The organism is Mycobacterium sp. NGS19 (assembly GCF_059813155.1).
In genome coordinates this window covers 556,361-613,507 of sequence record NZ_JCALEB010000003.1, presented here as the reverse complement: position 1 = coordinate 613,507, position 57,147 = coordinate 556,361, and the positions used below count along the sequence as shown (strand labels likewise).

The 57,147-nt window shown below is 65.1% G+C and carries 55 protein-coding genes and 1 pseudogene (2 of these 56 only partly in view); 45 read left to right on the top strand and 11 right to left on the bottom strand.

The features are described 5' to 3' along the window. The 10 genes in view from AC5Y4N_RS12845 to AC5Y4N_RS12800 are tightly spaced (at most 59 nt apart) and all read left to right on the top strand, a layout consistent with a single transcriptional unit that may run on beyond the window. A protein-coding gene (locus AC5Y4N_RS12845; protein ID WP_499907624.1) for a glycosyltransferase family 4 protein crosses the window boundary here: on the top strand, window positions 1-867 show its 3' portion. Its footprint begins 510 nt before the window's first position; the window shows 867 of its 1,377 coding nt (coding positions 511-1,377); its start codon lies beyond the left edge, outside the window; it ends in the stop codon at window positions 865-867. A gap of 26 nt (window positions 868-893) precedes the next feature. Further along, the gene (gmd, locus tag AC5Y4N_RS12840; protein ID WP_499907626.1) at window positions 894-1,916 is read left to right on the top strand and encodes a GDP-mannose 4,6-dehydratase; all 1,023 of its coding nucleotides are present in this window, start codon (window positions 894-896) and stop codon (window positions 1,914-1,916) included. Between the two features lie 13 nt (window positions 1,917-1,929). After that, the gene (locus AC5Y4N_RS12835) at window positions 1,930-3,087 is read left to right on the top strand and encodes a glycosyltransferase (RefSeq protein WP_499940503.1); all 1,158 of its coding nucleotides are present in this window, start codon (window positions 1,930-1,932) and stop codon (window positions 3,085-3,087) included. 59 nt (window positions 3,088-3,146) lie between these two features. Beyond that, the gene (locus AC5Y4N_RS12830; RefSeq protein WP_499907628.1) at window positions 3,147-3,788 is read left to right on the top strand and encodes an SGNH/GDSL hydrolase family protein; all 642 of its coding nucleotides are present in this window, start codon (window positions 3,147-3,149) and stop codon (window positions 3,786-3,788) included. After that, window positions 3,785-4,600, top strand: a complete 816-nt coding sequence (locus AC5Y4N_RS12825; RefSeq protein WP_499907630.1) for an SGNH/GDSL hydrolase family protein — start codon at window positions 3,785-3,787, stop codon at window positions 4,598-4,600. The genes AC5Y4N_RS12830 and AC5Y4N_RS12825 overlap by 4 nt, the downstream gene beginning before the upstream one ends. Next, entirely contained in the window at window positions 4,597-5,991 is a 1,395-nt protein-coding gene (locus AC5Y4N_RS12820) for a tyrosine-protein kinase domain-containing protein (RefSeq protein ID WP_499907632.1), read from the top strand. Before AC5Y4N_RS12825 ends, AC5Y4N_RS12820 begins: the two co-directional genes overlap by 4 nt. Before the next feature lie 18 nt (window positions 5,992-6,009). Beyond that, a complete protein-coding gene (locus AC5Y4N_RS12815) occupies window positions 6,010-7,383 on the top strand; it encodes a Wzz/FepE/Etk N-terminal domain-containing protein (protein WP_499907634.1) in 1,374 nt (457 codons plus the stop codon). Beyond that, window positions 7,380-7,988 (top strand): LbetaH domain-containing protein, encoded by a 609-nt coding sequence (locus AC5Y4N_RS12810; RefSeq protein ID WP_499907636.1) that lies wholly within the window; start codon window positions 7,380-7,382, stop codon window positions 7,986-7,988. The genes AC5Y4N_RS12815 and AC5Y4N_RS12810 overlap by 4 nt, the downstream gene beginning before the upstream one ends. Window positions 7,989-7,995: 7 nt before the next feature. Then, window positions 7,996-8,952, top strand: a complete 957-nt coding sequence (locus tag AC5Y4N_RS12805) for a GDP-L-fucose synthase family protein (RefSeq protein WP_499907638.1) — start codon at window positions 7,996-7,998, stop codon at window positions 8,950-8,952. Further along, window positions 8,949-9,743, top strand: a complete 795-nt coding sequence (locus AC5Y4N_RS12800; protein WP_499907640.1) for an acyltransferase — start codon at window positions 8,949-8,951, stop codon at window positions 9,741-9,743. The genes AC5Y4N_RS12805 and AC5Y4N_RS12800 overlap by 4 nt, the downstream gene beginning before the upstream one ends. Here AC5Y4N_RS12800 and AC5Y4N_RS12795 read toward each other — a convergent pair. Further along, window positions 9,684-10,778 carry a cellulase family glycosylhydrolase gene (locus AC5Y4N_RS12795; protein ID WP_499907642.1) on the bottom strand — a complete coding sequence of 365 codons (1,095 nt, stop codon included), beginning with the start codon at window positions 10,776-10,778 and terminating at the stop codon, window positions 9,684-9,686. The genes AC5Y4N_RS12800 and AC5Y4N_RS12795 overlap by 60 nt on opposite strands. A gap of 149 nt (window positions 10,779-10,927) precedes the next feature. On the opposite strand from AC5Y4N_RS12795, the gene AC5Y4N_RS12790 reads away from it, so the two are divergent. The 5 genes and pseudogenes from AC5Y4N_RS12790 (at window position 10,928) to AC5Y4N_RS12770 (ending at window position 16,301) form a co-directional block, all read left to right on the top strand. Then, on the top strand, window positions 10,928-12,334 hold the full coding sequence (locus AC5Y4N_RS12790; protein WP_499907644.1) for a hypothetical protein: 1,407 nt from the start codon (window positions 10,928-10,930) through the stop codon (window positions 12,332-12,334). Continuing rightward, on the top strand, window positions 12,324-13,217 hold the full coding sequence (locus AC5Y4N_RS12785; protein WP_499907646.1) for a glycosyltransferase: 894 nt from the start codon (window positions 12,324-12,326) through the stop codon (window positions 13,215-13,217). Before AC5Y4N_RS12790 ends, AC5Y4N_RS12785 begins: the two co-directional genes overlap by 11 nt. A 29-nt stretch (window positions 13,218-13,246) precedes the next feature. Further along, window positions 13,247-13,993: pseudogene (locus tag AC5Y4N_RS12780) on the top strand (glycosyltransferase family 2 protein); the annotation flags it as partial. A gap of 78 nt (window positions 13,994-14,071) precedes the next feature. Beyond that, a complete protein-coding gene (locus tag AC5Y4N_RS12775) occupies window positions 14,072-14,842 on the top strand; it encodes a polysaccharide deacetylase family protein (protein WP_499908055.1) in 771 nt (256 codons plus the stop codon). 103 nt (window positions 14,843-14,945) lie between these two features. Then, complete coding sequence (locus AC5Y4N_RS12770) at window positions 14,946-16,301, top strand: lipopolysaccharide biosynthesis protein (RefSeq protein WP_499907648.1); 1,356 nt, start codon at window positions 14,946-14,948, stop codon at window positions 16,299-16,301. A 56-nt stretch (window positions 16,302-16,357) separates the two neighbouring features. Here the strand turns inward: AC5Y4N_RS12770 and AC5Y4N_RS12765 are convergent, their stop codons facing one another. Both AC5Y4N_RS12765 and AC5Y4N_RS12760 read right to left on the bottom strand, forming a co-directional pair. Then, window positions 16,358-17,431, bottom strand: a complete 1,074-nt coding sequence (locus tag AC5Y4N_RS12765) for a GNAT family N-acetyltransferase (protein ID WP_499907650.1) — start codon at window positions 17,429-17,431, stop codon at window positions 16,358-16,360. Between the two features lie 75 nt (window positions 17,432-17,506). Further along, window positions 17,507-18,211 carry a hypothetical protein gene (locus tag AC5Y4N_RS12760; RefSeq protein WP_499907652.1) on the bottom strand — a complete coding sequence of 235 codons (705 nt, stop codon included), beginning with the start codon at window positions 18,209-18,211 and terminating at the stop codon, window positions 17,507-17,509. A gap of 1,632 nt (window positions 18,212-19,843) precedes the next feature. Here AC5Y4N_RS12760 and AC5Y4N_RS12755 point away from each other — a divergent pair. The 12 genes from AC5Y4N_RS12755 to AC5Y4N_RS12700 all read left to right on the top strand — a co-directional run bounded on the left by AC5Y4N_RS12755 (window position 19,844) and on the right by AC5Y4N_RS12700 (window position 33,443). Beyond that, window positions 19,844-20,650, top strand: a complete 807-nt coding sequence (locus AC5Y4N_RS12755; protein WP_499907654.1) for a glycosyltransferase family 2 protein — start codon at window positions 19,844-19,846, stop codon at window positions 20,648-20,650. Window positions 20,651-20,657: 7 nt separating this feature from the next. Further along, entirely contained in the window at window positions 20,658-21,212 is a 555-nt protein-coding gene (locus AC5Y4N_RS12750; protein ID WP_499907656.1) for a hypothetical protein, read from the top strand. A 9-nt stretch (window positions 21,213-21,221) separates the two neighbouring features. Further along, a complete protein-coding gene (locus AC5Y4N_RS12745; protein ID WP_499907658.1) occupies window positions 21,222-21,947 on the top strand; it encodes a polysaccharide deacetylase family protein in 726 nt (241 codons plus the stop codon). Further along, window positions 21,944-23,074: a glycosyltransferase family 4 protein gene (locus tag AC5Y4N_RS12740; RefSeq protein ID WP_499907660.1), complete on the top strand. Its 1,131-nt coding sequence runs from the start codon at window positions 21,944-21,946 to the stop codon at window positions 23,072-23,074. The genes AC5Y4N_RS12745 and AC5Y4N_RS12740 overlap by 4 nt, the downstream gene beginning before the upstream one ends. Further along, complete coding sequence (locus AC5Y4N_RS12735; protein WP_499907662.1) at window positions 23,071-25,452, top strand: DUF2206 domain-containing protein; 2,382 nt, start codon at window positions 23,071-23,073, stop codon at window positions 25,450-25,452. The genes AC5Y4N_RS12740 and AC5Y4N_RS12735 overlap by 4 nt, the downstream gene beginning before the upstream one ends. Beyond that, window positions 25,449-25,727: a hypothetical protein gene (locus tag AC5Y4N_RS12730; RefSeq protein ID WP_499907664.1), complete on the top strand. Its 279-nt coding sequence runs from the start codon at window positions 25,449-25,451 to the stop codon at window positions 25,725-25,727. Before AC5Y4N_RS12735 ends, AC5Y4N_RS12730 begins: the two co-directional genes overlap by 4 nt. After that, window positions 25,717-25,983, top strand: coding sequence for a hypothetical protein (locus tag AC5Y4N_RS12725; protein WP_499907666.1), 267 nt, complete (start codon window positions 25,717-25,719; stop codon window positions 25,981-25,983). Before AC5Y4N_RS12730 ends, AC5Y4N_RS12725 begins: the two co-directional genes overlap by 11 nt. Continuing rightward, window positions 25,908-27,290 (top strand): lipopolysaccharide biosynthesis protein, encoded by a 1,383-nt coding sequence (locus AC5Y4N_RS12720; RefSeq protein WP_499940500.1) that lies wholly within the window; start codon window positions 25,908-25,910, stop codon window positions 27,288-27,290. The genes AC5Y4N_RS12725 and AC5Y4N_RS12720 overlap by 76 nt, the downstream gene beginning before the upstream one ends. Then, window positions 27,287-28,471: a glycosyltransferase family 4 protein gene (locus AC5Y4N_RS12715; RefSeq protein ID WP_499907668.1), complete on the top strand. Its 1,185-nt coding sequence runs from the start codon at window positions 27,287-27,289 to the stop codon at window positions 28,469-28,471. Before AC5Y4N_RS12720 ends, AC5Y4N_RS12715 begins: the two co-directional genes overlap by 4 nt. Window positions 28,472-28,504: 33 nt before the next feature. Continuing rightward, a complete protein-coding gene (locus tag AC5Y4N_RS12710) occupies window positions 28,505-29,845 on the top strand; it encodes a hypothetical protein (protein ID WP_499907670.1) in 1,341 nt (446 codons plus the stop codon). A gap of 77 nt (window positions 29,846-29,922) precedes the next feature. Beyond that, window positions 29,923-31,122 carry a glycosyltransferase family 4 protein gene (locus tag AC5Y4N_RS12705; RefSeq protein WP_499907672.1) on the top strand — a complete coding sequence of 400 codons (1,200 nt, stop codon included), beginning with the start codon at window positions 29,923-29,925 and terminating at the stop codon, window positions 31,120-31,122. Window positions 31,123-31,181: 59 nt separating this feature from the next. Continuing rightward, a complete protein-coding gene (locus tag AC5Y4N_RS12700; RefSeq protein WP_499907674.1) occupies window positions 31,182-33,443 on the top strand; it encodes a glycosyltransferase in 2,262 nt (753 codons plus the stop codon). A gap of 3 nt (window positions 33,444-33,446) precedes the next feature. Here AC5Y4N_RS12700 and AC5Y4N_RS12695 read toward each other — a convergent pair whose 3' ends face one another. Further along, window positions 33,447-34,784 (bottom strand): carbohydrate-binding domain-containing protein, encoded by a 1,338-nt coding sequence (locus AC5Y4N_RS12695; protein ID WP_499908057.1) that lies wholly within the window; start codon window positions 34,782-34,784, stop codon window positions 33,447-33,449. Between the two features lie 249 nt (window positions 34,785-35,033). Between AC5Y4N_RS12695 and AC5Y4N_RS12690 the strand changes: the two genes are divergently transcribed. Further along, window positions 35,034-35,822: a biotin--[acetyl-CoA-carboxylase] ligase gene (locus tag AC5Y4N_RS12690; protein WP_499907676.1), complete on the top strand. Its 789-nt coding sequence runs from the start codon at window positions 35,034-35,036 to the stop codon at window positions 35,820-35,822. A gap of 10 nt (window positions 35,823-35,832) precedes the next feature. Then, window positions 35,833-36,369: a PH domain-containing protein gene (locus tag AC5Y4N_RS12685; RefSeq protein WP_499907678.1), complete on the top strand. Its 537-nt coding sequence runs from the start codon at window positions 35,833-35,835 to the stop codon at window positions 36,367-36,369. Here AC5Y4N_RS12685 and AC5Y4N_RS12680 read toward each other — a convergent pair. Next, the gene (locus AC5Y4N_RS12680; RefSeq protein ID WP_499907680.1) at window positions 36,306-36,977 is read right to left on the bottom strand and encodes a GtrA family protein; all 672 of its coding nucleotides are present in this window, start codon (window positions 36,975-36,977) and stop codon (window positions 36,306-36,308) included. The genes AC5Y4N_RS12685 and AC5Y4N_RS12680 overlap by 64 nt on opposite strands. Window positions 36,978-37,060: 83 nt before the next feature. Between AC5Y4N_RS12680 and AC5Y4N_RS12675 the strand changes: the two genes are divergently transcribed. The 3 genes from AC5Y4N_RS12675 to AC5Y4N_RS12665 are packed head-to-tail and all read left to right on the top strand — an operon-like array spanning window position 37,061 to window position 39,978. Beyond that, on the top strand, window positions 37,061-38,278 hold the full coding sequence (locus tag AC5Y4N_RS12675; protein WP_499907682.1) for a 5-(carboxyamino)imidazole ribonucleotide synthase: 1,218 nt from the start codon (window positions 37,061-37,063) through the stop codon (window positions 38,276-38,278). Further along, window positions 38,271-38,795, top strand: a complete 525-nt coding sequence (gene purE, locus AC5Y4N_RS12670) for a 5-(carboxyamino)imidazole ribonucleotide mutase (protein WP_499907684.1) — start codon at window positions 38,271-38,273, stop codon at window positions 38,793-38,795. The genes AC5Y4N_RS12675 and purE overlap by 8 nt, the downstream gene beginning before the upstream one ends. 13 nt (window positions 38,796-38,808) lie before the next feature. Then, a complete protein-coding gene (locus AC5Y4N_RS12665; RefSeq protein ID WP_499907686.1) occupies window positions 38,809-39,978 on the top strand; it encodes an acyl-CoA dehydrogenase in 1,170 nt (389 codons plus the stop codon). Between the two features lie 8 nt (window positions 39,979-39,986). Here the strand turns inward: AC5Y4N_RS12665 and AC5Y4N_RS12660 are convergent, their stop codons facing one another. Continuing rightward, on the bottom strand, window positions 39,987-40,685 hold the full coding sequence (locus AC5Y4N_RS12660; RefSeq protein WP_499907688.1) for a TIGR03089 family protein: 699 nt from the start codon (window positions 40,683-40,685) through the stop codon (window positions 39,987-39,989). Window positions 40,686-40,689: 4 nt separating this feature from the next. After that, window positions 40,690-42,153: an LCP family protein gene (locus tag AC5Y4N_RS12655; RefSeq protein WP_499908058.1), complete on the bottom strand. Its 1,464-nt coding sequence runs from the start codon at window positions 42,151-42,153 to the stop codon at window positions 40,690-40,692. 144 nt (window positions 42,154-42,297) lie between these two features. Here AC5Y4N_RS12655 and rfbD point away from each other — a divergent pair, with 144 nt between their 5' ends. The 3 genes from rfbD to manB are packed head-to-tail and all read left to right on the top strand — an operon-like array spanning window position 42,298 to window position 45,208. After that, window positions 42,298-43,197, top strand: a complete 900-nt coding sequence (rfbD, locus tag AC5Y4N_RS12650) for a dTDP-4-dehydrorhamnose reductase (RefSeq protein ID WP_499907690.1) — start codon at window positions 42,298-42,300, stop codon at window positions 43,195-43,197. Between the two features lie 45 nt (window positions 43,198-43,242). Further along, window positions 43,243-44,115, top strand: coding sequence for a glycosyltransferase family 2 protein (locus AC5Y4N_RS12645; protein WP_499907692.1), 873 nt, complete (start codon window positions 43,243-43,245; stop codon window positions 44,113-44,115). Between the two features lies 1 nt (window position 44,116). After that, a complete protein-coding gene (gene manB, locus AC5Y4N_RS12640; protein ID WP_499907694.1) occupies window positions 44,117-45,208 on the top strand; it encodes a mannose-1-phosphate guanylyltransferase in 1,092 nt (363 codons plus the stop codon). Window positions 45,209-45,250: 42 nt separating this feature from the next. Here manB and AC5Y4N_RS12635 read toward each other — a convergent pair whose 3' ends face one another. Genes AC5Y4N_RS12635 through cofD form a run of 3 tightly spaced genes read right to left on the bottom strand, consistent with a single transcriptional unit; the run spans window position 45,251 to window position 48,119 of the window. Then, window positions 45,251-45,790: an NUDIX hydrolase gene (locus AC5Y4N_RS12635; RefSeq protein WP_499907696.1), complete on the bottom strand. Its 540-nt coding sequence runs from the start codon at window positions 45,788-45,790 to the stop codon at window positions 45,251-45,253. After that, the gene (locus AC5Y4N_RS12630) at window positions 45,787-47,127 is read right to left on the bottom strand and encodes a coenzyme F420-0:L-glutamate ligase (protein WP_499907698.1); all 1,341 of its coding nucleotides are present in this window, start codon (window positions 47,125-47,127) and stop codon (window positions 45,787-45,789) included. Before AC5Y4N_RS12630 ends, AC5Y4N_RS12635 begins: the two co-directional genes overlap by 4 nt. Next, window positions 47,124-48,119 carry a 2-phospho-L-lactate transferase gene (gene cofD / locus AC5Y4N_RS12625; protein WP_499908059.1) on the bottom strand — a complete coding sequence of 332 codons (996 nt, stop codon included), beginning with the start codon at window positions 48,117-48,119 and terminating at the stop codon, window positions 47,124-47,126. The genes AC5Y4N_RS12630 and cofD overlap by 4 nt, the downstream gene beginning before the upstream one ends. A 394-nt stretch (window positions 48,120-48,513) precedes the next feature. On the opposite strand from cofD, the gene AC5Y4N_RS12620 reads away from it, so the two are divergent. Next, entirely contained in the window at window positions 48,514-48,777 is a 264-nt protein-coding gene (locus AC5Y4N_RS12620; protein ID WP_499908060.1) for a WhiB family transcriptional regulator, read from the top strand. Between the two features lie 28 nt (window positions 48,778-48,805). Here the strand turns inward: AC5Y4N_RS12620 and AC5Y4N_RS12615 are convergent, their stop codons facing one another. Next, the gene (locus tag AC5Y4N_RS12615) at window positions 48,806-49,228 is read right to left on the bottom strand and encodes a metallopeptidase family protein (protein WP_499908061.1); all 423 of its coding nucleotides are present in this window, start codon (window positions 49,226-49,228) and stop codon (window positions 48,806-48,808) included. 122 nt (window positions 49,229-49,350) lie between these two features. Here AC5Y4N_RS12615 and AC5Y4N_RS12610 point away from each other — a divergent pair, with 122 nt between their 5' ends. From AC5Y4N_RS12610 to AC5Y4N_RS12570, 9 genes are all read left to right on the top strand, one after another. Next, a complete protein-coding gene (locus AC5Y4N_RS12610) occupies window positions 49,351-49,821 on the top strand; it encodes a DUF3499 domain-containing protein (protein WP_499907700.1) in 471 nt (156 codons plus the stop codon). A gap of 76 nt (window positions 49,822-49,897) precedes the next feature. Continuing rightward, entirely contained in the window at window positions 49,898-51,286 is a 1,389-nt protein-coding gene (locus AC5Y4N_RS12605) for a phosphomannomutase/phosphoglucomutase (protein ID WP_499907702.1), read from the top strand. Beyond that, window positions 51,283-52,350: a TobH protein gene (locus AC5Y4N_RS12600; RefSeq protein WP_499907704.1), complete on the top strand. Its 1,068-nt coding sequence runs from the start codon at window positions 51,283-51,285 to the stop codon at window positions 52,348-52,350. The genes AC5Y4N_RS12605 and AC5Y4N_RS12600 overlap by 4 nt, the downstream gene beginning before the upstream one ends. 4 nt (window positions 52,351-52,354) lie before the next feature. Next, window positions 52,355-53,581, top strand: coding sequence for a mannose-6-phosphate isomerase, class I (gene manA / locus AC5Y4N_RS12595; RefSeq protein WP_499907706.1), 1,227 nt, complete (start codon window positions 52,355-52,357; stop codon window positions 53,579-53,581). A 13-nt stretch (window positions 53,582-53,594) separates the two neighbouring features. Beyond that, window positions 53,595-54,515 (top strand): cation diffusion facilitator family transporter, encoded by a 921-nt coding sequence (locus tag AC5Y4N_RS12590; RefSeq protein WP_499907708.1) that lies wholly within the window; start codon window positions 53,595-53,597, stop codon window positions 54,513-54,515. 90 nt (window positions 54,516-54,605) lie between these two features. Then, on the top strand, window positions 54,606-55,076 hold the full coding sequence (locus tag AC5Y4N_RS12585; protein ID WP_499907710.1) for a hypothetical protein: 471 nt from the start codon (window positions 54,606-54,608) through the stop codon (window positions 55,074-55,076). Next, window positions 55,073-55,402 carry a transcriptional regulator gene (locus tag AC5Y4N_RS12580; RefSeq protein WP_499907712.1) on the top strand — a complete coding sequence of 110 codons (330 nt, stop codon included), beginning with the start codon at window positions 55,073-55,075 and terminating at the stop codon, window positions 55,400-55,402. The genes AC5Y4N_RS12585 and AC5Y4N_RS12580 overlap by 4 nt, the downstream gene beginning before the upstream one ends. A 145-nt stretch (window positions 55,403-55,547) precedes the next feature. Continuing rightward, the gene (locus AC5Y4N_RS12575) at window positions 55,548-56,465 is read left to right on the top strand and encodes an ABC transporter permease (protein WP_499907714.1); all 918 of its coding nucleotides are present in this window, start codon (window positions 55,548-55,550) and stop codon (window positions 56,463-56,465) included. After that, window positions 56,462-57,147, top strand: partial view of an ABC transporter ATP-binding protein gene (locus AC5Y4N_RS12570; RefSeq protein WP_499907716.1) — the 5' portion only. Its footprint extends 94 nt past the window's final position; only the first 686 of its 780 coding nucleotides appear in the window; its start codon is at window positions 56,462-56,464; the stop codon falls past the right edge of the window. Before AC5Y4N_RS12575 ends, AC5Y4N_RS12570 begins: the two co-directional genes overlap by 4 nt.

Below are 57,147 nucleotides of genomic sequence, written 5' to 3'. Positions count from 1 at the left end.
GGCGCCATCGTGCACGACCAGGTGGGGAAGGCCGCCCTGCAGTCAGGCAGTACCGGCGGTCGGGTCGCGAAAATGGTTGCAGCCGCCGAGTATTCGGTGCTGCGGCGAGCCAACCGGGTCGGCGTTATCACTGACAGGTTCAGTCCTGCGCTAGTCGCAGCCGGAGTGCATCCCGATCGGATCAGCGCGGTGCCTCTCTTCTCACACGTGAGTCCTGTTAGCCTGTCTCCTGCCGCGGCGCGGCGCGCGCTCGGCTGGCCCGACACCGGTCGTCTCACTGTCGTGCACACCGGAAACATGGGCATGAAACAAGGCCTGGAGCACGTTTTAGAGGCGGTCCGGCTTGCGAACGACCGACATCCGGGAGCCATCGAGTTCGTCCTCGTAGGCGACGGCAACACGAGACAAGCGCTGCAACGGCAGTCCGCAGATCTCGCTGGTCTCCGCTTCGTCGACCCCGTCCCCGAAGAGGACTATCCCCTCGTTCTCGCAGCGGCGGACATCCTGCTGGTTCACGAACGCCCAGGAGTCCGCGAAATGTCGCTTCCCAGCAAGCTGACGTCGTATACCACCGCGTCACGGCCGATAATCGCCGCGGTCGCGGACAACAGCATCACCAGATCATTCTTGTGCTCTGCGCAGGCCGCACTGTTGGTGCCCAATGGTGATCCGGAAGCGCTTGTCGACGGCCTACGTCGGATCACCTCCGACGACTCTCTGCGTTCCCGACTGGTGGACAACGCCCGTCGCCTCGGGCGCGAGCAATTCTGCGAACGCAGCGGCCGGCAGCACTTCGTTCGCTTCGCCCGAGCGCTCGCCGAAGACACGGCCCGGCCACCAGAAGGCTCCGAATCCGGGCATCGATGAACTCTTGCAACAAAGGATGTAGAGATATGAAAAAGGCTGTTATCACGGGGATTACCGGTCAGGACGGGTCCTACCTCGCAGAGCTGCTGCTCGACAAGGGCTATGAGGTGCACGGACTGATCCGCCGATCATCGTCGTTCAACACCTCGCGGATCGACCACATGTACGTCGATCCGCATGATCCCGACGCGCGATTGTATCTCCACTACGGCGACCTCAGAGACGGCGCCCGCCTGGTGACGCTGTTGTCGGACATCTCGCCCGACGAGGTGTACAACCTCGCTGCACAGTCACATGTTCGGGTCAGCTTCGACGAACCGGAGCACACCGGCGACACCACAGGGATGGGCTCGACACGGCTGCTCGAGGCGGTGCGGCTCTCGGGCGTGCAATGTCGCTTCTATCAGGCGTCGAGTTCGGAAATGTTCGGAGCATCACCACCTCCCCAGAACGAGGACACACTGTTCTATCCGCGTTCGCCCTATGGCGCCGCGAAGGTCTACGCGTACTGGATCACCAAGAATTACCGCGAAGCGTACGGAATGTTCGCGGTGAACGGCATTTTGTTCAATCACGAGTCACCGCGTCGCGGTGAGACTTTCGTGACCCGAAAGATCACTCGGGCGGTTGCGCGGATCAAGGCCGGACTCCAGCGCGAGCTGTACCTGGGCAACCTCGACGCGGTTCGTGACTGGGGCTATGCGCCGGAATACGTGGAGGGCATGTGGCGCATGCTGCAAGTCGACGAGCCCGATGACTACGTATTGGCAACGGGCCAGGGCCACACTGTTCGGGATTTCGTCGAGATCGCCTTCGACAGAGCGGGTCTCGACTGGCAGGACTACGTGAGATTCGACAAGGGGTATGTCCGCCCCACAGAGGTCGATGCGCTTATCGGTGACTCGTCGAAAGCTGCGCGGTTGCTCGACTGGAAAGCCGAGGTGCTCACGCCGGATCTCGCCGCAATCATGGTAGATGCGGATATCGACGCGCTGCGTTGCGAGGGCACGCCATGGGTGGACAAGCCGTTGCTGGTCGGCCGGTCCTAGCGAGCTGATTGCGATGACGTCACGGACAGATAGCTCGGATCGCATGCGAATACTGCACGCGGTCACGTTGCTCAGTCCCGACGGGGCGTATGGCGGACCGGTCCGGGTCTCACTCAACCAGGCTTCGGCATTACGCAGTCGGGGGCACTCAGTGACTCTTGCCACGGCTGAGAGGGGTTTCGACGTCGCGCCGACTTGCGTAGACGGAACACCGCTCGTGGTCCGGCCCGCCAGGCGTCTGGTCCCTCGCTCCGGGTTTGCCGGCCTTTGTGCGCCGGGTTTGGTGACGTGGCTTCTTCGTACGCGCAGCCAGTTCCACGCGGCGCACGTTCACCTCGCGCGTGACCTCGTCCTGCTGCCTCTGGCGGTAGCCATGATGCGGTTGAAGCTGCCTTTCGTTCTTCAGCCGCACGGCATGATCCCCCCGGGGGCGCACCCGCTAGCGCCGCTGATCGACCGCTCGGTCGTCAGCAAGCTGCTGAGCCACGCACACGAAGTCTTCTACCTGACAACCGATGAGCGCGACGCGCTCGACGAGGTCGCCGGAGGCAGAGCTCGCCTCACTTCGTTTCCCAACGGCGTACCGCTGTATGAGAAGGCGACATATTCGCGGAACGTGCCCGAGGTGCTGTTCCTTGCTCGCCTGCATCCGCGCAAGCGTCCGGTTGACTTCGTCACGGCGGCACTCGAACTGAACGCGCGTGGTCTTTCCGCGGATTACACCCTCGTCGGCCCGGACGAAGGCGAAGGCAGGCGGGTTCAACAGGCGACCGTCCATGCCGACAACATCAACTGGGCGGGCCCGATCACAAGCGGAGCCGGGCCGGCCCGCATGAGGCAGGCGTCGATATACGTGTTGCCCTCCGTGAGCCCGGAACCCTATCCGATGGCAGTACTCGAGGCGATGTCTGTCGGGCTTCCCGTCGTGGTCACGAATCAATGCGGTCTAGCGCCCGTGGTCCGAAAATACAACTGCGGCATCGTCATCGAGCCGGGGGCGCCGAACGTCGCAAAAGCCGTCCGCGACCTACTCTCGGCCCCCGAGGCTGCGCGTTCGATGGGTGAACGAGGGCGCAAAGCGGTCATCCACGACCTCGGCATGTCGTACATCGGGCAGCGGTTGGAGAACAGCTATGCGGATGCGGCATTCGGCGCCAGGCGGTCCGCATGAAGTCTTGGCTTCTCTCATGGAGATCTGCGATTCCGAACTCAGTCCTCGTGCTCCTACTGGTGGCAGCAACGGTCACCACGACTGTGCTTGTCACTGATCGCACGCCGGAAACGCTGCCGCCGAGGCATGACGGCCCGGTGCGGGTGTCAGTGATCGGTGATTCCTACAGTGCCGGTCCTGACAACGACGTGGTATGGCCTTCACTGATCGCCGCCGGATCTGCGCTCAGCATCTCCGATGTTGCTGTCGCAGATGCTACTTATGCGGGTGGCAAAGGGTGGAGCGGGCGTTTCGCCGATCAGATCGACAAGGCACTCGCCTCCAAACCTGAGGTGATCGTCGTCTTCGGCGGCCTTGGCGATGCCGGGCTACCTGACGGGCAGATCACCCAATCGGCGATCGATCTCTTCGCCGAACTGACGAGGCGGGCGCCGAACGCCAAAGTGGTGGCGTTCGGCCCGATTTGGCACGAGGATCCGGTACCGGACGTGTTCATGGCGCTCGACGCGGACATCGCGGCCGCCGCCAAAAGCAATCACATCACCTACATTCCGCTCATCCGGGAGAAGTGGCTGTTCGCCGATGGGTTGATGCAGGGCGACAACGCGCCAACCGACGACGGTCAGTCGGTGCTGGCGCGCCAACTGAACCCTCTTCTACTGCAGCAGATTCGCGAGTCGCAACCGGGCGCTGTGCAATGAGTAGCAGTCTTTCGGTCAACGTCACGTTACCTCGGAAGTCGACGCTTGCCCTCGCCGTTCTCGCGCTCGTGGCAGTGGTCGGCGTCCCACTCGCCATCGTCGACACGATGGCGGCGGGGCCGCCGGTCACCCAGTTCGCCAAGGTTGCGGAGGGGATCCCACCCACCCTACCGAGCAGGTCCAGTCCCGCGGTGTTGTTCATCGGCGACTCTTACACGCAAGGCCCTGACACGCCTGACTTGAGCTATGGCTGCATGACGGCGACACAACTGGGTTGGGAGTGCAACATCGCGGCTCAGGGCGGAACGGGTTATCTCGCCGGCGGTCCGGGGCACCGGCTGCCGGTGACTCCACCCGAGTTGCCCTCGACGTCATTTCTGGAACGACTGCCGCGCCTGCGGGAGTTGTACCGCGCCGACATCGTGATTCTCGACGGCGGCCGTAACGACATGCAGTTCGCCACATCCGATGTGGACCCGATATTCGCGTACACGGTGAAGCAGGTGATTCAGTTGTGGCCCAACAGCCATGTAGTCGTGATCGGACCATGGTTCCTCAACGAGCCGGTAATCAGGCCGCCATCTCTTGACGGCGCAACGATCGGCGACGACTTCCGATCGGTGCTTCGCTCCAATCCTGATTTCGACGCCGTGGATTTCATCGATCCTGGAGCCCTCGGCTGGTTCGTCGGTATCGACAGATCGCCATACGTGGCCGAGGACGGAATACACCCGAGCTTCGCGGGCGTCAAGAAGATCGCCGAACTCCTCACCGACGCCCTGCGGGCAGACGGGTTCACGAACCCGTCATGAACTCCGCTCTTAGCAACTATGTGCTGGTGCTGCGGCGCTGGTGGCGCATCGTGGTCGCATTCACGCTGCTGTCGATGACGGCGACTGCCCTGTACTACATCGCGAGTCCGCCCGAATACTCTTCTCAGGCTGTTCTTTTCGTGTCGACTCCGCGGGACGACGCACGCAGCTATTACGACGGCGATGACTATGCAAAGAAGCGAGCGGACACCTATCTCACTTTGAGCAAGAGTCCCGAGATAGCCCAGCGAGTCATCGACGACCTCGGACTGGAAACCGGCGCGCAGCAGATGCTTGGTCGCGTCAACCTCGCCCCTATTCGCGACACTGTGCTTCTCCAGCTGACGACGACCGGTGACACCCCGCTGCAGTCTCAGGTGATCGGTAATACCTACATCGACGAACTTCGCCGAACCGTCAACGCCCTGGAATCAGTATCCGGCGGGCTGGCCCCGCGCGTGGACTTGGTGCCAGTGCAGCCTCCGACGTTTGCGGGCCGCGCCGGGATGTTTCCGCCGTGGATCATCATCGGCGCCGTGGCGGCGCTGGGACTCATCGTCGGTGCGCTCGGCGCAGTCGTGGCTGCTCTACTGGACGGACGGATTCGTCGTGCCGAGGACGCGGCGGAGGCGACCGGGACGCCTGTGCTAGCGACGTTCCGCTCGTCAATCTGTTGGCAGGTGGATGACTTTCAGCCGTGCGACGGTGAGCCCGGCCGACAACTTCGAAGCACACTCGACCGGTTGGCATTACTCGGGTCGCGGGTCGTGATGGTGGCCTCGGCCGAAAGTGCCGCGGGCAAGACGGGTGTGGGGCTCACCGCCGCTCGAGTACTCGCCGAGAGGGGCTCGACGGTGGCCCTGGTGGACTTCGATTCCCGCGGCTCCCGGCTTGCTTCGACTCTCGGCCTCGACGGCGCAGAGACGGTCGACGCAATCATCCACCGAATCTCGCTGTGCTATCAGGCGTCACCAGCGGTTCTGGCGCCGCCTCGGGCCAATTGGCATGGCGTCGTGGTGATTCCCTTCGGCTCGGTCGACGACGACCCGGGTGCGATAGCGGATCACCCTGGAACAGCGGCGATGTTCGGTGCGCTGCGCAGTGCGTACGACTGGGTGATCGTCGACACTCCTGCTGCGAACGAATTCAGTGATGTGGTGCGACTGGCCAGGCACGCTGACGCGGTGGTGTTGACCGCCAAGGCGGGGCGTACCAAGTTCGACGAACTTCGCGCTGTGTGCAACCAGTTGAAGCTGGCCGACGCGAATGTATTGGGTGTCGTGTTCGTCGACGACAACGGACGCGGTCGCCAACGAGGCGTCCCGGCCCGCAACAGCGAACCCGTCGATGAGTCCGGGCACCGTCGGCTCGACTTCGAGCCTTCGATCTGACTTGACAAGGAGACTGTCGTGGATTTTCAAACCATCGTTCGCGGGATACGACGCAGGTGGTGGATCGTGGCCATCGCGGCCGTCGCCGGCATTGTCGTCGGGTACCTGGCAAGTAGCTTCGCCACTCGCGAATACACCGCTACGACACGGCTTTTCGTTGCCGCTACCGGCGGAAACAGTTCATCTGAAGCCTATTCCGGAAGCCAGTTCTCCGAGCAGCGCGCGGAGTCGTACGCCCAGATGATCAAGAGTGAGCAGATAACGCAGCGCGTGGTCGACAACCTCAAGCTGCCGATGTCGGCGAAAGCGCTCTCTTCGGAGGTGACCGCCGCCATCGTGCCTCGAACGGTGCTGCTCGATGTGTCGGTGACTGATCAGTCCCCCGAACGCGCGGCGGACATCGCGAATTCGCTTGCAGATGCCTTTATTCAATACGCCGGACCGCTGGAGACACCGGCTGGGCAGAGCACGCCTCGGTCGACGATCACGGTGGTGAGCCGTGCTCAGGTACCGCTGTCCCAGAGTTCTCCGAACGTCGCCTTGAACGCCGTGTACGGATGCATCGGCGGCACACTGCTCGGGCTGGCAGCCCTTGCTCTGATGCCGGTATTCAATAGGCGAATCGACTCCGTCGAGGAACTCGGCCAACTCACAGGTGCTCGTGCTGTCGGTCCGATAACAATGCCCGATCGCAACATCGACGCGTCGAAGGGACGATTCGACGCGTGGCACCCTGCCGACGCAGAAGAGCTCCGACGCCTCCGCGTGTACGTAGACGCTCACGAACCATCACCGCAAGTCGTTCTGGTAGCGGCGGCTTCTGCCGGCTACGCGGCCGCCACTCTGGGGGTGGGTCTGGCGGCAGCCTTTTCCGAAACGGGACGGAGCACCGCGCTCATCGTGGCGGATGCGACGTTCGACGCCGGACGATTCGGCCTACAGGACAAGGCGGTCGGGCTTGCCGATCTGCTCGACGAGAAATCCTCGTTCGAGGACGTTTTCCACAGCACCGCGCGGCCCAACTTGGCTCTCGTGCCTCCTGGCACGACGCCGGGGCTCGAGTCTTCGCTGTCGTCTGCCGCGATGAGCACATTCGTCGACGATGTCCGCAAGGAATACGACCGCGTTGTCATCGTGACGGCATGTGTGAATGACAGCAGCGCTGCCGCGGTCCTGTCAGCGATCGTCGACGCTGATCTTCTGGTGGTTGACAAGTCCAAGACTCAGCGCGGGGAGGTTGTGAAGGCAATGAGCGAGCTGAAGGCAGCCCGGGCCCCCCTGCTGGCCGTAGTGCTCGTCACCTCGAGCAGCAGTGAACTGCCATTGGTCGACAAGGCGTTCAAACCGTCCAGTACTCGGCCGCGGCACCAGGCAGACGAGGATCACCAATGAACGACACAGAGCAAGCCAACGTAGCCAGGTTCCCGGGGGACAACGCACCGCTGGGCGAACGGTTTTCGCTCGCCGGCTTCACCGGTCGAGGTTATGACCGCGGCCGCAGCCTGCCTGTGCAGATTCTGTGGCTGGCGTCGCGCGGCTTGCTGATGAAGTGGTGGTGTCCCAACGCGGTCCGGATTCTGACGTTGCGGCTCTTCGGCGCCAAGATCGGTTCAGGCGTGCTCATTCGCCACGAGGTCAAGATTCACTGGCCCTGGAAGCTCGAGGTCGGATGCAACTCGTGGATCGGCGAGGAGGCATGGATTCTCAACCTCGAACGAGTGAAAATCGGATCCAACACCTGCATATCCCAAGGCGCGCTTGTCTGTTCCGGCAGCCATGACCGGCGAAGTCCTACCTTCGAATTCGACAACGCCCCCGTCACCATCGGTGATTCGGTATGGGTTGCGGCGCGTGCGACCGTGTTACGAGGCGTCCGCATCGGAGATGGCGCCACGATCGGAGCAACAGCCCTTGTCGCCGGTGACGTTGCGCCAGATACCACCATCCTCCCGGCTGAACCAAAGATTCAGCGCCATAACGACCCCCGACAACTGTGAGGCGCTCGTGCACACTCAATCCCGCATCTACGTCGCCGGCCACCGCGGCATGGTCGGTTCTGCGATCACCCGCCGGCTCCTCGACGAGGGTTACAGCAACATACTCACTCGCTCCCACAAGGAACTTGCGCTGGACGACGCGGCAGCGGTGGAGGAGTTCTTCTCTTCGGAGAGGCCGGAGTACGTCGTACTCGCCGCCGCGAAAGTGGGCGGCATCATCGCCAACGCCACCCAAGGGGCCGACTTCATTCGGGACAACCTCAAGATTCAGACGAATGTCATCGACGCCGCCCACCGCTATGGCGTCGATAAGTTCATGTTCTTGGGCTCGAGCTGCATCTATCCCAAGCATGCTAAGCAACCGATAGTGGAAGAAGCCCTTCTCACCGGTCCGTTGGAGGAGACCAACCGGCCGTACGCGGTCGCGAAAATCGCCGGCATAACGATGTGCGAAGCGTATGCCAAACAGTACGGTTTCAATGCGTTCGCGGCGATGCCCCCGAACGTGTACGGAATCGGTGACAACTTCCATCCGGAACATTCTCATGTGGTCGCAGGTTTGATGCGCCGATTCCACGAGGCGAAGCTGTCCGGCCAGCCGACAGTCGTGGTATGGGGAACCGGTTCACCGCTGCGGGAGTTGATCGACGCCGACGACCTCGCTGATGCCTGCGTGTTCTTGCTGCGCCACTATGACGCCGGGGGGGTCATCAATGTGGGCTCCGCACAAGAGATTTCGATCCGCGACCTTGCTCTGCTGATGAAATCGGTCGTCGGATACGACGGTGAGGTGGAGTTCGACTCGACCCGACCGGACGGTACTCCTCGCAAGCTCATGGACAGTAGCAAACTACGGGCACTTGGTTGGCGGCCCACGGTCACGATCGAGGCGGGGCTGAAGAAGATGTACGGGTGGTTCCTCGAGTCGCTGGCCGACGAGTGCGCGGAAGGGACGAACCCGTGAAGAAGAAGATCGAACTGCTGGTTTGGCTTCTGCCGAGCAGTGCGTTGAAGAACAAGCTGCTGAGGATGTTCGGTCACACTATTGCGCCGTCTGCCCGCATCGGTCCCGTGGTGGCGTTGAACGTCGGGTGCGCCGTCATCGGCGAGAGCGCAAATATAGCTGCGCTGAACATGTTTCGGTCTCTTCGGCTACTGAAGATGGGCGAAAGTGCCACGATAGGATCTCTCAACACGATATCTGCGCACCCGGCATATCAAGCGTTGCACCCGGACGTCGGAAGCCTGGTCATGGGTGACGGTGCGATCATCACCAGTCGACACAATGTGGACTGTTCCGGAGTGGTCCGGATCGGCGAGATGTCCGCGATCGCTGGTCAGCGAACGACAATTCTGAGCCACGAGATCGACATACTGCGCAACGTGCAGACGGCAGGGCAGGTCACGATCGGGGAGCGCTCCGTCGTCTTGACCAACTGCGTGGTGCTCAAAGGTGCCATCCTGCCGCGCTACTCGCTGCTGACCGCGAGCTCGACTCTGGCCAGAGCGAGAAAGATCGATCCGGCCCCGGGCATTTACGGGGGCTCTCCTGCCGAATTCATCAGGTCGAATCCCTTGGAAGGCGGCAGCTGGTTCGAGCGTGAGCAGAGCGCCACGACCAAACTCAGAATCGAACTTCCTCGTCGGCGTGCGAACTCGAACGGAAACGGCCGAGCCGTGGTCGTCGGCGCGGCATCACCTCACACCGAGAAGGGCCTGGACGGCGGCGAGCGCCGGCTTGGCGCTGAAATCTGAGCGGAGAAGACCATAGTTGTATTCCACGTTGCGGCTACCTGTTTCGACGTCGCGGAAGTCGAACAGGAATATCGGCCCGCCGTTGGGCAGAGACCGCATGTACTTGATGCCGTCTGTCAAGATCTCGGCCTGACGCTGTTGCGTTACGCCGACTTGCTGACCGGAAAGGTCCGGAGCGACGGCACCCGGAGCCGCCGTCGACGCACCGAATTCGGTGAACCAAATTTGCTTCCTGCTCTGGCCGTGGCTGGCCAGCAGCTCAGTGACTTCCTTGATCGCGCGATTCGAGTTCGACGAATTCTCCGGCCCCTCGACGCTCAGGAGATCCGGGGAACTGTACGGGTGCATGGCCACCGCATCGAAGAACTCACCCGCGCCATGCTCATACAACCCCCTGATGAAGGTGGCCGGCGCCATCTCCGTCGGATCGTCGACGGCCGGAGATGTCCCGCCGGTGATCACGACAGCCCCCGGATCGACAGACTTGATGGCTGCGTACGAGTCCTCGAGCATCGACGAGTACAAGGCGAGATCGGGAGCCGGTGCGAAGCTGTCGTCGATATTCGGTTCGTTCCAGATTTCCCAGTGGTGAACGACATTCGAATAGCGCTGGGCAACTTGAGCAATGAAATCGCGGAAAGCCGCCGCATCGGCAGGCCTCGGATGGATCAGGGCGCGGTTCTCAGGCGCGACCGCCCAAGACGGTGCGTAGGTCACCAGGCCCAGGATCATCAAGCCTCGGTCAGCCGCATCCATGACAAGCGAATCGGTATCGCGCCAGTCGAAGTGCCCTGGAGACCGTTCGATGTCGCCCCATTGAATGTAGACACGGACCGCCCGGAAGCCGGTGGCTTTGATCAGGTCGTACTGGCGGCTCCGCAACGCGGGGTCGATGCTCGGTTCGTTGAGCGTGACAGCGTTGACTCCGACGATGCTCGGTGGCGCAGCGGGCGCCGAGGGTGGCGGGTTCGCCACAGTTGTACGCGAGGGCGGAGCAGCTTTCTGACATCCGACGAGCGCCATGAGCAGCGCCATGGAGACCATCACGACGAATCGTCGGGAGATGGCGAGACCTTCGCCCCTCACGTGAGTCAACGTTCGCCTTCCGTTGGGGTCATCAGCTCGAGCTTCGGAGCCACAGGTGGTCTTGAAAGAGAGCATGCCCGCAACAGGGTCGGGCCGCAATGGAGTGGGCGATGCGGGATGTTTCGTCGAACGCGCCCACACGTGATATCGGGGTTTCTGCGATGACTGACTTGGTCATTCACCGCGCTGCACTGGCTGGCGACCGCACCGCAGCGCGACCCGTTCCGCGCCTCGGTAGCTCGCCATCGCGCGGCTCGTTCGAGAGCCGGCGCACAACAGCACGACGGGCGCTCACCGTAGTGGTGCTGATCGCGTTGGGTGCGACCTCGGCGATCCAGATCCAAGGGTTCACCCTGACGATGCTCGCCCCGGTCTGTCTTCTCCTGGCGCCGGCATTGCTTCTGACGCGACCGGCGTTTGGGCAGTGGCTTCCACTGGCCCTCGCCATCATCGGGTTTGCCGCCTTTTGCATCTCGGCACAGATCAACCATTTGAGTCTGGTTGATCAACGAGTGCAACAGTGGGGGGCGTTCGCCATCTACTACGCGGGCTTTCTGGTGCTGGCCGGAAGAGACCTGCTCCGCATCTTCTCGATCTTTTGCGGCATCGCCATCGGCACCGTGGTCTACAGCATCCTGCCCGGCACGGCGGCGGCGTCCTCCTACGGATCCTTCAGCGACATCTGGAAATACGGCTGGGGACAGTGGATCGTCATCATCTTGTTGTTCGGTTTGACTGTTGTCAGAGTCGCGCTTCCGCTGCAGGCCGTAGTACTGGTGTTGATCGGGGCCTACAGCCTGGCCGAGGACTACCGGTCACTGGCGACGAATTGCGTTCTTGCCGCTGTCGTCGTGGTGGTGGGCTGGGCTGGTGCCGATCGGATCCCGCGATGGCTGCAGCTCACACTTGTGGCGGGGTCGGCAGCTGCGGTGTTCGCTCTCTTACCGAAACTGGCGACGAGCGGGCTCTTGGGCAGTGCGATTCAGCGCAAGACGGAAAGCCAGTTAGCTCAGGGTGTTCCGCTGATACTTGCTGGACGGACGGAGTCGCCCCTGTCGATCTCGGCGATCATGGACCGCCCCTGGTTCGGTTGGGCCAGCGCGAACAACATCAGCGCGGAGGTGTTCGACCATGCCAAGACTCTCGCCATCACCCTTGGCTTCGACCCGACTGTCCGCTTGGAAAGCACCTGGTATCTGCCGAACGGTGACGTATCGCTTCACTCAGTGTTGCTCGGCGCCTGGGCAGAGGGCGGACTGTTTGCCGCGCTTCTGCCCGTGGGACTGGCCGTCGCGGCGCTGGCGATGATCTGCAACGCGTCCCGATACGGAGGCTGGGCTGCGCTGGTGGTCGTCGTGTCGGTACAGGCGGTTTGGGATCTGTTGTTCTCGCCGTGGTCCTACGGTGCTTTGGCCGCCTTCGCTGTTCTCGCAGTTGCCTTCTCGGCGAGGCACTTGCCCGCCAATGACGAGTGCGGTGTGAAGGGAGATGTTCGTGACTACTGAGGCGGCCGTAAGCGTCGTCATTCCGACCATCGGCAGAGCGAGTCTGCGCGAGGCCGTCGAATCCGCATTGAACCAGGCGGTGGCGCCCGCCGAGGTCATCGTGGTCGTGGACTCGGATTGTGAACCGGACTTGCCGGCTTCCGACGCGATCCGCGTGTTGCGGACATCGGGAGGAGTTGGACCCGGCCGTGCCAGGCAGCTGGGAATCGACTCGGCCAAGGGCGACATCATCGCGCTGCTCGACGATGACGACCGTTGGCGGAAGGACAAACTCGAAAAACAGCTCGCTGCAGCACCGCAGGAGGGACGGTGGATCGTTTCTTGTCGTTACGTGCGGCGCGCTGACGGGCAGAAGCCGTTGACCATTCCCAGCAGGCTGGTCGAGCCACACGAACGAGTCATTCCCTATTTGATGAAACTGCGCTCACTGCGAAGAGCGCGGCCCTCGTTAGCGGTGCCGACGCTGATGTTCCCGAAGACTGTTGCGGAGGCGGTTCCACTGTCGGTGTCGGCCGGCTCGATTCATGACGATCCCATGTGGCTGATGAATGTGCAGCGCGCACTGCCCGACCTTTCGATTGTTCAACTTCCTGATTGCCTCGTCGAGGTCAATGTGACTGCCGGGTCGACGTCGCGGCCGGGGGTGGACCGCAGCAAAGACTACATCGATTGGGGCGTCCGAGAACTCGTCGACGAGTCGAAGAGGGTGCGAGGTGATTACTTCCTGTACAGCCCCGTCATTTCGGCCGTCGAGGCAGGCTCCCTGCGTAGCGTCTTTGGCGCTGTGGCCGCGGGTGTGCGATGGGGAAGGCCCGGAATCTGGGCGTGGATCTACGCGTCGGCGGCCGCGTTGAGGATCGGGCTGCGAAAGGTGAAAGTCTAGTGGGGCACAGGTCTCAGGGAGCAGAGCCAGTGACGTCGACTCCGACCGTCTCGGTGATCACGATCACCTTGAACGACCTCGATGGGCTGAAACGAACCGTGGACAGTGTGCGTGCCCAGCGTTACGCCGGAACCATCGAACACATCGTGATCGACGGCGGATCGGGTGACGACGTCAGCGACTACCTGTCCCGAAATGAGCCCGGCTTCGCTTACTGGCAGTCTGAGCTTGACGCCGGCAGATACGACGCGATGAACCAGGGTATCGCCCATGCATCCGGAGATCTGTTGTGGTTCATGCATTCTGGTGATCGCTTCTCTGATCCGGACGCAGTGGCTCAGGTTGTGCAGACGGTCATGAACCGTGGCCCTGTCGAGGACTCGTGGGGCTATGGCATAGAAAACGAGATCGGGCCGGATGGCACCAGTGTCGGGTTCCAGGCCCCCATGCCTTTCGACATGCGCAAGTTCCTGACGTTACGCGGAACCATCCCCCATCAAGCGTCGTTCTTCGGCGCCTCGCTGGTGAGGAAGTTGGGCGGCTATGACGTTGGTTTCCCGATCGCGGCCGATCAATTGTTCATGCTGCGCGCCGCTTTGGTGCGGGAGCCCATCACGATCGAGCGCGTGGTGGCCGATTTCGACACTACTGGAGCTGGATCGTCGCGTCCGGTCAGCGAGGCCTTCGATGACATGCGCCGGATCTGGGACTCGGTGGGCTGCTACCCGTTCCAGGGACGGCGGATGTCGCTCGCATACCTACGCTGCTGGGAATACGCGGTGCAGACCAAGCTCGCCGCCTCCCGCGCGGCGGCGACTCTGAAAGCGGGACCCGCTGCAGCCGAGGGAGTTTCGATGAAAGAGCCGTTGGCCAAGAAACGTGGCGTGCGACGGTTCGCCCATGGTGGCGTCGACGCGCTCGTTGGTGCGCGTTGGGGGTCGATCAGGAATGTGCGGACCGATCAACCGCTGGTGGCGTTGACCTTCGATGATGGCCCCGACATCGAGTGGACCCCTCGAATACTCGATATACTCGCCGGAAATCAGTCCCGCGGAACGTTTTTCATGCTGGTGGAAAGCGCACGCCGCCTGCCCGAACTGGTGCATCGAGTGGTCGCGGAAGGCCATGAAGTCGGCCTGCACGGGTTCGACCATCAGACGCTGGCCGGCCGCTCCCGCGGATCGACCCGGCGCCTGCTCGAGGCGGCGGCCGCAGAACTGTCGGCGATTTCAGGCGCACCGGTGAAGTACTTTCGCCCACCATTTGGAGCCCAGAGCGTGGGTTCCTTCCTAGGCGAGCGCGATGCCGGCCTGGAAACCGTCATGTGGGACGTCGACAGTTTCGACTGGAGCGGACTGGGAGAGTCGGCGGTGGTGTCGGAGGTGGTCGCTCAGGCTGAGCCGGGGAGCATCATCTTGCTACACGACACCCTTGCCGACCACCCCGAGCGTGTCTTCGACCGCGCCAGCGCAGTGCAGATGATTGTCGACGGCCTGCAGCAGCGTTCATTGCACAGCACCACGATCTCCGGGCTGACGGCATCAGGTGAGGTACGGCGGGCAGCCTTTTTCTCCCTGTCGATGCGTTCGATGAACCCGTTGATGTCATTGTCGAAGGATCGGTAGGCGCGGTCGTGAGAACGTTTGTGTACCGCGATAGCGGCAGCTGGCGCTCGGCGGGGCCGGAGGGGCAATCCCCGCGGGCCCGGTTAGGTGGGGGTGTGCGAACATGACTGCCACCGACGCCGTCGAATACGACGCATCGCTCAAGCCCGTCGAGCGCAGGGCAATTGTGCTCGGGACCGGTTTCCGCGTGGTCGGAACGCCGTTGGTCGCCCTGATAGGACTGACAAATACCGCAATCATCGTCCGTCAGACCGGCGAGGCAGTGTTCGGCGTCGTGTCGCTGATCACGACGCTTTCCTTGCTCATCCCGTTCGCCGACTTGGGAATCGGTGCGGTGGTGACCAGTGCCTGCTCCCGGCCGGGGCGGCTCACCGAAGACCGCGCAGCTGTGGCTACCGTGCAGCGCGGTTTGCGCAGGCTGATTGTTGTTGCAGCCGTGCTGATCTCGGCCAGCCTCGTAGTGATGGCGACAGATTTGTGGCGTCTTCTGATCGGTACTACGACGGGTCCGGCCGACCGCATCGCGATCACTGTCGCGGCGTGCCTGATCGCTTTGGGCATTCCGGCTGGTATCGGTATCCGGATCATCATCGGTTTGAACATGAATCCGCTTGCGGTGGTGCTGACCATGACCAACGCCGTATTCACGTTGCTGATCACTCTGGTGCTGAAAAGCGTTGGTGTAGATGGCATTTGGTATGCGGTATCCGGTGCCGGGGGCGTGCTGGCCGGAAACTGCGTTGCCACTCTGTTGGCGCTACGTATGAGCGGTATCGGGCGGTCAGCATTCGCAAAACCCGGCGTGGAAGAGGCGAAGAGCAGACTGTTACAGGGCTCGCTGTGGATGTTCGTGTTGAGCATCGGTTTGCCGCTAGGCCTTCAATCGCATCGGTTGATCCTCTCGCACGTGTCCACTCCTGGGGAGCTCTCCCGCTACGCTCTGATGGCTCAGATTTTCGCGGTCGTGTGGATGGTCTTCGATTCGGCCGGGATGGCTTTGTGGCCGGTATTCGTCAAACGCCGATCGAATCTTGCTGCCTCCACCCAGTTGTGGCTGAAGGCTGTGGCGGCGTTCGGGGTATTGTCCGCCCTGGCCGGCCTCGGCATCGTGGCGTTGGGGCCGTGGGCTACATCGGTGCTTTCAGACGGCAAAGTGGGCGCGACGCGGGCACTGGCAATTGCGTTCGCCGTGCTGCTGTTCCTTGAATGCATCCACTTACCAGGCGGCATCATGCTGACGATGCCGCGAGAGGCCCGATGGCAATCGATCTGTATCACTGTCATGGGTGTGACAACCGTGCTGCTGGGCATCTGGTGGGGCGCAAAGTGGGGTGGTACCGGCGTCATAGCCGCTGCCGCTGTTGCCATGGTAGCGGCGCAAGTCATCCCGGACTTCGTCTGGATTCCGCGACTGCTCAGGCGTCGAACGCAGGACTGCGTGGGCGAAAGCATCCCTTGACAACCTGACGCTGACAAGGGTTTTCGGGTGAGTGGGGCGCGGACCCTAATGTTTCACTATCGTCGGGCTTCACGCGCCGAAAGAGCGCGGTACCCGGCTGCCCGCATCGCACTCAGCTTCGGCTTGAGCGGGGAATTCTTCAGTCTGGCGATTGTTGCGCGACGGGCGGCGATCCGCGCTGCGCGCAGCTTCCGGCGCAGCGGGTCGGCCGTCACCTCGCCTTGGCAGACGGAAATCGAGCCAGTCATCGCTCGGCGCTTGTAATCCTCCACGCCCGGGCCCAAGTCGATGCGCACCACGCCCATCTGTGGGGCGGCAGCGATCAACTCGCGCAACATGATCCAGCCGGGCGCCAACTCGGCGTGCGCCCGATCGAACACCGGGAACCACCAGTGAACGACGGCACCGTCGCGCAGCCCGAAGTGCGCGGCGAGCAGCGTGTCACCCGCGTACACCGCCGACAGCATGCCGGAGAAACCGTCGACGCTCGTGTTGGCCAAATGGTGCACCAGCTCTCGGCGACGAGGCATCGCGAAGAAGTCGTACGCGCCCGTTGCGGCATACTGACGGCGTTTGATGTCAATCAGCCAGTCCAGAAGAGCTGGGTCCCGCGCATCCCACACTAGGCGCAGGTCGCCATGCTGACGTGCGGCCTTATTGGTCATCCGGCGCACTTGCGACAGCTTGTCCCGGCCCGCCTTGCCAATACGGGTCAGATAGCCGTCGAGACCGCCTGTGGCATCGATGAAGGGCGACTCCTCGCGGCCGTCGACCCATGGCGCGAACTCCAAGCGGTCCTCTGAGATGTGGTCGAACCGCAAGGCGCGCAGCCCAGTCGCGCGTACGAGGTCGAGGGGATCGATCGTTACGCCAGGGGGCGCTATCGGTCCATGGAAATCCGAACCGGGCCAGCCGGCCGGCCGCGCCAGCCCCTTTTTTATCTGCAACGGGAACCAAACCTGGTTGGCGGCGGTCGCCACTTGGACATCGCCGAATATCGCGTGCACCGCGCCGGCAAAGGCTGGATGGAAGTACGGGCTGTCGAGCGCCGGGTTGGCATTGCGAACGCGACCCCACAAAGCCAGCTGTTCCGCATCAAGCGCGTCGAAGTCGATCAGGCTCCACGACACCTCCGTAAACCTACACCGCAAACCCGAAACATTACTGTTTTCAGCGGCAAAGCTGCCGATAGCCCCGGCGCTTTGTCACCACGACTGCACGGCGGTAGGGCGGGACGACGCACCCCACCTTCGGATCTCAACGCGCTTGTCGCTGTCGGCATTGCCGTAGAACTGCTCGGCCGTCACATACGGGGCGGTCAAATCGCTGATTTGAGAGTCGGCAAATGGGCCGTAGACCTTACCCGTCGGGCCCAACACCCAGGCCTTGCCCAAATCCTTGCGGACGTAGACGGCCACGTGCTGCGGTTCCGTTGTGAAAGTCCGTCCATAGGGGACATTTGCGATAACCGTCAGCACATCATGTCGCCAAACACCGTACTCGAAGTGGTCATTCGAGAAGGTGACGTGCGCTGGACTGTCCGGCACGGGAGTGCTGCCCAGGTAACCGGACGGCAGTGGGCTCGCGTACATACACAGCGCGAGTAGGCCGCTGTCGGTGGTGCCGGTGGGGCTGAAATTCCAGTCGGCCTCAATATAGGTGGCACTGTCGTGCAGGCGTGCGGTCGTGTAACCGGCACCGATGCCTGCACGCTTGTAGGTGATAATCGACTTACCATCGAAAATGGTTGGAAGAGCGGCGATATCATCCGGACTGTAGGTGAGAATCGCCGTTTGCCCGGAGTCGAATCTGGACGGGTGTTTGCCGTTTGGCACGGTGCGGTAATCCTGGTGAAGCTCGAGCCGCGGCGTCGTCGCTGCACATTCGCATAGCATGCCGATCAGGATCACTGCGGTTACGATACTCAGCAGTGTCTTCCATAACGTGACCAGAGTTTCTGACGTTTGTGGCGGACCGAATTCGCGGCCGGTGTGGCATCGCCCGCGCAGCAGATCACAAGGACCGCGGTTCCAATAGGCTGGCCGTGATATCGCCATTTGCCTTCTTTCATTGGATCGCAATGCTTCCGGATCAGGACCACCATCGGGAATCCGCTAGCGAGATCTGATTGCCGGCGGTTCCCGGTTCAGATATTGAGCTGTGGTTACAACGATATCCGGCGTTGCGGCGCTGGCCGCCACCTTTCGCCGTCGCCGGAGTTGGTGCCTGACGGCGGCTGAATATCGAGGCGATCTTGATTCTTGTCTTACGCGTACGCGGCGGCGCGTCTCGTGCGGTGGCGGCGGAGTCCATGCGGCCGACCCCGAAGATCGCTTGAGGTTGGCCGCTTCGGTCCTGGCGCAAAAGCATTGTCGCGCAGCAATTTTCGGCACAACAGCGTCCAGTCAATGTGTGTGAATACCGTCGAGCACATTGCGAAGCCTCGGCATCACCGACTGTCCGTCACGGTCCGCCCGGCGCGCGGCACTGATCGGGGTTGTCCCCGCCGACCCGCAAGTTCAGATAGCTGCCGGTCGCACACGCAAGGCCAAGCGTGGCTGAACAGGCTTGCTGGCGATGGTCGCGAAGTGCTGGTTCACCTTTCCGGCACCCCACCAGGCCGGACAGCAAACCAACATTTGATTGCCAGTTCGAATGCGGCAAGTCATAGGCGGAGGCTATGGGCATAGATTGTGACCGTCGTCACAGATGCGACTGCGTGCTGTGTCCGGGCGACGCCAGTAGCGGCGGCGGACTAGTGGCAGCTCCTGTCATAAACCGTATTGTTGCAAATTCAAGCTTTATTTGCCTTGGGGGATAATTTGCCCCGCGCTAGGCACGAGTCAACATGCTTTTCCCCCGATATCCGCGCGCACACATACCTTCCTGATGAGTTCGGGTTGGCAGGATTGCGGATGGTCTGCTTAACTTATGCGCGGTCGTTGCCACGGGGTAACAACCCACCGCCGGCAAATCGCATGCTGCTACCGACCGGGCTGCTCGGTCCCAGGATTTGCGGCAGGCGGTGCAGCTAAATGTCGGGCCTTGAAGTTGATTGCCAATGAGGAGTGCGGTGATACCGGTTCGTGTGGTGCCGTCGCCCTATCGCCGATCGGTTTTGCCCTACTCGGCTCGCCGGCCAGATGGGACTGCCGATGCGTGAGCACTCATGGGCAGCAAGTGACACACCCCGGTGGACCGATGAAGACTTCCTGCGCACCTCGCGAGGACCGTCTGGAGTGCCTATGGGCTAGGACCTGCAGATTCACCGCTCTTGGCGGGGATGGGGACAGCGACCAAACCGACCCCATCCCCTGCCCTCCCAGCAAAGGAAGGCTCTTTCATGCTACAAAAACGCGCTGCAAGTTTCGTCACACTTCCGTTTTCTCAGGATGGCTCGTGCGATCGCCGCGGCGGTAGGCGGGTCGCCTCGTCGCATCTCCATAGGAGGCCATCGAAATGATGGCAGTAGGTGCCGCGGTTGACTGCTCTGCACACATGAGCCGGCCGGCCGGCCGAGTGGCCGGGCTGGAGCGTCACCAGTGACCGCCCTGTCGATCGTGATGCCGGTTTACAACGAGTCGGCGACGATCGTGCGCGCCGTCAATCGCGTGCTGGCAGTCGATTATCCATGCCCGATGGAGCTCATCGTGGTTGACGACGGCAGCACCGACGCAACCGCGGAACTGTTGCGGCCCTTCGGCGATGTGGGGGTGATCACCGTGTGCCACCGGCACAATCTCGGCAAGGGGGCCGCGGTGCGTAGCGGTGTCCAGCGGGCCTCAGGCACACATGTCATCATCCTCGACGCCGATCTCGAATACTCACCGTCAGACATCCCGGCCCTTCTCGGTCCGGTCCTCAGCGGAGTCGCCGACCATGTATTCGGGACCCGGATCTTCGGCATGAACACCAGGTTTCCGTCCTACCGGTTCGCCGTCGGCGGCCGGTTCACCACATTCGTGGCGAACCTGCTGTTCGACTCATGCATCACCGACATGCACACCTGCCTGAAACTGATTCCTACTCAGCACTTCCGAGCGTTGACGTTGTCACAGCGAGGCTTCGGCCTGGACACCGAACTGACGGCGAAGATTCTGCGTGCCGGCGTGCGGCCCTACGAGGTTCCTGTCACCTACAACGGCAGGACCTTCGAGGAAGGCAAAAAGATCACCTGGCGCGACGGCCTGCAATGCCTGTCGATCCTTCTCGCCACCCGACTGCGCAGGGCGGACAAACTGCCTGCAGTGGTGGGTGAGACGGGCGGCGTCGTCGTCTCCCTGGCGGCGACCACGGCTCCGCGGCTCGGGTCGCACGTGGAGACACGCCCGATGAGGGCTGCTAGGTGAACGCTGTATGAGCATGGTCGTCGATGACGGCGTGGAGGTGAATTCGTCGATACCACAACGCCGTTCGCCTAAACCTCGACTTCGCAGCCGATTCGCGTTACGGCGTTATGGGCTGGTGTTGGCGGTACTGGCCGCGTTACTCCTCGCCGGCGGGGTGGCGGTCGGATACTCCAGCGAGGCACGGCATCAGCTGGCGTTGTCGTTCACGAAGCAGCCGACACCGTTTGCGGAGTTGTATTTTTCGCCGAACCCGCTGACGTTGAGTCCCGCGGAACGTCCGGCGGCCGAGGGTGGAGACCTCGAGACTGGGCAGGCCCTGATGAATGTCTCGTTCACGGTCGCCAACCATGACGGCCGGTCGGACAACTTCCCGTATGAGGTGATCGTCTTCGATCCCGCGAGAACGGTGCTGGGGCGCGCTGAGGGAGCGCTGACCGTCGCCAACGGCACAACGCAAACCACCACGGCCGCGGTCGATCTGGTCGAGGCGGAACGGTGGTCGGCTGTCGAAGTGCGTCTGAGCGGACGCGACCTACGCATTCGATTGATGCGGGCGGAATGAGAGGGACGAATGTTCGCTAGAAACCAAGCTGTCGTCGTCACCACGAGTTGGGATGACGGCCATGTCTGCGATCAACGACTGGCCGGCTTGCTCGAACGCTATGGGTTGCGCGGAACCTTCTACGTCGCGCCGCGGAACGTCGAGCTGCCCCAGCAACAGCGATTGCGCGACAGCGAGGTCGCCGCATTGGCACACGATTTCGAAATCGGTGGCCACACACTCACGCATCGCCGGTTGACCGGCCTGGCCGATGACGTCGCCTGGAACGAGATCGTCGACGGCAAGGATGCTGTTGAGCAGGTGACCGGCGTGCGGTTGCAATCTTTTTGCTATCCCGGCGGGCAGTACGCTGCCCGGCATATCGGGATGGTGCAGAATGCCGGATTCGCCTTGGCGCGCACAGTACGTCGTGGAGTCACACGAATGTCGTCGCCGTATGAAACCCATACGACGGTGCACGCGTACCGCCACCTCGTTGACGGGCCGGCCACCGTGCGCCTTGCCGCCGGCAATCTGCGGAAGGCGCGCCGGATGTACTGGAACTGGGATGAATTGGCAATGGCAATATTCGACCGCGTCTTGGATACGGGCGGTGTGTTCCATCTGTGGGGACACAGCTGGGAGATCGACGACAACGGCGACTGGGGTCGGCTGGAGCGGCTGCTCCGCTACGTCGGCGGCAGGTCAGACGTGGCGTACGTCGACAACGGCGACCTCGTCGCCACGGGCGCATGATCGGCGCATCCCAGCGGCGGCACATCGTCGTTCAGGTCACCAGCTACTACCCGCCGCACCTCGGTGGTGTGGAGAACGTCGCGCAGACGCTCGCCGAGCACCTGGCCGAGCGTCACGAGGTCCACGTGATCACCACGACCTGCGGCTCCGCCAGGGCACCCATCCGGGAGAACACCTCCGGTGTCCGAGTGCGCCGGTTCGGCGCGTTCTCGGTGGCGCACACGCCTATCTCGCTGGGCCTGGCGCTGAGGTTGCTCACGATCAGCCGGCGCTCGATCTTGCATGTGCACACCGCACAAGCGTTCGTCCCCGAAGTCGTTCTCCTGGTGTCGTTTCTGCGGCGGCGGCCCTACATCGCCCACTTCCACCTCGACGTCGATCCCTCCGGTCCACTAGGTGTGCTCCTCGGTGCCTATAAGCGGTGGGTGCTCGGGCCGTTTCTGCGACGCGCGGCGGCCGTCGTGGCGTTGTCGGGGGAGCAGGCCCGGTTCCTCGAGTCCCACCACCGCGTGCCAGCCGCGCGAATCACTGTGATTCCCAACGGGGTCCACCCGCGCTTCTATGAGGCGTGCGATCGGCCCCCTGCACAGCCTGTGCCAGCGCGCAAGTTGCGTCTGCTGTTCGTGGGTCGGCTCGACGCGCAGAAGAACGTGCTGCGGCTGGTCACCGCGATGGCCCACGTGACGTCGAACGTCGAGCTGGTGATCGTCGGCGACGGCGAACTTCGCGATGAGATCAGCTGTCAGATCGACCATCTCGGGCTGACTAGCGTCACGTTGGCTGGTGCAGCGCGCGGCAACGAACTCGTGCAGTGGTACCGCTGGGCGCAGGTGTTCGTCATCTCGTCGGATAAGGAAGGCATGCCGCTCGTCCTCTTGGAGGCAATGGCTGCCGGCTTGGCGATCGTCGCGGCGGATGCCCCGGGAACTCGGGACATCGTCGACGGTGTCGGCCTGCTGGTCCGACCGGACCCGGAGTCGCTGGCCGCAGCCATCGACAAGTTGGCCGACGACCCCGCACTTCTTGCCGAGCTGTCGGTCCGCAGCGCCAACCGCGGAACGAACTTCCAGTGGCACAACAGCGTTTCGGCGCTGGAATGCCTTTACGATTCTGTGGCGGCGACATGACCGCTGCCCCAGCCACATCGCAGCCCGCAACGACCGATGGTGCGCGCGACCTGATACCGGTCATCGCTGCGGCGGCTTGCGCCGGCGTTGTTCTGGTGGATGCCGGCCCCTTTTTGTTGCGCTTGGTGGCGGGCCTGGCCATGTTGTTCGTGATCCCGGTGATGCTGGTGCACGCGAAGGTCAACTGGCCGACGACCACCAGGGCGCATGAGTCGCTGCTGTACTCGCTGGCGTTGGTGGTGCTCGTGATGATGGTGGGCGGCCTCGTCGTAAATTTCGTTCTACCGCTCGCGGGGGTGGCGCGACCGCTTGACCGCGTCCCTGTGGTCCTGTCGATGTTGGGCGCGCTTGTGGCACTGAGCATTTGGCGGCCATCGCGATGGCGCTGGCGCAGCGATCCGGTCATCCACTCCCGGGCAGCGGGGGTGATCGGCACGCGCGATCAGCTGCTGCTGGCCGCTGGTGTCGTTCTCGTCGTCGGGTCCGTCGCCGGGCCGATCCGTCTCAACAACGGGGCCAGTGGAGCTGTCACCACCGCCACGCTGGTGATCGGGGCGGCCGTTATCGTGATGATGTTCACATGGCGATCCGTGCTGCGTGAGTCGACCATTGTTGCGACGCTGTACATGCTGTCGTTGGCGCTGCTGCTGATGACATCACTGCGCGGCTGGTTTGTGACGGGCCACGACATTCAGCGCGAATTCAGGCTGTTCGAACTGACGACCAGCCAAGGCATCTGGGGCACAGACACGTTCCACTCGGCGTACAACGCCTGCCTGAGCATCACGATCCTGCCCACCATCATCCAGCGGGCGACCGGCATCCCCGACCTTTTCGTGTTCAAGGTCGTCTTCCAGTCGCTTTATGCGCTGTGCCCGGTGCTCATCTACCTCATTGCCCGGCGGTTCGCATCGCGGGCGGTCGCAGTTCTGGCCGCCGTCTACTTCGTCGCGTATCCCACCTACTTCGGCGACATGCCGTTCCTGAACCGACAGGAGGTGGCGTTCTTCTTCCTCGGCGCCGCGGTTCTGCTCATGACAGATCGCGCGGTGCCTGTCCGATTACGGCGAATCGGGCTCGTCACATTCGGTGTCGGTGTCGTCCTGTCGCACTATTCGACGACGTATGTGCTGTTGGCTGTGCTCGGGCTGTGTTGGGCCGCAACGCGTCTCGCGCCGGCCGCCCGCCGGTTGACGCGAAAGCGGCGGGGCAGGCACCACGCGTCACGGCAACGCCGCACCCTACAAAGTCCCAGCCCGCCTGTTCTGACATGGTCGATCCTGCTCGTGCTCGGGGCGCTCACCTTCGTTTGGGCCGGTCCGATCACTGGTGCGGGCGGCCAGGTGGAGCAGACCTTCCGCTCGACGCTGACGTCGCTGACCGGGGGAGCGGACGAAGGTCAACGGTCGTCTGATGCCTCCTACGCCATCGTCGGCGGGGAGAAACTCAGCGCCGAGAAACGGCTGCGGGACTTCAGGAACCAGGCGATCCAAACTACTGCAGGCGACCGAACGGCGGGGGCGAGTTACCCGCTGTCCGAACTCGATCGGTATCCCACGCCGGTGGTGGCGGCCGAACAACTGCCGACGACCGCCCTCGGCAAGGTCCTCGACGCTGCCGGCGCGAGTCCGTCGGCCGTCAACGGAACGCTGCGCCGTGTCGCGCCGATCTGGATGCAGCTGTGCATTGCGGTCGGCTTTCTCGCGGTGCTGCGCGGCCGCGCGGGTGCCTTTCGGCCGAGCCTTGAATTCGTTTGCGGCGCATTGGCGTGCATCGCCGCTATGGCGATGCTGGTGCTCCTGCCGCAGCTGTCGGTCGATTACGGGCTCCTTCGTGCCTTCGGCCAGGGATTGTTCTGGCTGGCGCCGTTCCTCGCCGTCGGGAGTATCCAGGCCTTTCACTTGCTGGGCGGGCGATGGGCACGCAATGTCGCGCTGGCCGTGGCGGTGACGCTCTACCTTTCGCTGACGGGCGTGATCCCGCAGCTGTTGGGCGGGTATCCGCCCCAGCTCCACCTGAACAACGCCGGCGAATACTACGACAACTGCTATCTGCATGAACAAGAGGACACCGCGATCACGTGGCTACGAACGCGGATCTCGGCCGAGAAGGCCCCTGACGTGCAAGCCCACATGTACTGCTACGTCTACGCTTTCACACCGCGTCAGCGATACGCCGAGCCCAGCGACGGCGATGACATCTTCCCGGTGTTCGTCCGCAAGGACGCCTACGCCTTCCTCGGGTCCACCACCGTACTCAGGGGCGACGTTGCGCTGTCGTACGCCGGCGACACCGTGACGTACAAGTACCCGGTCGAGTTCCTCGACGAGAACAAGAGCCTGATCTACAGCAATAACGGCGCGAGGATTTACCGATGACCAGCAATGATCGAGCAGCACAAGGCAAATGGAAGCGGGTGATCTGGCCGGCGTCAGCGTGGGCGGGAATCGACACCGTGGTCGTTTTCGGCGTGCTGGGCTGGATCTACGGCGCGTTGGTCGCTGTGTTCAACCCTGACATTCTCGCCGAGCCGATTGTGTGGTGGCTGCCCATCCGCCGGGACACCATGGCCACAATCTGCTTCGGCATGTCAGCTCTGGCATATCTTCTGCGTCAGATCGGCGAACGCCGCAGGAGGCGCGGTGAGGGCTGACATTTACCGGCGCAGTCGGGGTTCGGGCGTCGCAATCCTTCGCACCGTGTTCGTCTACTCGACACTGCCGATGCTCTATCTCATGGCGAACTCGATTGCGCATCGGGAAACGATGACCATGCCGCTCACTCATTTCGCGGACGCGCCGACGGAGGGGTTCGTCCTCGCCGTCTCACTGGTGTGTTCCATCGTGTCATTTTTCGTGCTGCGGGTGATCGCACACGCCGGTGCCGAGAAGAAAAGGGGTGGCTTGTGATAACCCGCAACACGCTTCAAGAGCGCGCCGGTCGAGGGGCCCACTCCGACAGACTGATTCGAAACTCGTCCTTTCTGATGGCCGCAATGGGCACCATGGCCATTCTTGGTTTCGGCTTCTCGGTCCTTGCCGCTCGGATGTTCACCCCGGAGCAGGTCGGTGCCGGAATGTCGTTGGTGTCGGCAACGTCGCTGATCGCCTATCTGAGCCTCTTTGGGCTGAACGTGACGATCGTGCGGTTCTACGCGAACTCGAGCAACCGCAACGCCCAAGTCACCCGTAGCCTCCTTGCGGTCGGCGGCTTCGGACTCGTGTTCTCTGCTGTGTACGTGCTGTTCGTACCGATCTATGCGCCTGAACTGTCTTTCGTTCGCGACAATCCGCTTTATGCCGTCGGCTTCCTGATCGCCGGGGCGGCATCCGCCCTGAATCTGCTGACAGACTTCGTCTTCATCGCCGCGCGAAATTCCGAGTACAACCTGCTCATTGACGGGTTCTTGCAGGGCATCACCAAGCTTCTGGCTCCAGCGGCCTTGATCGGATTGGGCGCCTACGGCATCTTCGCGTCCGTCGGTGCGGGATACGTCATCGCGCTTGGAGCGAGCATCGTGTGCATGTACAGGATTTTGGGTCTGCGTATAGACTTTCGGCGCGCCGCCGAGCTCAGCCGTCATCAGCTGAGCTATTCGATGTCGGGCTACCTGTCCAGCGTCGCGACGATTGCACCCATCATGGTTTTGCCTTTGATCGTTCTGCACGCCCGCGGCGAGGCGGAAGCCGGCTACTTCTTCTTGACGTTTCAGATCGCCAATGCCGTCTACTCTGTCGCGTACGCGGTCGGCGAAGCATTCTTCGCCGAAGGATCGTTCGACGAGTCGCGGCTGGGAGCTCTGCTCAAGCGGTCGGCGCTGATGCTCGTGGCGCTGTTGGTTCCCGCCGTTGTCGTCTTGGTCATCGGCAGCCACTGGATCCTCTCGCTGTTCGGTCCCGGTTACGCCGACAACGCCGATAATCTGTTGCAGATACTGGCGATTGGCGCTTTGGCCGTCGCCCTCAACACCTGGACCGCGTCGGTGCTCAAACTACTGGGACTGATGAAAAGTCTGGTCATATCCAGCGCGGCGTTTGCCTTCACCACGATCGGCCTTGCCCAGTTGTGGAGTGGCCGGGGACTGGAGTGGCTGGGCTGGGCGTGGCTGATCGGCAACCTGGTCACTGGAGGGTATGCGGTGGTGGCAATCGTTGTCCATCAACGAAATTCGGCTGGCGCCGAGCCCGCACCGCTGATGTCGGAGGCGATGCGATGAGCGTTCAGGCTGGCGCTGGGAACAATGACGGTAGGACGGCCCTGCTGGTTTCACCGTACTTCCCGCCCGATATCGGCGGAGTCGAGCAGTACGTCGAAAACCTCGCCAGGCTACTTCACCACCGGCACGGGTGGCGCGTCGTCGTCGTCGCCACCGAACCCGAACGGGGGCCGGCACCCCGTGTCGCCGACACCGAGTACGCCCGTGTGTACCGCATCCCCTTCAAGGTGCGGATCTCGAACACCCCGGTCGGCCTGCGTTGGTCGCGGTTTCTGCGCGAAATCATCGAACGTGAGCGGATCACCATCGTCAACGCACACGCGCCGGTCCCGCTGCTCGCCGACGTCGCGGCTCGCGCAGCCGGTGACCTGCCGTTTGTCTTGACATATCACACCGGGCCGATGCGAAACGGGCGGCTTCTCTACGATGTGACGTGCCGGACCTACGAACGGTTGGTGCTGACCAGGACCGCACGGCGTGCCGATCAGGTCATCTGCTCATCCGATTACGTATTCGACAGCTATCCCGGCCTGTTCTCGGGCAAGGCGACGACGATACCGCCCGGCGTCGATGTCGACGTCTTCGACGCCGCCGGCGTTCCACCCGAGCCGGACCGGGTGCTGTTCGTGGGCTCTCTCGGAAAAGCGGCCCATTACAAGGGATTGCCTGACCTGATCGCGGCGATGCCAGCGCTGCGAAGGCGGCGACCGGGTGTTCGACTCGAGGTGGTCGGGGATGGTGACGCGATGGCCGACCATGTGGCTTTGTGTCGGCGACTCGGTGTGGATGACATCGTGACCTTCTCCGGCCGATTGGACCGGCACAAGCTCGCTGTGGCGTACCGGCGGGCCAGCGTGGTGTCACTTCCCACCCATTACGACAGCTTTCCCACCGTTCTCGTCGAGGCCATGTCGACGGCGCGGCCCGTGGTCTCCACCCCGGTGGGGGGGATTCCCACTCTGGTCACTGACGGTGTCGACGGCGTGCTGCATGCGCCCGGCGATGTTCTTGCCCTCGCGGCGGCGCTGGCCGACTTGCTGGCCAACCCGGCGCGTGCCGCCGATATGGGCCGCCGGGGTGCGAGCAAGGTCCGATCCGAACTCTCCTGGGCCACCCAGTCCGACCGGACCTGCGCCGTCTTCGACAGAGCTCTCAACGTACCTGCTTGCTATGCGGGCTGACTCGAAGGGAAACAGATGGTCAGGTTACGAAACATGAAGCAGGACAGCGCATCTCAGTGGTACGCTGCCGGTCAGCTGGATATTCTGCTCAGCGGCCAGCCCATCTGGATCCTCGCGGGGCCGATGGCCGCGGGCCACACCGCAGACATCACGGCCGCCCTGTTCGGCCTGTCTGCCGGTGATCCCCTGCGACGTCTCGGCTTGGTCCCGCAACCGAATTCCCGCGTATGGCGGTTTGACCCCGGCCTGCTCGACAATGCAGTGCGACACCCCCCGGTGATGGCACCGATTGTCGACAGTGCCGAAGGAGTCACGGCCGCACTGAACTCGATCATGAAGGCGGCTCGCGGGGTTCGCATTCCGGTGTCGGTCATGCCGGTCGGTCAGTTCGTGGCGTTTCGGTTCGACCACGGGCTCGGTGACGCTCACGTCATGCTGAAGATCGTTGGTGAAGTGTCACGCTGCAGTGCCGACGGCTACCCGAGGACGGCCGGCAACGACCTCCGGGCTATCCGCAACCCAGCCGTGTGGTCGGCGCTCAATGTAGCTATCAGGAAGCCACGAAGCTTCGCTTCCGCAGTGCGACTGGTGTTACGAGACAGGCTCGCCGCGTTGCCGGCAAGAGTGAAGAACCAATTGGCGCCGGGAGCCTCGGCCGTGGCGGCGCGAATGGCAGAGCCCTATTCTGCCGTGTTCGTGAGAAGCAGCGACGAATGTCTCGCCGCGTTACGTCGTTATCGCGCAGAACATCAACTCGCCATGTCCTCCTCGGCTGTGCTGATGTACCTGCTGTGCCGCTCGCTGCGTGAAGCCGGCATTCCGCTGTCGCCGGTGATCGAGGTGCTGGTGGACCTGCGCCGGTATCTCCCACGTGGCCGACGTACGTGGGCCAACTTCACCGCGGTGGCCCGGGTGGAGAATCGACCCGACACCACACCGCAGCAGTTCGGCGACACACTGGCAACCCACCTCGCCTCCAGCCGGCCGTTGATCGAGATGGTGGGCGGAGCTGCCAAGTCGCGGCTGCTGTGGCCGCTGAGGCAGCGCCGCTGCGAGGCGGATTGGCTTGTCGCACAACGGTCTCCCACCGGCGAGGCAACCGTCGTGTTCTCCGACATCACCCGGTTGCCCGAGATGGCAGACGTGCGGTGGTTGCCGGATAGCCGACACAACTTCGCCGTTGCGCTGCCGCCGGCGAGCAAGTCGAACATCTCGATTTTGATGTGCTCGCCGTCGCCGGGCGAAATCCAGCTCACGGCTTCGTTCTTCCCGGAGGAGTTCGATGAAAACGCGGTTCGGTGGTCGCTGCGCAGCGTGCTTCAACAACTTGGCTGCGACGATTCGGCCGAGACATCGGCCCGGACTTATGCATAGGAACGGACTGAGGCAACACCGTGATTGACGACCATCTCCGTACGCACGACGGCTTGCGAATCTGCCATGTGAACGACATGGGTTGGCAGGCTGGCGGTGCGGAACGAAGTATTCAAACCTTGCGCGGGGCACTCACCGAGCGCGGCCACGTGGTGCACGTCGTTGCCACCGATAAGGAGGCCAGCCAGCACAACGACGTCTTCGCGGACGTGTTGATCCCGCGCATCTCCGGTGGTCCGATGCGGCGGCTCTTGCGTTACTTCTTTTACCTCAGAGCTTTCCGCGAACTTCGGCGGAGTTTCGACACCTTCCGGCCGGACATCATTCACTTCCACGCGATCGGAGAGTTCAGTCCCGCAGCGCTGTTCGCGGCCTGGGGGATCCCGTTCGTGATGACAGTCCACGGCCCCGAGGACTTCACCCGCGCCCTCATCCCGTGGCATTTGCCCACCTCCGACTACCGCAACGGCACTTACCGCCGAGGTGACCTGCGCATCATCGGGCGTCTGCGTTCTCTGTATTTCCGGATGGTCCAGCGCCCCGCGTACCTGTTCGCATTGCGCCGATGCAGCGCGCTGATCGCACCGAGCCACTTTTTCGCGCGAGTGCTCGAAGACGAGGTCGGCCCCGAACGCATCGTGCAGATGTACAACGGCATCAACCTGCCGGACGCGGTAGCGCCACCCTGCGCCGGACGGCTGTTCTTTGCGGGCCGACTGGAAGCCGTGAAGGGGGTCGAGGTTCTGCTGCGGGCCTTCGCGCTGGCACGGCTGGAGTGCCCTGGCGTGACCCTGACGATCGCCGGTGACGGCAGTCAGCGCACCGCGCTGCAGGCGTTGGCAGCGGAGCTGAATGTGTCCGATGGCGTGCGGTTCTTGGGCCGCCTGGGCTCTGAGGAAGTGGTGCACGCGCTGGCGAGTTCCGACGCATTGGTGATCCCATCGCTGTGGCCGGAGAACCTGCCGACGGTCGCGCTGGAGGCGATGGGTGTGGGTCGGGCGATCATCGGGAGCCGCGTGGGCGGCATCCCCGAGCTTGTCGTCAACGGCGTCAACGGGTTCTTGACCGAGCCCTATGACGAGCGCGGACTGGCTGACGCGATCGTTCGGCTCGCGTCGGACCCGCAACTGTGCAGGAAGCTGGGCGAGGCCGGACGCCAACGGGCAACAGAGTATTCGGCCGATACGTTCACCGACAGAACGCTTGAGCTCTATGCGCGGACGCTGAACCCGATGGCTCCTGATCGGACATCGGACAAGCATCTGGAGAGGCTATGAGTGTCAGTCGGTGCGAACGCACCCTCGGCGTAGTCCGACCAAAGCCCCGTCTGGCAATCGTGACGGACGCCGTGGCGCCCTGGCACAGCGGCGGCAAGGAGACCCGGACTCGAGAGTATTCGCAGCGCCTCGCGCGAAGCGGATTCCACGTCGACATCTACACCATGAAGTGGTGGGAGGGCGGCGCGGTGACCGACCAGGGACCTGTTCGGCTCCACGCAATCTGCCGACGGTGGCCGCTGTACGCCGGACAACGGCGGTCCATCCTGCAAGCCGTCGCGTTCGCACTGTCCTGCTTTCGGATGGTGACGGCGCGGTTCGACGTCGTCGAGGTCGATCAAATCCCGATTCTGCCGGTGCTTGTCGTCAAGGCGGTTTGTGTCATCCGGCGAAAACCACTGATCGCCACCTGGCACGAAGTGTGGGGCCGCACTTACTGGCGGCGCTATCTGGGTCCGATCGGCGTGTTGGCCGCATTCGCCGAACAGCTCGTCCTGCAGTTGCCGGATCGGATCATCGCCGTCAGCGAGGGAACGGCGCAACGAATCCGCGAAGTCACGCGTGGGCGCGTGCCCGTGTTCGTCGGAAACAACGGCGTCGACCTCCGCGCGATCTGCGACGTGCCGGCCGAAACCACAAGCAGCGATCTGCTTTTCGTCGGGCGGCTTCTGGAGCACAAAGGCGTCGACACATTGATAGATGGGATAGCCGAGCTGCGTCAGCGCGGCAGCCGGCTGTCGCTGACCGTCATCGGCACCGGCCCTGAACACCACACGCTGACACAGCGCGTAGCCGCACTGAGGCTCACCGACCAGGTGAGGTTCACCGGCGAACTGCAATCGCACGCCGAGGTCATCGGCTGGATGAAGTCCGCCCGGCTCATGGTCTTCCCCACGCGCCGTGAAGGTTTCGGGCTGGCGGCGGTGGAGGCCTTGGCCTGCGGCACGCCAGTGATCACCACAGATCATCCGGATAATTTCGCTCGCCTTCTGATAACACCGGGACGCAATGGCTACCTGAGCCGGGCCGACGGCAGCGATCTGCCCGAGGTGATCGCGCGTGCGCTGGCTGAGCGCCCGAGGTTGTCGACCGGGGCACTCGACAGTGCCAACGACTTCAGCTGGGACGAGGCCGTCAACCAGTGCCTGCCCGCTTACCGCGTGACGAAGCCGGCGGCTTGCGCACCAGAACCCATGACAACCGGTGGCGGCGATTTCGGCTCGCGGCGGCGGCGGTCGGCTGTCGCCAGCATCATCGCGTGCGCGGTCCTTTCGATCGTCACGGTGATGTCCGGCGGCTGCAGCAAACCATCGCTGAAGCCGCCGTGGATGTTGACGGCAGCGGGATCGCATGTCGGAATCGCTTACGGAGACACGCTGTTCGGCATGCCGGCGGCGGAACTGTCGGCCACTCTCGATGACGCTGCCGCACTGGGTGCTAGATGGATACGGGTGGATCTGGCGTGGCCGAACATCCAACCGGACTCGGCGAATGCCTACGACTGGCACCGCTTCGACACTGTGGTGGACGCGGTGAGCAAGCGTGGGCTGACGCTACTTCCGATCCTCGCGTACACGCCGCCATGGGCGAGGCCGGCCGGCTGCTTCAGCGATAAGTGCGCTCCGGCCAGCGCCGAGCAGTTCGCGACATTCGCGGCTCACGCTGCGGCGAGGTATCCGAAAGTGACCGTCTGGGAGATCTGGAACGAGCCGAACACCCAAGGGTTTTGGCAGCCGCAGCCCGACCCGCTCGGCTACGCGCAACTCCTCGGGCTGACGACCCAAAGGATCAAAGCGGCCAACCCTGCCGCCCAAGTTGTGACCGGTGGTCTGTCGATCACCAACCCCAGCCGCGACGGGATCACCCCTCAAGACTTCCTCGCGGCCGTGGTGCGCTCGGGAGCTGCACAGCGAATCGACGGAGTGGGCATCCATCCGTACACCTATCCAAATCTTGCTAGTCAACGCGGTCCGTGGGTGAGCCCCAGAGAGGACGCGAGCACCGGGTTGGCGTCGATTCGCCGTATCTTCACGGATGCCGGTCTTCCCGCGCCTCCCATCTGGATCACCGAATTCGGCGCGCCCACTGGCGGCGAGCCGGGCAGCGATGACCACGTCAGTGAAGCGCGCCAGGCCGAGATCGCCGCTGACGCCGTCAAGACCGCCTATGGTGACGACGGTGTCGCAGCACTGATCTGGTACACCTATCGCGACAGCGATACGGGTTCGCCTGATCCCGAAGCCAACTACGGCTTGCGTCGCTCTGACGGCTCCAAGAAGCCGGCATACGAGGCGCTCAGGCAGGCGATACTGGGCGGCTGAACCTTATGCGCCGGTGGCGAAGTTGTTGATCACCGCAAGAGCCGGCTTTGGGCTGTAGTCGTAATGGACGATGCCGAAGTTGTCCTCAGGGTCCAGCCGATGTGTGCCGCGGTCGCGAAGGCTGAACGCGAACAGTGGCCCCATCCAGGAGTTGTTCTGCACGTACTGCAGCGCGTAGCTGAACGACTGCGCCTGAACAGCTTCCGTCACCGACGTCGAGTCGGTACCCGTAGGCGCGCCGAACTCGGTGAGCCAGATCTGTTTTGCGCTGTCCCCACCGGAAACCATCACGTCACGCATTTGCCACATCTGCTGAAAAGCACTCCATGAGTTCGGCTCACTCGGCAGATACGGGAATGTGTAAGGGTGCATCCCGAACGCGTCGAAGTACGAGTTGGCTGCCGCCGAATACAGTCCCTTGACGAACGTGATCGGCGCAATCTGCGAGTAGCTGTCGGTGGCGGGCGCCAAACCGCCGGAGATGACAAACATGTCTGAGCTGACCGACTTGATCGCGGTGTAGGTGGCTTTGAGCAGAGTTGCGTAGGCCGTGACGTTCGGTCGCGGCTTCCAGCCGATGTTCGGCTCGTTCCACACCTCCCACAATGCAACTCGGTTCAGATAGCGGCTGGCCGCATCTTTGGCGAACGTCGCGAACTTGGCGGGGTCTTTCGGCGCGCTTTCCTCGGTTGTGACGGCGGCCGCAACCCGCGCCCACCGCGGTGTATGCAGCAGCAGACCGACCGGTCGCATCCCGCGTGCGACGACGGCATCGATCACGCGGTCCGGGTTGGTCCAGTTACGTTGCCCCTCAACGGGTTCGATCTCCGACCAATTGAGGTCGACCCGGACGTAGCGGGCCCCGGCCGAGCTCGCAACGTCGAGCACCTTCGACAGGTCGGCGGCCGATAGATACAGCAGTTCTCCACCGCCGCTGGCACCGACGAGCACCGGCGTTCCGGGGACTGGTGGCGGCGGCGCGGTAGATGTCAACGTCAGCGAGTCGAGCAGAAGTGTACGTGCACAGCCCAAAGCCGAGAAAGCGTTCGTGAAAGCGATTGTCACCGTGTGCGATCCGGTCGCGATGGTGACTGACGGCGAATATGTGGTCCACGAATTCGCGCCGACCGTCGTCGCCAGCACCGATTTGCCGTCGACGGACACGGTCATGCGCGGAGAACCCCAACATGGTTTACCCGCTGCCCTGACGGCAATCCTCGATGCTGCCTGCAGGGATATCGTCGCGGTAGCGGTGGACTTCGACCGCAACAACAGCGCTCCGCCGCCCGATGCGGTCGGATCACTATAGGTGGCACCGGCGTTGACCGGTGTGACGACCATGGTCTCAGCTTCGACGGTGTTGTCCGCGGCCGTAACGGGGGGAGCGAGCGACACGGCGGTTCCGGCTGCAAGCAGTGCTGCAAGTAGCGAGCGAAGCCGGCCCACGGGCCCCCCTTCGGCTGCGAGGAAGTAGTTCACAGCGTCCGCTTAATTTTCACCGGCATCAATAGGCTCACCTATCACTTCTGTAACAGAAGGAATCCGAATTGAGCCGGGGTGCGTCCGGCATCGTGCGCTTAGGCTTCTCGCATGGAATCCGACCTACGGCCTCCGCTGGATGCCGCCTCTTTACGCGAATCGCTCAGCTCGCCATGGCGTTTCGTCGACGTCGTCGCAGAAACCGGGTCGACGAACGCCGATCTGGTGGCCCGTGCCAACGCCGGGGAAGACGTCGACGGAGTGGTGCTGTTCGCCGAACACCAGACCGCCGGCCGAGGCCGTAGCGGGCGCACGTGGTCGGCGGCGCCTCGGGCACAGCTCATTGTGTCTGCAGGCGTTGGCGCCGCCGACGTGCCGACGGCCGCATGGGGCTGGCTTCCGCTGGCCGCGGGCCTGGCGGTGGTTGACGCGGTGAGCGGTATCGCGGGCGTGGACGCGGTGCTGAAATGGCCCAACGATGTGCTCGCCGGCGACGGAAAACTGGCCGGCATCCTCGCGGAGGCAACCGGGCAGACGATCGTCGTCGGGATCGGGCTCAACGTCACGCTGCGCGCCGACGAGGTCGGCGAACCGCAGGTGACCTCTCTGGCAGACCTCGGCGTCGTCAACGCCGACCGCACGCGGCTGGCCGCCGAACTGCTGCGCTGGCTCGGTGAGCGGGTCACGTCCTGGCGCGCCGGCGACACCGGACTCATGGAGGAGTACCGCTCCCGGTGCGCCACCATCGGTTCCTCGGTGCGCGCCGTGCTGCCCGGTGGCCGCGAAGTCGTCGGCACCGCGTTGCTGGTCGACGACCACGGGCAGCTGCGCATCGACACCGGAAGCGACGTCGTGGCTGTGTCCGCCGGAGACGTCGTGCACATCCGTCCCAACCTCTAAGGTTCAAGCCGTGGGCTACCCCGACAACGTGCTCGCCAGAGACGAACAGGTGGTGCTGCACCGGCACCCGCACTGGAAGCGGCTGGTCGGCCCGGTGCTCGTGCTGGTGGTCGCCACCGGGGTCGCCGTGTTCGTGACCGCGGTGGTGCAGCGCACCGACTGGGACCAGACGGCCAAGACGGTTCTCTACTGGGTGGTGGCCGGCATCTGGCTGGTGCTGGTGGGCTGGCTTACCGCCTGGCCGTTCTTGTCTTGGCTCACAACACATTTCGTCATCAGCGACCGCAGGGTGATGTTTCGCCACGGCGTGCTGACCCGGTCGGGTATAGACATCCCGCTCGCGCGCATCAACAGCGTCGAATTCCGGCACGGAATATTCGACCGGATGCTGCGCACCGGCACGCTGATCATCGAGTCAGCGTCACAAGACCCGCTGGAATTCCACGACATCCCGCAAGTCGAGCGGGTCCACTCGCTGCTGTATCACGAAGTCTTCGACACCCTGGGCGGCGAAGAATCCGACAGCCGGTCCTCGGGCACGCGCTGACGCCGCCGTGGTCGGCGCAGCGGGGTGACGTTCGACTTCTCGTGCGCCTCGTGGACGTCTTCCATCGCCTCGGCAATGCCGCCCGCGGTGAACGTGGACTCCAGCGCCTTCTCCGGGTTGCGGCCGAACTCGTCGGGGAAAACCCAGCGCCGGAACGCCCAGAACCGGAACGCCATCTGCAGCAGGTTGCCCAGGATGTAGGCGGAGACGAAGTCGGCGATGTTCTCCACCGTCAGGCTGACGTGCGGCGCCCGCAGTCCGAACACGTAGCTGGAGACCCACAGTGGCGCCATCGACAGCAGCACGCCCACGCCGCTGAACATGAAGAACAGCAGCGCTTCGTGGTGACGTTCGCGGCCACCCCGGTCGCGGAAGCTCCACTCCCGATTCAGGATGTACGACGCGATCACCGCGACGATCCCGGAAATGATCTTGGCGGTCACCGGCTTGGGTTCCAGGACGGTCAGCTTGAGCGTGTAGAACAACGCCGAGTCGATGACGAACGTGGTGGCGCCGACGATGGCGAACTTGATCAGCTCGTGATGCCGCTCTGCTGCCGGCCGGACCACACGCGGGAGACGGGCGATCGTGGCGTCGGTGAAGGACACAACTCGGCAGTCTACGTAAGAGCGGGCCACACCGCCGAACCGTGCGCGCCAACCACGCATCCCGCGCATGACACCATGGCAGCGTGCGTAACTCGTCTGGTGCCCGGCCCGTGGTGGCGATGATCGGTGCTGGTCAGCTCGCTCGCATGACTCACCAGGCGGCGATTCCGCTGGGCCAGAGCCTGCGGGTGCTCGCGGTTTCGGCTGACGACCCGGCAGCTCAGGTCAGCCCCGATGTGGTGCTCGGCCGCCACGACGACCTCGACGCGCTTCGCCGCGCGGCCGACGGCGCGAGCGTCGTCACGTTCGACCACGAGCACGTTCCCACAGAACTGCTGGACAAGCTGGTCGCCGAGGGTGTGACCGTGGCGCCGTCGCCGGAGGCGCTGATCCACACCCAGGACAAGCTGGTGATGCGGCGGCGCCTGGAGTCGCTCGGCGCCCCGGTGCCCCGGTTCGCCGAGGCCGCCGGCGCTGACGACGTCGACGCGTTCGCCGCCCGCGTCGGCGGCCCCGTGGTGGTGAAGACCGTACGCGGCGGCTACGACGGCAAGGGGGTGTTCCTGCCCGACGACCTCGGCTCGGCCCGCGACGTGGTGGACCGGCTGCTGGCCGACGGCGTGCAGGTGCTGCTGGAGGAGCGCGTCGAAATGCGGCGCGAGCTTGCGGCGCTGACTGCGCGGTCGCCGTTCGGCCAGGGCGCTGCGTGGCCCGTGGTGCAGACGGTGCAACGCGACGGCATCTGCGTTCTGGTGGTGGCGCCGGCTCCCCGGTTGGACCCGGACACCGCTGCCGAGGCCGAACAGCTGGCGCTGCGGCTGTGTTCGCAGCTCGGCGTGGTCGGGCTGCTGGCGGTCGAGCTGTTCGAAACCGTCGACGGCCGGCTGCTGGTCAACGAGCTCGCGATGCGCCCGCACAATTCTGGGCACTGGACCATGGACGGCGCTACGACCAGCCAGTTCGAGCAGCATCTGCGGGCGGTGCTGGACTATCCGCTCGGCGACACGGCACCCGTGGTGCCGGTGACGGTGATGGCCAACGTGCTGGGCGCGGCGCAGACGCCGACCATGACGATGGACGAGCGGCTGCATCACCTGTTCGGCCGCATCCCCGATGCTCGGGTGCACCTCTACGGCAAGGCTGAGCGGCCCGGCCGCAAGATCGGCCACGTCAACATTCTCGGCCGGAACGGCTCGCCCGACGACGACGACCACGTGGCCACGCTGCGCGAGCGGGCCTTGCGGGCGGCACACTGGTTGTCGCACGCCCAGTGGACCGACGGATGGGACGCGCATGCCTGAGCCGCGGGTCGGCCTGATCATGGGCAGCGACAGCGATTGGCCGGTCATGGAGGCCGCCGCCCACGCGTTGGCCGAATTCGACATTCCGTTCGAGGTGGGGGTGGTGTCCGCGCACCGCACCCCGGCCCGCATGCTCGACTACGCCCGCGGCGCGGCGTCGCGCGGCATCGAGGTGATCATCGCCGGGGCGGGAGGAGCCGCGCACCTGCCCGGCATGGTCGCGTCGGCCACGCCGCTGCCGGTGATCGGAGTACCGGTGCCGCTGGCCAAGCTCGACGGCCTCGATTCGCTGCTGTCGATCGTGCAGATGCCGGCCGGCGTGCCGGTGGCCACGGTGTCGATCGGCGGCGCCCGCAACGCGGGGCTGCTGGCGGTTCGGATCCTGGCGTCGTCAGACCCCCGGCTGCGCCAGCGCATCGAGGATTTCCAGCGCCTACTCGAGGCGTCGGTGCTGGAGAAGGACGCCGCCCTGAAAGACCGGTTGCTGGGCCCCGAAGGTACCGTTACTGGGGAGTAGCAAGGAGGCCGAGATGGCTAAATGGGCCGGTGATCCGTCGTTCGACGTCTTCAAACTGCCGGACGAGCACAACGAGCTGCGCGCGGTGGTGCGCGAGCTGTGCGAGAAGGAGATTGCCCCGTACGCCGCTGATGTCGACCAGAACTCACGGTTCCCCGAGGAGGCGCTCAAGGCGCTCAACGAGTCCGGCTTGTCAGCTGTTCACGTTCCGGAGGAGTACGGCGGGCAGGGCGCCGACGCGGTGGCCACCTGCATCGTCATCGAGGAGGTGGCGCGTGTCGACGCGTCGGCGTCGCTGATTCCCGCGGTCAACAAGCTCGGCACCATGGGGCTGATCCTGTCCGGCTCCGACGAGCTGAAGAAGCAAGTGCTGCCGTCGCTGGCGTCGGGCGAGGCGATGGCGTCGTATGCGCTGTCCGAGCGGGAGTCGGGCAGCGACGCGGCCGCGATGCGTACCCGGGCCCGCGCCGACGGGGACTCGTGGGTGCTCAACGGCGCCAAGGCGTGGATCACCAACGGCGGCAAGTCGACCTGGTACACGGTGATGGCGTCGACCGATCCCGACAAGGGCGCCAACGGCATCTCGGCGTTCGTCGTGCACAAAGACGACGAAGGTTTCACGGTCGGGCCGAAGGAACGCAAGCTCGGCATCAAGGGCTCACCCACCACCGAGCTGTACTTCGAGAACTGCCGCATACCCGGCGACCGGATCATCGGCGAGCCGGGCACCGGCTTCAAGACGGCGCTGGCCACACTCGACCACACCCGCCCGACCATTGGCGCGCAGGCCGTCGGCATCGCGCAGGGCGCGCTAGACGCGGCGATTGCATACACCAAGGAACGCAAGCAGTTCGGCCGGTCGATCGCGGAGTTCCAGGGTGTGCAGTTCATGCTGGCCGACATGGCGATGAAGGTCGAGGCCGCCCGGCTGATGGTGTACAGCGCGGCAGCACGCGCCGAACGCGGCGAACCGAACCTGGGCTTCATCTCCTCGGCGTCGAAGTGCTTCGCGTCCGACGTGGCGATGGAGGTCACCACCGACGCCGTGCAGCTGTTCGGCGGTGCCGGCTACACCGAGGACTTCCCAGTGGAGCGGATGATGCGCGACGCCAAGATCACCCAGATCTACGAGGGCACGAATCAGATTCAACGGGTCGTGATGTCGCGCGCGCTGCTGCGCTGAGGCACCGGTCAGAACATTACGGTCACGTTTTCGGTGACGCGGCGACGCTCCATTGCCGACGGGTCGGGGTGGGCTACCTGCACCAGTGACGCACCGACGGCGAACACCGCCACCAGGCCGTCCACCAGCGCGGCATCGGTCGTCCAGTCGGCGGTCGACAGCACCCGGTCGTGACTCGAAACACCCTGCGCTGCAGCAGAATCGGCGGCCCACGCGAGAACCTCGCCCGCTGAGCGGCCACCGAGCGCGGGACCCGGCTGCCGCTCGGCAGAGATCTTGTCGGCCTGCACCCGCACGGTGGTCGCGTAGTCGATGACGCCGGGAGGAAGGTCGTTCACGGGCCGGCCGAAGGCGTCCAGCGACAGCGCCACCACGTCATCGGCGTCGGCATCGGCAACAGCGTCGGCAGTGCACATCACCACGTCCGCGTCGCTGTCGCCGAACACCACCTCCGCACCGATCCACCACACCCCGAACACCACCGCCGCCGTCTGCCAATGCGCCGGCAACAGCACCGCGACCCGGCTGCCCGGCCCGGTGCCGAGCTCGTCGCGAAGCAGGTTCGCGGTCTTGGCAGCCCAGTTCGCGAACGTGGCCGTCGACAACTCGATCCGCTCGCCGGAGGCGTCGTCGTAGTAGGTGATCCGCGGTTTGGACGGGTCCGTCCGCAACAACGGATCGAGTACTGCCGCAGCAAGATTGGTCACTGGTTCAGTTGACGCACTGCGGGTCGTTCGAGCCCGCGGTGATGATCGGCGACGGCGGCGGCGGCTCGGAGTCGGTGGCTGTGTCGCCGGTGGTTGCGGCTGCCGGATCGACCGTCGCGACGGTGGGATTGGTGCTGTCGAGCCCAGAGCCGGGCCCGGTGTAGTCAGCGGTCAGCACCACGCGCACGGTGCCCGGGCGCACCGACGGGTCGGCCACCACCGGCAGTCCGCCGAGCTGCTTGGCCACCGCTTGCGCGCCGAGGTCGTCGGCCTTGGCCGCGTGCACCTGGCTGCCCGGGACGTGCCCGCCGTCGTGGTTGCCGATCGGTCCCTGCTGAAACCCGTTGTTGGTCAACACCTGTGACACCGCGGCCGCCAGACCGTTGATGTCGCTGTCGTTTTCCACCTCGACCGCAGTGTTGGCCGGTGTGTAGGCCAGCTCTTCGGTCTTGCCCTGCGCCTGGTCGCTCAGCAAGCCCTTCACCCACGCCTGCACCTGCGAGGGGTCCACCCGCACCACGCTCTGCATGCCGTCGTCGCTCCAGCCCGACTCGTCGAGCACCGGGATGGTCGCGAACGCGACGTTGCCTGCGGCCAGCTTCTGCAGCTCCTTGATGAAATCCATGATGTCCCAGCCGTCCGACAGCACCACAGAGCGCTGAATCGCCGTCTGCAGGCGCTCCAGCGCTGAGGGGCTGGACAAGGTCTTCCCTGAAATCACTTGATGCGCAAGGGAAGCCATGACCACCTGCTGGCGCACCACCCTGTCGAGGTCGCCGCGCGGCAGGTCGTGGCGCTGCCGGACGAAGCTCAGCGCCTGCGGCCCGCTCAGCCGCTGCCAGCCGGCCGGGAAGTCGGCTCCCGAAAGGGGTTCGTAGACAGCATCTTTCAAGCAGACGTCGACACCGCCGATGGCGTCGGTGATCAACGCGAAGCCCAGCAGCCCCACTTCGGCGTAATGGTCGACGGTAACTCCGGTGAGATCGGCGACGGTCTTGATCAGTGCCTCTCGACCCGCCTCGGTGGCCTGGGCGTCGGCCTGCGCGTCACTGACGCCCGACTCGACAAGCTGCATGCGCTTCTGTTCTTTGGTCTGACCGTAGACGCCGTTGATCTTCGTCTTCCCCAGGCCGGCAGCCTGCACGTACGAGTCGCGGGGGATCGAGATGGCCGTCGCCGACTTCCCGTTGTCCGGGATGCGCACCAAGATGATCGTGTCGGTGTTGGTGGACACGTCGTCGCCGGCGTGCAGCTGGGCGAGTTCGTCCTCGCTGAGCGGATTGCCGTGAGCGTCGGTGCGGCTGTCCATGCCGACCAGAAGGATGTCGATCGCGCCGTCCTCACCGCCGGTGCCCAGCAGCGGCGAGCTGATGTGCAGGATGCCGTTCTCCAGCGAACGGATCTTGCTCCACGCCAGTCCGGTGGCCAACACGATCGCACACGCCACCACAGTGCACAGCACCCGCACGCCACGGCGCGCGTTCGCGGCCGGGCCGGCGGTTGGCACAGCAGGCACGAAGAAACCCCATTCAGTTCGGTAGCTGCGACCAGGCTACTGGCGCAGGCGCCGCAGACGCCGTAGCCGAGGCCCGGCGTGCCAGACTCGAAAACCATGGGCCACCGAATTGTTATCACCGGCGCGCGGGGGCAGGTCGGGCGCCGGCTGGCCGTCGACGCGGCCCGCGCCGGTCACGACGTGGTGGCGCTGAGCTCCACCGACTGGGACATCACCGCAGCGGATGCCGGCGACGGGATCGTCGAACCCGGCGACGTGGTGGTCAACTGCGCCGCCTACACCGCGGTGGACGCCGCCGAGTCGGACGCTGAGACTGCCCACGCGGTGAACGCGGTCGGGCCCGGAAACGTCGCGCGCAGTTGCGCGCGGGTGGGCGCTCGGCTGATTCACCTGTCCACCGACTACGTGTTCAGCGGACGTTTCCCCGGTTCACCCCGGCCCTATGACGTCGACGACCGGCCGGAGCCGCTGTCGGTGTACGGGCGCACGAAGCTCGCCGGCGAAGAGGCGGTACACGCCGTCTTGCCCCACGCGCATGTGGTGCGCACCGCCTGGGTCTACGCGGGCGTCGGCAAAGACTTTGTCGCCGCCATCGCGCAACGCGCACGCGGCGGCGAGCAGATCGACGTGGTGGCCGACCAGATCGGCTCGCCCACGTTCGTCGGCGACCTGGTCGGTGCGCTGCTGCAGATTGCCGCGGGCGGTATCAGCGCGCCGCTGCTGCACGCCGCGAACGCCGGCGCCGCCAGCCGGTTCGATCAGGCCAGAGCCGTCTTCGAAGAGCTGCGCACCGACCCGCAACGGGTCCGGCCCGTCGCCACCGATCGCAACCCGCGGCCCGCCCCACGGCCGGCCTACTCCGCGTTGTCGGCGCGGTTGTCTGCCGCCGCCGGACTGACGCCGTTGCGGCCGTGGCGCGACGCACTCGCCGCCGCGCTGTCCGGCAGCGAGACCCGTGCCCGCGAAAGCCCGGCTGACGACGCTGGTGGGGGCTGAGAACCGTTACCCTCAACGCCGTGAGTGAGGGAGTTGGCGCGTCCGGTGAGTGACATGTTGACGGTGGTGACCGTGACGTACTCGCCGGGTCCGCACCTGCACCGGTTCTTGGCGAGTTTGTCGCATGCCACCGACCGGCCCGTCACCGTCGTCATGGCCGACAACGGGTCCACCGACGGCAGCCCCGAGGCCGCGTTGGCCGAGTTCCCCAACACCCGCCTGCTGCGCACCGGCGCCAACATCGGCTACGGCGCCGCGGTCAACCGCGCGGCCGCCGAATTAGGCCCGGAGACAGACTTTTTCGTGGTCGCGAACCCCGATGTGCAGTGGGGGCCGGCGAGCATCGACCTGCTGCTGGAGGCGGCCGGCCGCTGGCCGCGGGCCGGCACGCTGGGCCCGTTGATCCGCGACCCGGACGGCTCGGTGTATCCGTCGGCACGTCACCTTCCCAGCCTCGTCCGGGGCGGCCTGCACGCGGTGATCGGACCGCTGTGGCGCACCAACCCGTGGACGGCCGCTTACCGCCAGGAGCGTCTGGAGCCCAGCGAACGGCCCGTCGGCTGGCTGTCGGGGTCGTGCCTGTTGGTGCGCAAGGCCGCCTTCGACGAGGTGAACGGCTTCGACGAGCGCTACTTCATGTATATGGAAGACGTCGACCTCGGCGACCGGCTCGGCAGAGCCGGCTGGCAGAACGTCTATGTGCCCTCGGCGGAGATTCTGCACGACAAAGGCCACGCCACCGGCCGCGATCCGGCCAGAAATCTCGTCGCACACCACCAGAGCACCTACATTTACCTTGCCGATCGGCACCCGCACTGGTGGCAGGCGCCCCTGAGGTGGGCGATGCGGTTCGCGCTTGCGGTGCGGTCCCGGTTGGCGGTGCGAGGCTCCCGGCGCAAGCTGGCGAAAGGCAGGTGAGATGACGGACACCCCGATCGACCCGGCGCACGTCGACGCGATCGTGCTCGTCGGCGGCCAGGGCACGCGGTTGCGGCCGCTGACGCTGTCGGCACCCAAGCCGATGCTGCCGACTGCCGGGCTGCCATTTTTGACCCACCTGCTGTCGCGGATCGCGGCCGCCGGCATTCACCATGTGGTGCTGGGCACGTCGTACAAGGCCGAGGTGTTCGAATCCGAGTTCGGTGACGGCTCGAAGCTGGGTCTGCAGATCGACTACGTCACCGAGACCGAACCGCTGGGCACGGGCGGCGGGATCGCCAACGCCGCCGCAGGACTGCGTCACGACACCGTCATGGTGTTCAACGGCGACGTGCTCTCCGGGGCCGACCTGGTCTCGATGCTCGAGACGCATCAGCGCCTGGACGCCGATGTGACCCTTCACCTGGTGCGCGTCGGCGATCCCCGCGCGTTCGGCTGTGTGCCCACCGACGACGAGGGCTTGGTCACCGCGTTCCTGGAGAAGACGCAGGACCCGCCGACCGACCAGATCAACGCCGGCTGCTACATCTTTCGCCGCTCGGTGATCGACCGCATTCCTCGCGGCCGGCCGGTGTCGGTGGAGCGGGAGGTGTTCCCGGCGCTGCTGTCGGACGGGCTGCGGGTGTGTGGCTACGTCGACGCAAGCTATTGGCGCGACATGGGCACGCCCGAGGATTTCGTCCAGGGATCGGCCGACCTCGTGCGTGGGATCGCGCCGTCGCCGGCGCTGGGCAACCAGCGCGGCGAGAAGCTGGTGCACGATGGCGCCGCGGTGGCGCCCGGAGCGGTGCTTGTGGGCGGCACGGTGGTCGGTCGCGGTGCCGAGATCGGGCCGGGTGTGCGGCTGGACGGCGCGGTGATCTTCGACGGTGCGCGCGTGGAGGCCGGGTCGCGCATCGAGCGGTCGATCATCGGGTTCGGCGCGCGCGTAGGGCCGCGGGCGCTGATCCGCGACGGGGTGATCGGCGACGGCGCAGATGTCGGCGCGCGGTGTGAGCTGCTGCGTGGCGCACGGGTATGGCCCGGCGTGACCATCCCAGACGGCGGCATCCGGTTCTCCACCGACGTCTGACCGCTATGCGATTTCGGTGCGCAAACCGGCGCCGAGCGCACGTTAGCGCCCCGAAATCGCATACGAAACCAGTTGGGAGAGGCCGTAATCGGTGTCATTTGGCATGGCATCGAGGTCCCACCACCGCAGGTCCAGCGATTCGTCGGTGACCGCGAAATGCGCATCCGGCGGTGCGTGCGCGACGAACTGCAGGTCGAGGTGTCGAGTCGGCACTCCCAGCGAACACGTCACGGGGTGAACGTGAATGGCGGTCAGCTCAGGCGCCAGCGAGAGCGCCGCGATGCCGGACTCTTCGACGGCCTCGCGTCGGGCTGCGGCGACGATGTCGGCGTCGACGTCCTCGCAGTGCCCACCGAGCTGAACCCACCGGCCCAACCGCGGATGAAGCGTCAGCAGTGCGCGCGTGCCGGTGTGGTCCAGCAGCAGCGTGGAGGCGGTGATATGGCCTGGCTCGCATTCGCGCCGACATGCGTCGGCCCGCGCAAGCACGAACGCGAGCACCGCTTCACGCATCGCGTCTTGCGCGGGATCCGGTGCGCGCCAGCCGGACAGCGTCGTGATCACCGAATCGCGCAGGCTCACTTGTGCACCAGCAGCCCAGCCACCGAGGCGGGTGCACGCGGGGTCAGTGGTTCAGTAGGATAGCCGATTGCTATGGCCCCCAATGGTTCCCACGACAAGGGGAGGTCGAGTTCGTCACGCACTTCCTCTGGCGCGAAGATCGTCGACCCCACCCAGCAGCTGCCGATGCCGCGCACGGCCAGCGCGACCAACAGCCCTTGAACGGCGGCACCGACCGCCACGGTGAACATCGTGTGTTCGGCTGCCGTGCGGGTGCTGTCGGGATAGTCGTGCGCGCCGTCGGGCACCAGAAACGGAATCATCAATTCTGGTGCATCGTAGAGGATTTGACCGCGGGCCACCCGCGCGTCGACGGCCTGCGTCGATTTGCCGTCGCGGGTGAGGTCGTCGCGCCAGCGGGCCTTCATGCGGTCCAGCAGTGCGACCCGGCGGTCGGGATCACGCAGCCAGACGAACCGCACCGGACGTGTGTGATGCGGCGCCGGCGCAGTGAGCGCATCCGCGACTGCGGCTTCGATGTGCTGCGGCGGCACCTGCTCGGGCGCGAACCGTCGCACAGATCGGCGCAACAGCAGCGCCTGCCGACGACCTTCGGCAAGTGCCTCCTCGGTGCCGAGCCAGAACAGGTCTTCGTCGCCGGCCCGCACCAGCCGCGCGGCGGTGGAGCCGTCGTCGGCGATTGTCAGGCCGCGCACCACAGCCACCGGGACGCCGGTCAGCTTGCCCTTGACAAGGTCTGCGGCGCAAGCCAGTTCGTCGGCGACCGCGACTTCGGTCACCACCAGTTCGTTGCCGTGCGGGTCGTGCGTGCCGGCATAGGCATGCAGCACCTCGACACCGGACGCACCGATCGCGACGTCGATCTGCCCGTTGCGCCACGCGCGACCCATGGTGTCGGTGATCAGCACACCGACAGTCACGCCGAGCCGTTCCCGCAGCCGCGCCCGCAATGTCGCCGCGCTGGCGTCCGGGTCGAGCGGGAGCAGCGCGAGCTCGGTGGCGCCGACATTCGACCCGTCGACGCCCGCGGCGGCCTGCACCAGCCCGAGCGCGTTCTCGGTGATCAGCGTCTTGCCCTTGCGTGCCAGAACCCTGACCGCTTCGGCGTCGATTAGCTTGCGGCGCAAGTCATCTCGGGCCTGCGGGTCAGCCGGCGCCGGCACGATGCGACCCTCGCACTTGCTCACGACCTTACTGGTGACCACCACCACGTCCCCGTCGCGCAGCCATGGCGCTGCCTTCGCGATCGCCGCGGCCAGGTCGTCGCCGGGCCGGAACTCGGGAAGCCCGGCGACCGGGAGCAGCTCGACGCGGCGTGCCGACCCGTGATCGGTCACGACCGCGGCTCCGACGTGAGCCCGGCCAATTCCAGGCCGCTGCGCACCATGTCGGCGGTGGCGGCCGGGTTCGTCATCAGCAGTGGCACCGCACGCACGGCCACCCCGTCGATGGACGCGGTGTCGCCTTCGTGGATCAACCAGCCGTCGAGGATCCCGACTCCGCTGCGGGCGCCGTAGTAGGCGCCGACGGCCTCGGACGTGCTGGCCACACCGATCACGCGCAGGCATTCATCGGCCATGCCGCGCAAGGGTTTTCCGCTGACGATGGGGGAGTAACCGATCACCGGCGCGGAAGTGGAGCGCAATGCGCCGCGGATGCCGGGGATCGCCAGGATTGCGCCGATGCTGACGACGGGGTTCGACGGTGCCAGGAACACCACGTCCGCGGATTCGATTGCGTCGACGACGCCGGGTCCGGCGGTGGCTTTCTCGGCGCCGACGAACGCGAAGCTGTGCGTGGGCACCTGCGCGCGGTAGCGCACCCACCACTCCTGGAAGTGGATCGCGCGCTGTGCGCCGTCGGCGGGATCGGTGATGACGACGTGGGTTTCGCAGCGGTCATCACTAGCGGGCAGCAGTGTCGCGCCGGGCGACCAGCGGTGGCACAGGGCTTCGGTCACCTGTGACAGTGGATAGCCTGCCCGCAGCATCTGGCTGCGCACCAGATGGGTCGCCAGGTCGCGGTCGCCGAGCCCGAACCAGTCGGGCTGCACGCCGTAGCGGGCCAATTCCTCCTTCGCGTGCCAAGTTTCGTCGCGGTGGCCCCAGCCGCGCTCGGGGTCGATGCCGCCGCCGAGGGTGTACATGCACGTGTCCAGATCGGGGCAGACGCGCACGCCGTGCATCCACGCGTCGTCGCCGACGTTGACGACGGCGGTCAGCTCATGCGTGCTTTCACCGGTGGCGAACTGGCCGAGGCCGAGCAGGTGCTGGACGCCCAGAAGGAAGCGCGCCCCGCCGACGCCGCCTACGAGAACGGTGACCTTCACAACCCAGGACACTAGGCCTTCCGTCGGGCGCGCGTTCGCCGCGGTGCGACACGCCGCAGAAACGACGCGCCGAATCTCGATAACGAGATGGTATGAAATTTGGTTCCAACGCTTGACCGGGCCTGCTCACAAGTGTGTAATCACATCAGTGTCATTCCCGGTTCGCCAGCCGGTTCCGGTGTCGCAGACCGAGATTCGATCACTTGTTCGAATTCTGCTGAATAGTGGGCGACATCCACAACCAACTGCGATTCTTAGGTTAGGAGGCGAAATGCCTTACGAGCAAAGCGATTTCCCGCGTCACATCCGGCTGGCCGACCGCGGATTGAGCGCGGCAGGCAGCGCGCCGCAAACCCACTCCGACGACGAGGCACCCACCGCCCAGCGAGCTAACTTGGCTTTGGTGCCGGACTTTTTCGGTCTGCCACCGGACGCCCCGGACGACCAATGGCAGGAGCGGGCGCTGTGCGCCCAAACCGACCCGGAGGCGTTCTTCCCCGAGAAGGGCGGCTCAACCCGAGAGGCCAAGCGCATCTGCATGGGCTGCGAGGTTCGCGGCGAGTGCCTCGAATACGCACTAGCCCATGACGAGCGCTTCGGCATCTGGGGCGGTCTCTCCGAGCGGGAGCGCCGCCGCCTCAAGCGCGGCATCATCTAGCCCGCTACCGGCTCGGGCACCCAAGCGCTCAGTCGTCGTCGATCGTCGGGTCGATGACGGAGGGTTCGACACCCAGATACGTCGCGACCTGAGCCACCAGCAACTCATGCAACAAGTCCGCAAGTTCGTCGCTGTCTTTGGCGCGCCGCTCGATCGGCTTGCGAAACAAGACGATGCGTGCGCGCGTCGAATTGCCCCGAACGTCCACGCCGGCGGGGATCAACCGGGCCAGGGCAATCGGCCCGTCGGCCACCACCTCCGGCGGCCACTGCACACTGTCCGGATCCTTGGGGGAGATGCGCGGTATCTCGTCGACCGCGACGTCGAGCCCGGACACCCGGTCGCGCCACCGCTGCTCGATCGGCTCATAGGCCTCGAGCACCGCCATGTCGAATCGCTCGGCGCGGCTGCGCCATCCGGGCACCGTCGGCGGCAACAACGGACCTCTCATCTCCCGTCGCCGGGAACGGCGTCTACCGGCCACGCGGGCGATCGTAACGGTTGGGGATCTTCGCTTCGGACCGTGCGCGTGTCCGGCGGCGGCCGACGATCCCGCACGATAGCCTTCCCGACGTGAACGTTCCCCGTCGCTGCTGCCGGCCCGGGTGTCCTCAATATGCGGTCGCGACGCTGACGTTTGTCTACTCGGATTCCACGGCGGTCGTCGGCCCGCTGGCCACTGCGCCGGAACCGCATTCGTGGGACCTGTGTGTCGGACACGCCAGCCGCATCACCGCCCCGCGCGGTTGGGAGTTGGTTCGCCACGCCGGGCCGCTGCCCACTAGTCCCGACGAAGACGACTTGGTCGCGCTCGCCGACGCGGTCCGGGAGAACCGTGACGGCGGCCGGGGCAACTTCGTGATGGGAAGCCGGGGCAGTGCAGCGCTCGACGATTCGCCCGCAGGCGGCCGATACCAGCAGATCGATCCGGTCAACGGCGCGCCCGTCGGCACCCACGGCGCCGTGCTGGCCCCGCCACCTTCTCCGTCGTCCAAGGCCGGCAGACGCCGCGGCCACCTCAGGGTGTTGCCGGACCCGCAGTGAGTTGAACCTGAGGCCGGGGGCAAACAGTTAGGCTGGCGCCAACAGTAGCGTTCTCGACCAGGAGTCAACCTTCGTCATGTCCCGGCCCGCTGCGATGGTTCACAGCGTGATCAAGGCCTACGACGTTCGTGGGCTGGTCGGCGATGAGATCGACGAGCCGTTCGTCGCTGAAGTCGGCGCCGCGTTCGCGCGGTTGCTGCGCGACGAAGGTGCGCGGCAGGTAGTGCTCGGTTACGACATGAGGTCGAGTTCACCGGCGCTTGCCGCGGCATTCGCCGACGGTGTGACCGGCCAAGGCCTCGACGTGGTCCGCATCGGTCTGGCGTCCACCGACCAGCTGTACTTCGCGTCCGGCATGCTCGACTGCCCCGGCGCGATGTTCACCGCCAGCCACAACCCCGCCGCCTACAACGGCATCAAGCTCTGCCGGGCCGGCGCAAAACCGGTGGGCCGCGACACCGGGCTCGCCACGATCAGCGAGCAGGTGATCGCTGGCGTGCCCGATTACGACGGGCCGGCCGGCAAGGTCACCGACCGCGACGTGCTCGCCGACTACGGCGAGTTCCTGCGGTCATTGGTCGACCTCAGCGGAGGGCGGCCACTGCGGGTGGCGGTCGACGCGGGTAACGGGATGGCCGGCCACACCACACCCGCGGTGCTCGGCCCGATCACCTCGATCACCGTCGACCCCTTGTATTTCGAACTCGACGGCACGTTCCCCAACCACGAGGCCAATCCGCTGGACCCGGCCAACCTGGTCGACTTGCAAGAGCACGTCCGGGCGACCGGTGCCGACATCGGGCTGGCCTTCGACGGGGATGCCGACCGCTGCTTCGTGGTCGACGAACGGGGCGAGCCGGTGTCGCCGTCGGCTGTCACCGCGCTGGTAGCGGCTCGCGAACTCGACCGGGAGATCGGTGCCACCGTGATTCACAACTTGATCACGTCGCGTGCCGTGCCGGAGCTGGTGACCGAGCGGGGAGGCACGCCGGTGAGATCGCGCGTCGGGCACTCCTACATCAAGGCGCTCATGGCCGAGACAGGCGCGATTTTCGGTGGCGAGCATTCTGCGCACTACTACTTCCGCGACTTCTGGGGCGCCGACTCCGGCATGCTGGCCGCGCTGCACGTGCTCGCGGCACTCGGGGAGCACGATCGGCCGCTGTCCGATCTGATGGCCGACTATCAGCGCTACGAGCAGTCTGGCGAGATCAACTTCACGGTCGCCGACGCCCAAGACTGCATCGACGCCGTGCTGAAGTCGTTCGGCACACAGATCGTCTCGATCGATCACTTGGATGGCGTGACCGTCGACTTGGGTGAGGGCACCTGGTTCAACGTTCGGATGTCCAACACTGAGCCGTTGCTGCGGTTGAACGTCGAAGCGCGGACCACAGAGGCAGTGGATGCCGTGGTCGACCAAGTCGCGGCCGGAATCCGTTCTGCGTCAAAGGTTTCCTCATGAACGCCACCGGGTCGGTGATCGACCTCGACGACGTCGACGGGCTTGTCGCCGCCGATACCGAAGGCCTGCTGCGTGCGGCGTCTACGGCCGGGGCACATGTGCGCGCGACGGGTGCCGCGGTCGACGAGGGGGCGCTGGAGTCGCTCGTCGGTCCGCAACCGCGCACGGTGATCTGGGTGGCCGGTCGTGGCACCGCCGGCACTGCCGGTCGCATGGTGTCCGCGCTCGTCGGCCAGTCTGCCGGGGCGCCGATCATGGTGGCCGCCGGCGCGCCGCCGTGGATCGGCCCGCTCGACGTGGTCGTGGTGGCCGGCGACGATCCCGGCGACCCTGCGTTGGTGGCCGCTGCGTCGATGGGAGTGCGGCGCGGCGCGCGGGTGATGGTGGTCGCGCCGTTCGAAGGCCCGCTGCGAGACGCCGCTGCCGGACGGGCCGCGGTGCTCGAGCCGCGGCTGCCGCTCAACGACGCGTTCGGGCTGACCCGATACTTTGCCGCCGGCTTGGCCGCCGTGTCGGCGGTCGACCCTGCAGTGCAGGCCGACATCGCCGGGCTGGCCGACGACGTCGACGCTGAAGTGCTGCGCAGCAGTGCCGGCCGGGAAGTGTTCACCAACCCGGCCAAGGCCCTGGCGGATCGTATGGTGTCGCGCCGCGTGGTGCTGGCCGCCGACTCCGCCGCCGCGTTGGCCTTGGCGCACCACGGCAGCGCGGTGCTGCTGCGAATTTCGGGCACTGTGGCCGCCGCAGCCGGACTGGGTGATGTGGTGGTGGCACTGCGGTCGGGTTTCCAACGGGGACACGTGGATTCGGTGGACGCGATCTTCCACGACGAAGAGATCGACGGTCCGCTGCCGGAGCGCCTGCGGGTTCTCGCGTTGACGCTCACCGATGAACGCGCCGTCGTGGCGGCCCGCACGGCAGGGCTCGACGACGTCGACCTGGTGGGTGCCGCAGACGTGACGGATCCCGCCGCGGCGGGGATCGGCACCGCCGACGCGCAATTGGCGGTGCTGGCGGTGCGGCTGGAAATGGCTGCGGTGTATCTGCGATTGATTCGGGGTTAGCGACGTGCATCTGTTACGCGGCGCGGTGCGCACCTACGCGTGGGGATCCCGCACGGCGATCGCCGAATTCACCGGAAGACCCACCCCCACAAGACATCCCGAGGCGGAGCTCTGGTTCGGTGCGCACCCCGGCGATCCGGCGTGGCTGCAGACCGACGCCGGAGATCGGTCCCTGCTCGAGACCCTTGCGGCCGATCCTGAAGGCCAGCTCGGCGTATCGGTGGTCGAGCGATTCGGCGAACGCCTGCCCTTCCTGGTGAAGGTGCTGGCCGCTGACGAGCCGTTGTCATTGCAGGCGCACCCGAGCGCGCGGCAGGCCGCCGAGGGATTCGAGCGCGAGGAGCGGCTCGGTATCCCGGTGACCTCGCCGACGCGCAACTACCGTGACCGCAGCCACAAACCCGAGCTGGTGATCGCAGTGGAACCGTTCGAGGCGCTGGCGGGGTTTCGCGACGTAGCGCACACCGTCGAGCTGATGAAGGCGCTGGAGGTACCGCACCTCGATCCGTTCATTGCGCTGCTCAACGGCCAGCCCGACGCCGACGGGCTGCGGGCACTGTTCACCACCTGGATCACCGCGCCGCAACCGGACCTCGACGTCTTGGTGCCGGCAGTGCTCGACGGTGCTATCGACTACATCCGTTCAGGCGCAAAGCAATTCGCCGACGAGGCGAAAACGGTGCTAGAGCTCGGCGAGCGCTATCCCGGTGACGCCGGCGTGCTAGCGGCGCTGCTGCTGAACCGGATGCACCTCGAGCCTGGGGAGGCTCTCTTCCTGCCGGCCGGCAACCTGCACACCTATCTGCGCGGCGTGGCGCTGGAAGTGATGGCCAATTCAGACAACGTGCTGCGCGGCGGATTGACCCCCAAGCACGTCGACGTCCCGGAGCTGCTGCGGATCCTCGACTTCCATCCCGTCGCCGCAGAATCGATGCGTCCCGAAATACGATGGGAGGGGCCAGAGCTCGTATACCTGGCCCCGGCCGACGAATTCGCGGTGTCGTGTTTGCGCATCGACGGCGAGAACCTGGGGCACGAGATCGACGCCGCCGTTCGACATGACGGACCTCAGGTTCTGTTGTGTACCGGAGGCGCGGTGCAACTGCACGCGAAGTCGTCGTCGATGACCTTGCAGCGGGGGCAGGCGGCCTGGGTGCCCGCCGACGACGGCCCCATTCGCTTGGTCGCCGAGCGGCCGGCGGAGTTGTTCCGGGTTACCCCAGGCGTATAAGGAGAATCGCGGCGTGTCGAGCGAGGGCAGTACGAAAGCGATCTTGGCGGCGTTGGCGGCCAACGCCGGCATCGCGGTGGCGAAGTTCGTCGGCTATCTCATCACCGGCAGCTCGTCGATGCTGGCCGAGGCGGTGCATTCGGTGGCCGACACCTCAAACCAGGCGCTGCTTCTGCTGGGCCAGCGCCGGGCCCGCAAGGAAGCCGACCGCTTGCACCCGTTCGGGTACGGCCGCAGCCGCTACTTCTACTCGTTCGTCGTGGCGCTCGTATTGTTCAGTCTCGGTTCGCTGTTCGCGCTCTACGAGGGCTACCACAAGATCAGCCATCCCGAGCGGTTGACGTCACCGGTCGTGGCGATCGTGATCCTCGCGGTGGCAATTGCCTTGGAGTCGTTCAGTTTACGAACCGCGGTGGTCGAGTCGCGGCCGCTGAAGGGCTCCGGCAGCTGGTGGCGGTTCATCCGCACGTCGCGCAATCCCGAACTGCCGGTCGTGCTGCTCGAGGATCTCGGCGCGCTGACCGGACTGCTGTTCGCATTCATAGGCGTGGGGCTGACGGTCCTCACCGGCGACGCCGTCTGGGACGGCGTCGGCACCATAGCCATCGGTGTGCTGCTCGGTGTGATCGCGATGATCCTGATCGTCGAGATGCACAGCCTGCTGATCGGCGAGGGCGCCACCGGCGAGCAGGAACGCGCGATCCGCGGGGCGCTCGAGGCCACCCCGAACGTCGACCGGGTGATCCACCTGCGCACACAGTATCTCGGGCCCGAGGAGATGTTGGTCGCCGCCAAGATCGCGTTGTCCCCGGGCAGCGACATGGTGACGGTGGCCCGGGCGATCGACGACGCGGAGGCACGGGTGCGCGAGGCGGTACCGGCCGCACGGGTGATCTATCTCGAGCCAGACCTCGACCGAGCGCTGGCCAGGTAGCCGCCGGACGCGGACGGCGACATCGGACGCTGTCCGACACTTGACTTTCCTGATGGGAAAGAGAAGCGTACTTTCCCACTAGGAAAGTAGGTGGACGTGGCTGACCTGACACCCGATCAGGCGCGCGAGGCGCTGCGCCGGGTCGAGCACGCGCACGATCAAATCGCCAGCGCTGTCGGACTGCCCGGCGGCTATTGGTGGGCAATGGCTGCCGGCTGGCTGGCATTGGGCGTCATAGGTGCCTTCGCGCCGATATGGTTCACCAGCGCGGCCACCCTGGCTTTCGGGATGGGACACTCGTTGATCGCGTCGTGGCTGCTGGAAGGCCGAAGGCCGAATCCGCGGCTACAAGTCAACGAAGCCGTTGCGGGCCGGCGCATTCCGCTGATTGTGATCGGCATGCTCTTCGGCTTCGTAGCGCTGACAGTGGGGTTGGGGTTTGCGATCCACGCCGATGGCGGCCGCCATGCCGGCATCTGGGCGGCGCTGATCGTGGCCGTCATGATCGGCTTCGGTGGCTCGAGAATCTTCACGGGGATTCGCACTCGGCTGCGCACATGAAAGCCCGCTTCGACGAACTGATCCATCAGAGCACGCGGCTGTCGCTGGTGGCTGCTCTCGCGGCTGCCGACTGGGTCGAATTCTCCTACCTCAAGGAGCGCTTCGCTCTGTCGGACTCGGCGTTGTCCAAACAGCTCTCGACTCTCGAGTCCGCCGGGTACGTCACCACACAGCGGCATCCGCGCGGCAGTCGGCGCACCCTCATTGCGCGTCTGACGGACGCGGGCCGTGACGCGTTCGACGGCCATGTCGCCGCCCTGCGGGAAATAGTCGACGAGCCGTTGCGGCAATCCAGCGGTACCCGGTCGCGCATTCGATCAGGCTGATCGAAACACGCGATACCCGTCGGCAGGTGGCGTAATAGCCTGACGACCGAATGTCGTTGCAGCTCAAGCTCTGAGCAAGGTGGCGTAAAGCGCGCCTGATTCGCTCGCGGCCGGCACGCGACGCCGCGTTGCAACCTTCGGCACCGTGTTACGTTTCCTGCCCGACCAGGCCATGCAGGGAGACGAAGTGGTATCGGCGCCGACACGCACACCCGGGCTCACTGCGGTGCGCAGGTCGGCGACCTTGCCCGACGGAGTGTCGGTGAAGCCGCTGAGGGCGCGACGATCCCGCACTGCGCTGCTTCACCGGATCGTCATGGTCGGGCTGCCACTGCTCAGCCTTGTGCTGGCGACGGTCGCGTGGGATGCCTCAGTGCGCCTTGAATTGTTCTCGCCGCGCCTGCTGCCTTCACCGGCCGCGGTACTGGACGCGGCGCGGCAGATGTACGCCGACGGGACGTTGCCGGCCGATGCGGCTGCCAGCTTCCGCCGCGCACTGCAGGGCTTCGTTGTCGGCTCGGCGGTGGCCATCGTCGTCGGCACCCTCACCGGACGCAGCAGGATCGCGCGTGGGCTGCTCGAGCCGCTGATTCAGGTGGTGCGTCCGATACCCGCAATTGCGTTGGTGCCGTTGGCGATTCTGTGGTTCGGCATCGGCGAGGAATCCAAGCTCTTCCTGACCAGCCTCGGTGTGTTCTTTCCCGTCTGGGTCAACACCCATGCCGGGATCTCGGCAACCCGCGAAGACCATCTTCGGGTGGCGGCCTCGCTCGGCGCGTCGCGGTGGCTGACGTTCACCAACGTCGTGCTGCCCGGCGCGCTGCCGTTCGTCGTGACCGGTTTGCGTCAGGGCATCGCGACGTCGCTGATCTTGATCGTGGCGTCGGAGCAGTCCGGGGTGACGGCGGGGCTCGGCTTCAGGCTCGACCAAGCCCGCCTGTTCAGCCAGCCCGACCGGCTTTTCGTCTGTCTTGCCGCGCTGGGGATCGTCGGTGCGATCGCCGATCAGCTGTTCCACCAAGCCACCCGGCACGGTCTGCGGTGGGCGAAAGAACAGTCGTGAGCATCGACATCCAAGGTCTCACCGTGCGCTACGCCGACACGGCGAGGCCCGTGATCGACGGTCTGGACCTCACGATCGCCGCGGGTACGTTCGTGGCCGTGCTCGGACCGTCGGGCTGCGGCAAGTCGACGTTGCTCAATTCCATCGCCGGATTCGTCCGCCCGGCAGCCGGTTTCGTCGCCTTCGACGGAGCGCCGATCACCGGTCCCGGCCGTGAACGTGGCGTCGTGTTCCAGCGCGACGTGTTGTTCCCGTGGGCGTCGGTGGGCAGCAACATCGGTTTCGCGTTGCGCGCCGCACGGCTGCCTCGACGACAGCGGCCCGAGCGGATCGCCGAATTGCTCGAGTCGGTCGGCCTGGCGCCGTCGGTGGCCAAGAAGCTGCCGCACGAACTGTCCGGCGGCATGCGTCAGCGGGTGGGAATCGCCCGCGCACTGGCCAACAATCCGCGGGTGTTGCTGATGGACGAACCTTTCGGGGCGCTCGACGCGCTGACCCGCCAGCAGATGCAAGACCTGGTGACCGAACTGTGGGAGAACCGCGGAAGCACAGTCGTTTTCGTGACGCACGACGTCGACGAAGCCATCCGGATCGCGTCCTCGATCGTGGTGATGGACCGCGAGGGCACGGTGGCCGCGCACCTGGCAAACCCGCTGCCGAGGCCTCGAACCGCAAGCCGGCT

Bases quoted from the DNA above. Each gene is read 5' to 3' on its own strand.
- AC5Y4N_RS12835 (WP_499940503.1), top strand. From the start codon at position 1,930: ATGACGTCACGGACAGATAGCTCGGATCGCATGCGAATACTGCACGCG.
- AC5Y4N_RS12795 (WP_499907642.1), bottom strand. From the start codon at position 10,778: ATGGCGCTGCTCATGGCGCTCGTCGGATGTCAGAAAGCTGCTCCGCCC.
- AC5Y4N_RS12770 (WP_499907648.1), top strand. From the start codon at position 14,946: ATGACTGCCACCGACGCCGTCGAATACGACGCATCGCTCAAGCCCGTC.
- AC5Y4N_RS12745 (WP_499907658.1), top strand. From the start codon at position 21,222: ATGTTCGCTAGAAACCAAGCTGTCGTCGTCACCACGAGTTGGGATGAC.
- gmd (WP_499907626.1), top strand. From the start codon at position 894: ATGAAAAAGGCTGTTATCACGGGGATTACCGGTCAGGACGGGTCCTAC.
- AC5Y4N_RS12750 (WP_499907656.1), top strand. From the start codon at position 20,658: ATGAGCATGGTCGTCGATGACGGCGTGGAGGTGAATTCGTCGATACCA.
- purE (WP_499907684.1), top strand. From the start codon at position 38,271: ATGCCTGAGCCGCGGGTCGGCCTGATCATGGGCAGCGACAGCGATTGG.
- AC5Y4N_RS12775 (WP_499908055.1), top strand. From the start codon at position 14,072: ATGAAAGAGCCGTTGGCCAAGAAACGTGGCGTGCGACGGTTCGCCCAT.
- AC5Y4N_RS12695 (WP_499908057.1), bottom strand. From the start codon at position 34,784: ATGGTCGTCACACCGGTCAACGCCGGTGCCACCTATAGTGATCCGACC.
- AC5Y4N_RS12825 (WP_499907630.1), top strand. From the start codon at position 3,785: ATGAGTAGCAGTCTTTCGGTCAACGTCACGTTACCTCGGAAGTCGACG.
- AC5Y4N_RS12615 (WP_499908061.1), bottom strand. From the start codon at position 49,228: ATGAGAGGTCCGTTGTTGCCGCCGACGGTGCCCGGATGGCGCAGCCGC.
- AC5Y4N_RS12705 (WP_499907672.1), top strand. From the start codon at position 29,923: ATGGGTTGGCAGGCTGGCGGTGCGGAACGAAGTATTCAAACCTTGCGC.
- AC5Y4N_RS12820 (WP_499907632.1), top strand. From the start codon at position 4,597: ATGAACTCCGCTCTTAGCAACTATGTGCTGGTGCTGCGGCGCTGGTGG.
- AC5Y4N_RS12690 (WP_499907676.1), top strand. From the start codon at position 35,034: ATGGAATCCGACCTACGGCCTCCGCTGGATGCCGCCTCTTTACGCGAA.
- AC5Y4N_RS12810 (WP_499907636.1), top strand. From the start codon at position 7,380: ATGAACGACACAGAGCAAGCCAACGTAGCCAGGTTCCCGGGGGACAAC.
- AC5Y4N_RS12730 (WP_499907664.1), top strand. From the start codon at position 25,449: ATGACCAGCAATGATCGAGCAGCACAAGGCAAATGGAAGCGGGTGATC.
- AC5Y4N_RS12605 (WP_499907702.1), top strand. From the start codon at position 49,898: ATGTCCCGGCCCGCTGCGATGGTTCACAGCGTGATCAAGGCCTACGAC.
- AC5Y4N_RS12715 (WP_499907668.1), top strand. From the start codon at position 27,287: ATGAGCGTTCAGGCTGGCGCTGGGAACAATGACGGTAGGACGGCCCTG.
- AC5Y4N_RS12580 (WP_499907712.1), top strand. From the start codon at position 55,073: ATGAAAGCCCGCTTCGACGAACTGATCCATCAGAGCACGCGGCTGTCG.
- AC5Y4N_RS12740 (WP_499907660.1), top strand. From the start codon at position 21,944: ATGATCGGCGCATCCCAGCGGCGGCACATCGTCGTTCAGGTCACCAGC.
- AC5Y4N_RS12600 (WP_499907704.1), top strand. From the start codon at position 51,283: ATGAACGCCACCGGGTCGGTGATCGACCTCGACGACGTCGACGGGCTT.
- AC5Y4N_RS12710 (WP_499907670.1), top strand. From the start codon at position 28,505: ATGAAGCAGGACAGCGCATCTCAGTGGTACGCTGCCGGTCAGCTGGAT.
- AC5Y4N_RS12735 (WP_499907662.1), top strand. From the start codon at position 23,071: ATGACCGCTGCCCCAGCCACATCGCAGCCCGCAACGACCGATGGTGCG.
- manB (WP_499907694.1), top strand. From the start codon at position 44,117: ATGACGGACACCCCGATCGACCCGGCGCACGTCGACGCGATCGTGCTC.
- rfbD (WP_499907690.1), top strand. From the start codon at position 42,298: ATGGGCCACCGAATTGTTATCACCGGCGCGCGGGGGCAGGTCGGGCGC.
- AC5Y4N_RS12790 (WP_499907644.1), top strand. From the start codon at position 10,928: ATGGAGTGGGCGATGCGGGATGTTTCGTCGAACGCGCCCACACGTGAT.
- AC5Y4N_RS12665 (WP_499907686.1), top strand. From the start codon at position 38,809: ATGGCTAAATGGGCCGGTGATCCGTCGTTCGACGTCTTCAAACTGCCG.